We start from the raw sequence: 49,312 nt of genomic DNA on the forward strand, positions 1-49,312 counted from the left end.
GCTTGGAGACCAGGGCGAGGATGCGACCGGTCGCCGGCTCGGAGACGACGACGGAGCCGGTGAGGTCGCCGAGGGCATCCCAGGCGGCCTGCTGCGCGACCGGGTCGATCGTGACCTCCACAGAAGCCCCCTTGGGGTTCTGGCCGGTGATCAGGGCGTTCATCTTGTCGAAGAACTGGGCGTCGGACGTTCCGCTGAGTTCGCCGTTAAGGGCATGCTCCAGCCCGGTGGGCGCACCGTTGAGCGGAATGAACCCGGTGATCGGGGCGTAGAGCGGCCCGTTGCTGTAGGTGCGCTGAAACTTGTATTCATCGTCGGCGGGCATCGACTGGGCGATCGGCTCGCCCGCGACGAGGATCGGACCGCGTTCGACGGAGTAGCTGTCGTAGAGCGTGCGGGTGTTGCGGGCATCCGCGGACAGGCTGTCTGCCTGGAAGACCTGCACGATTGTCGTGGAGACGAGCAGGGCAACGAACATGAGCAGGACCACGATGCTCACTCGTTTGAGTTCACGATTCATCAGACCACCAGCCTGGGTTGGTTGCGCACCGTGTCGGACAGGCGCAGGAGCAGGGCCACGATGATCCAGTTCGCGACGAGGGAGGACCCGCCGGCGGCGAGGAAGGGTGTGGTCAGACCGGTGAGGGGAATCACACGGGTGACGCCGCCGATCACGATGAAGCACTGCAGGGCGATGACGAAGGAGAGACCCACGCCGAGCAGCTTGCCGAAGTCGTCATTGCCGGCGAAGCCGATGCGGAAGCCGCGCGCGACGAGGAGCAGGTAGAGCGCGAGGATCGCAAAGATGCCGGCCAGGCCGAGTTCCTCGCCGAGGCTGGCGATGATGTAGTCGCTCTGGGGGACGGGGGTGATCTCTGGACGCCCCTGGCCCAGGCCCGTGCCGATGAGCCCGCCTTTGGCGAGACCGAAGAGCCCCTGCACCAGCTGGTAGCTGCCGCCGTCGGCCCCGTAGACATCCGGGTTGAGGGCGTCGAGCCAGTTCTGGAACCGGCCGTTGACGTAGTCCAGGGTCTGGCTGGCGATGAGGGCACCGCCGAGGAAGAGGGACATGCCCAGCAGCACCCAGCTGAGGCGGCCGGTGGCCAGGTAGAGCATGACCAGGAATAGACCGAAGTAGAGCAGGGCGGTTCCGAGGTCGCGCTGGAAGATGATCACGGACATGGACAGCGCCCAGACGACAAGGATCGGGCCGAGGTCGCGCAGGCGCGGGAAACGCATGCCAAGAAATTTCTTGCCCACCATGGAGAGGCTGTCGCGGTTGCGCACGAGGTAGCCGGCGAAGAAGACGGCCAGGGCGATCTTCGCGATCTCGCCCGGCTGGAAGGTGGCGAAGGATCCGACGCCGATCCAGACGCGCGCCCCGCTGACCTCGCGGCCGAGGCCGGGAACGAGCGGGAGCAGCAACAGTGCCACACCGACGAACCCGGCGATGTAGGTGTAGCGGAACAGCACCCGGTGGTTGCGGATGATCAGGATGACCGCGATCGCGCAACCGATGGCCAGGGCGCTCCACACGGTCTGGCGTACGGAGGCGCTGGCCCAGCCGGACTCTTCGTTGGCCAGGTCGATGCGGTAGATCATGGCGATGCCGAGGCCGTTGAGCAGGGTGGCGATGGGCAGGATGAACGGGTCGGCCTCGCGGGCCACGACGCGCAGCACCACGTGCATGGCCAGAACCAGCACCGACAGGCCGGCGCCGAGCAGCACCAGTGTCGTGTCGATTCGGCCGAGCGCGCCGAGCTGCACGAGCACAACGGTGGCCGCGTTGATGCCGCAGGCGATGAGCAGCAGGACCAACTCGAGGTTGCGCAGCTTCTGGGGCAGGTGCAGTCGGCGCACGCGACCCGTGCGGGGCGGGCGCGCGGGCGCATCCGTCGTCGTGGACCGGTTACTGGACGCTGGCATCTTGGAGCCGTTCGACGATGAGCAACGCATCCGCGAGGGAGGTTGCGCTGATGGTTTTTTCGACCTGCTGCCGGTCGTAGACCCGCAGTTCGGACAGCTCCAGGTCGGTGTCCTCGAAGACGGAGGACAGGGAGAGGGGGCCGAGGTCCTGCTGCACGCCCTGGAAGATGGCGACCGTGCTGCCTTCCACCCCCACGTAGTAACGGGACTGGGTCCACCGGTAGCCGAGGAAGCCGGCACCGACGATGGCCAGGGTCAGCAGGATGATGCCGACCAGCCAGGTGATCTTGCGGCGGCGGGCCCGGCGATTGTCTTCCTCGATCAGCTCCGAGAGATAGTCCTGGGAGTCAGGCTCGAAGTGCGTCTCACGCACGGGGTGCAGGCGCAAGCTCGACATGCGCAGCGCCCGGCCGCGGGTGGGCTCCTCGCCGAAGGCGAGGGGAGCGGATGCCGACCCGACCACGGTGGGCATGTCGATGCGTTCGGCGGGTGAGCCGATGTCGACGACGACGATGGTGACGTTGTCAGGGGCTCCGCCGTCGAGGCTTTCCTTGACCAGACGATCGGCCACGCCCTGGGCGTCAAGTGGGCTGAGCAGGGCCGCGGCGATGCCCGAATTAGAGACCACGCCGCTGAGCCCGTCGGAGCAGATCAGCCAGCGGTCACCGGGGAAGGTCGCAAGGATGGAGGTGTCGATCTCCGGCGCCGATTCGACGTCGCCCAGCACGCGCATGAGCACCGAGCGGCGCGGATGCACCATGGCTTCCGCCTCGGTGATGCGGCCGCTGTCGACGAGCCGCTGCACGAAGGTGTGGTCGATGGTGATCTGGGAGAGTTCGCCCTCGCGGAGCAGGTAGATGCGCGAGTCACCGATGTGCGCGATCGCCACCTCGTCTTCCAGCACGATCAGCGCGCTGACGGTGGTGCCCATGCCGGTGAGTTCGGCGTGCTCGAACACGGTCTCGGCGAGCTGCGAATTCGCGGCGATCAGCGCCGCCTGCAGGGCGAACTCGGCGTCTTGCGGGGACTGGAAGTCCCGGTCAGCATCCATGATGCGTTTGGTGGCGATCGCCGAAGCGACGTCGCCGCCGGCGTGCCCGCCCATGCCGTCGGCAACCAGGAAGAGATGGCGCCCGGAATAGCCGGAGTCCTGGTTGTTGGACCGAATCTTTCCAACGTGGGACGTGGCCGCGCTGTGACTGACTGTCGCCATGCAGCTACCGCCGAAGCTCGAAGCTGGTTGCGCCGATCTTGACGGTGGTGTTCAGGGGGACCGGGGTCGGCACGGCCAAACGGTTGCCGTCCAGGAAGGTGCCGTTGGTCGAATCGAGATCCTGGATCATCCACTTGTCATGCCAGAGCATCAGACGCGCGTGGTGAGTGGACGTGTAGTCGTCACGGATGACGAGGCTCGAGTCGCCCGACCGCCCGATCGTGATCGAGTCGCCGGTGAGCGGGAACTCGGTGCCGGACTTCGGGCCGGAGGTGATCACGAGGCGGGTCGCGTTCTGGCTGGTGGCCTTGTCGTCCACGGCGGTGAACGCCGGGCTCGGCCGAGCCGTGAACTGCTCCGTCGGCGCGGAGGCCGCGGCGGCGGGAGGCTGGGTGGCGCTCGGCACGGGCGTGGCGCTCGGGAACGCGGCGGGCGCGCCGGCCGAGCCAACGACATCCGCCTGCATCTTGCGTGCGCGCTGGCCGAACAGGTCGCTGCGCAGGGCATAGACGATGCCGAAGATGAAGAGCCAGAGCACCAGCAGGAAGCCGAGGCGCAGCACCAGCAGGGTGAGCTCGCTGACGCTCATGCGGTGGGTCCCCAGAATCCGTCCATGTCGTGACGTTCGCGGCCGCCGTCGCGGCGACGCTTGGTCACCGGCTCGGAAGAGGATGCCTGCGCGATGACCCTGAAGACGATGCGGGTGCGGCCGATGGTGACGACGGAATCGGGCTCGAGGATGGCCTGCGTGACCGGTGAACCGTTGAGCTGGGAGCCGTTTGTCGAGCCGAGGTCGCGCACCTGGGCACGGGAGCCGTCCCAGAGGATCTCGACATGCCGGCGAGAGGTGCCGGAGTCGTCGATGGTGATGTCGGCGTCGCTCCCGCGCCCGATGACGGTGTGTGACTGCGTCAGGGGGTAGCGCTTGCCGTTGACCTCGACCACGGGGATCCAGGCGACGCTGCCCTTGATCGTGCTGGAGTCGATCTGGACCATGCCCTCACTGAGGCCGCGATCCGCGGACAGGGTGATCGAGACGCCGCCGGCGAACTGGTAACGCTGCTCGCGGCCGTGCAGCTGCACGAGTTCGGTGAGTTCGTCGAGGAGGGTCTGGCCAAGGGCGGACATGCGCTGGAAGTCGGCATGGCTCATTCGCACCGTGAAGCGATTGGGCGCGAGAATGCGATCGCGGGACACGACCGCTGCTTTTGTGTCGAGTTCGCGACGCAGCGCTGAGGTGATTTCAACCGGCTGCAGCCCCGACCTGAAGGTCTTGGCGAACGCACCGTTGACGGCGCGTTCGAGACCCTTTTCAAAACTATCCAGAATGCCCACAGGTCTCCCGATCCGATCCTTTCGGCTATGAGCATGTTACTTGTCCCAAGTGTTAACTCACCCGCCGGGCAATACCCGGTGAGGGTTGTCATCCTACGGGAGCCAGTCCGGGTCACCATGTCGAGCGCATATCGGGCGCGTGTTCAGGATGTTCGCCACGCCGTGCAGTCCTGTGTTCGCGCGGCCTGCCTGTCTCGAATGGCGTTGTGCCCTCGGAAAGTGCTAATCTGCCTAAGTTCGCGCGAGTGGCGGAATTGGCAGACGCGCTGGCTTCAGGTGCCAGTGTTCGAAAGGACGTGGGGGTTCAAGTCCCCCCTCGCGCACAGTGGGTGTTTCAGGAAATCTAGGAATGGTTTTCAGGAAATCCAGGCGAACAGGCCGGTTGAGCAGAAATGCTCAGCCGGCCTTCTGCTTTTAACGAGTCCGAGCGATTTCAGGAGCGGTTTCGCCGTTCGCCGCTCGGTAATTCGCGGGTTAGACGCCAATCAGCCTGCTGGTAGGCAGGCTGAAGCGTTCGGTGCGCGGGGTGACGTTCGGAATTGGCGGAGGTTCCCGCTACTGCGGCGGCGCCAGGGAGGGAAGTGCGCTGTGTTTATTCAGCGGTGTTCCGGTGGCTTCTTTGCGTCGGCGTTCTCGGGAGAGACTCTCGCCGCTGTCACGTTTCGCGGTCTTCACGAAGAAGTCGAATATCTTCCGCAGGTTCGATGACACGGCGGCGATGGTCGCCGCGAGGTAATTGAAGGCGAACTTCTGGAGGTGCTTCACAGCCAACCGGGGGTCCTGTTTCCGTTCGGCTGGGGCTCCGGCATCCATCGGGATGGTGACGGTCGCTGGTGTGACGGGTCTGGTGACGCGCTTGCCACTGGCACGGTCGATTGCCATGTAGGTGCCGGGAGTGGGAGTGAACACTCATCGCCGGGCCGGAGGCATGGGTTCGATATCCTAGGAACATTGAGATTTTTTAAGAAAAGACGAATAGCCCCTGTCTGCGAAATGGGGTTGCCTATGGCCAGCATTAAGGAATCGAAGGTGGCGGCACTGAGAGAACTGACGAAGACCAATCTGGATAAGCAGGGATTCGGAGGCCTCGATGATGAAGCCAAGTCTTGTTACGCATGGCCCCTACGATTCACACCGGCAGTGGGCACTGTCTTGATCGTTCTCGGATTGATTTTGCAGTCGCCTATCATTCTTGGATTGGGTGCAATCGTTCCTCTCACAGGGGCACTATTTCCCCGTGGCATGATTCTCGATCTGGTCTATAACTTGGTCGTTCGCCATATGTTTCGCGCTCCGGCGCTTCCCCCCACGCCGAGTCCACGACGGTTTTCCTACCTGCTGTCCACCGTGCTACTTGCAGGTGCGGCCTTGTCCTTCTATTTCGGATTATCAGCGCTGGGAATCGTGCTGGGAGGAATGGTCGCTCTCGGCGGCACAATTCTCACCACGACCCATTGGTGTCTCGGATCGTGGTTGTACAGACTAATTTTTCCTCACGCAGCAGCAAGGTGAAAAGGTCGGGTCCACGCCGCAGAACCACAGCTCGGTCGGATTGCCTCATCAGGAACTGTCAACGGCGTTATGGGAAGCTATCCGTTCGTGAGGCACCCGGCCGTCCCGTGACAACTCATGGTCGAACTAGCCAGCAATCGAGCTCGCCGCATCAGCGGTCGCTTTCTCTTCGGCAAGAACTTGGCGATCGCGGCCGCACGGGGTTTTCACGCCACGCCCACTGTCGCCCACGGCGACAATCGCCGTTAGCTCGCGCGCTCCGGAGGTTCGTGCTGATCCCAGCGCGACGAGCTCAGCACAGGAGCCACCCGTGAAATGCTAAACGTTGACGCCGACGTGGATATGTCCCGTGGCATCACAAACGGCAGCCCCGACTGTGTGTACCCCGCCTTCAACGTCCGCGTTGGCATCAATTGCCTCTTCCGCTTTCGCAATGAGTTCCAGGTCGTCACCGGTGAGTTGGCGCACATCCATGTTGTTGAGCGTATTGCGCACCGCACACTCCGTGCGCCGAGCGAGCGAGCGAACGATCATCGAAACGGGTGGGAAACTCGAGACATGGAAAAGCCGTGCGGGGACTGCCGTGCACCTCTACGAAAAGAATGGCTGGCGACCGCTGAGAGAGCCATTCCAGCATTCGCTGTTGGGACGTCCGTCGCAGACGTATGTGCTGGACCTAGATCTACCGGGTGCCCGATAGCCGGACGTTCACCGATCAAGGGTGACCGGCACGAACCGGGCGCGGCCAGGACTACGAGAAGCGCTGGCTGCATGCCGGGCCGGGGACACGCTTGTGGTCACCAAGCTCGACCGCCTTGCCCGGTCACTGCGCGACGCGAAAGACATCGTCGATGACCAGAAACTGCACCACACCGCACACGGGTGTAGGCGGTTCATGAAGGCGTTCCAGCTTTCGTGGCGCTCGCGGGCGCTACAGCGCGGTGGAGCCAGCAAAGGCGTGTCCCTCGATTCCACGAATTTTCAGAAGATTTTCGTCGAACGCCAGAGGATCGGCAAGATCATGCAGAAGAATCGCGAGGAACTACGCAACCAGCACACGGGGTCAGGCCGAAGTTTTGAGTTTTGCAATCAACCCACAGCGAACACGATGGGTTGATTGCCGTCCACCCAGTCGGACAGAAAGGCCCCCGAGAGATTGGGGGCCTTTTGTCGTTCCGGTGGTTTCAGCCCCGGTGGTCGAGCCCGTCGAGACCCGGTGACCCGTCCCGCCCTACAGGTTCGCCCGCTTGCTCGGCAGAGCGATCAGTGTCTGCTTCGGGTCAACCTCCACCGGTGGCCGCAGCCAATGCTGAGTTCCGGTGCGGCTGATCGTCCAATGCTGGTTGTGCAGCAGCAGATGGTGCGGATGACAGAGGAGTACCCCGTCGGCGAGGTCGGTGTAGCCGTTGCCTTTCAACCACTCGTTGATGTGGTGGGCTTTGCTCCAGGCCGGTGATCTGTCGCAGTCGATCCAGAGGCATCCGCCGTCACGCACGGCCATCGCGGCGCGCTGTTTCTCCGTGAAGAGTCGTTCGTCGCGGCCGACGTTGATGATCTGGCCGTTGTCGTCGAATTTGATGCCGCGGGTGCCGGTGTCGCAGAGCAACCGGTCGATGGTTTCCTGGGAGATGGGGAGAGGGTTGCCCTCGATCTGCCCGTGAGCGGCGGGTTCGGCCGGCCCGTGTTCGTTGACCTGCTCGGCCTGGCCTGCCTGGCCCGTCTTGAGCGCCTTCTCGGTCACGATCATGCGCACCGAGGGTCGGCGCCCGCCGAAGACCCGGCCCGGGTCGGCCTCGCCGGCGATCTTCAGTAGCTGCACCAGTGAGTCGGCGGCGATCTGTTCGGTCGTGCGGGGGTCGTCTTGCATCTTCTTGGCCCAGGCTGCCCGCTCCGGGTCGACGAACCGCACCCCGCCGCGGCGCGGGCCGATGATGGAGTCGAAGGTGGAGAGCACGAACTCGCCGTCTTCGGGCGCGAACAGCCCGTTCAGCCGCACTTTGCCGTCACGAAGCCGGTAGACCTGCAGGTAGCGGTCGTCGTAGGCCTGCTTCTCGCGGGCGGCGATGCCGGCCTCATCGAGCCGGTCGCGCATCCGTCTCGCCCGTTTGAAGACCTCGTCGGCATTCAGTGACGACGCCTCGGTGAGTAGCGCTTCGAGTGCCGCACCGAGCTTCTCGGCGGTGACCGCGGCGTCGATCTGGCCGAGCCCTGAGCGGATCGACTCGGCCGCGTCGACGGAGAGGGTTCCGGCGGTGACGGCCCGGGCGATCGGCGCCTGCCACGGCACCTTCGCCTCGAACTCGGCGACCTCGGCGGCATCCGCGTTGGGCGAGGAGAGCGCCGCCTCGACCTGCTTCTCGGCTGCTTCGGCATCAGCCATCATGGTGCCGACGGCGACCATTTTGTGGGCGTTGCCCTTCGAGGAGCCGGTCCACTTCTGGATGAGGGCCTCCGGCGAGAGAAACCCCTGCTGCGCCGCCAACCCGGAGTGGCCCAACTCCGGCCGGGACCGGCGGGCGATGGTGCCGGCCATCCACGCGGCGCGGGTGTCGAGCAGGCGGCGAGCCGCCGCGATCTGCTTCTGACCGGACAACACTGCGGCATCAGCCAGCGCCTCATAGTCGGCGCTCGAGGAGCCCAGCAGGGCGACGGCATCGGCCGCTTGCCTGAGGTCATCCGCGAGATCGATCATGATACGAGGATACCTCAAAGCGAACACAGAGTCGAGAGTCTGGCACTATTTGTCGACTCGATTCAGTGTTTATTTCGAAGATTTGTTCACAAGTTCAGAGAGCGGCTCACCGGGTCTCGACCAGCCCGACCACCGTGGATTCGACTGACGGGTTGGGGTGGGCGATCCGAGGGGGACATCCGTCGTCTACGCTCGGGCTATGTCCAGACCGGCGCGACCTGCTCCCCGTGACCTCGTGGTGGGGTGGCCCGACGTGCCGTCGGCGGGCGCCGTCGGCGAGGTGGCCCGTCAGTTCGCGGTGAACGTGCAGGCCGCAATCGGCGAGCGAAGCGTGCGCGCCGCGGCGCGCGATGCCGGGCTCGACCACACGACACTGCTCTCGGTGCTGCACGGGCGGTCCTGGCCGGACCTGGCGACCGTGGCCCGTCTGGAGAACGGTTTGGGTGTCGACCTGTGGCCGGGGCGCGTGGGCCCGCCGTAGGGCCGCCGATTGAGACCTGCGCCGCGAGGCGGGCAGGCCGGCCCGGCAGACGTCGAAGATACGTCTATCCGCAGCCTTGTGGATAACCCTGTGGACAGCAGCGTGAAATGTGGCTGTTGCCCGCATAATTACTGGAATGCCCGATGTGGATAACTACGCGTGAGACCTGTGGACGACTGCCATAATCGCCGTTTATTGCTGTCGGGAATGACGAGATGCCCAGCTCCGAATACCTCGAATACAGGTTCGAATTTCGGGTGCTCAGCGAATCTCGGTGAGGTAGGTCGTGTAGCCGGCGCTGCGCATTGCGGTGATGATCGGTTCGGTGCCGCCGGGTTCGGCGATAGCGATCATGGCGCCGCCGCCCCCGCCACCGGTCAGCTTCGCTCCGAGGGCGCCGGCGCGGCGGGCGATCGCCACGAGTGACTCGATCTCCGGGCTCGATACCTGTAGCGCGTTGAGCAGTCCCTGATTGATGTTCATCAGTTCGCCGAGCTCGGCGATGTCGCCGCGGCGGAGCGCGTCTACCCCGGCCAACACCAGCCCGTCGATCTGGCTGAAGATCGCGTCGTAGCGCGCGGGGTTGCGCTGCCAGGCGCTGCGCACGAGGCCCACGGTCTGCTTCGTCAGCGACTCCACCCCGGACAGCCCGATGACGATGGGGATCGGGTGGGGAGTGAAGATGTCGCGGATCGTGTGGCCGCCCGGGGCATCCGATCTCTGGAAAAGAACCGACCGGCCGAAGGTGGCGACGGTGTTGTCGATGCCCGACGGGGTGCCATGCACGATCTGTTCGCACTCGAAGGCGAGGCTCGAGACCTCGGCGTCGCTGATCGTCAGCTGGAAGCTGTCGGCGACGGCGCGGATCAATGCCACCGCGAACGCGGCGGAGGCACCCAGGCCGCTGGCGCGCGGCAGGTGAGAGAACACGTCGACCCGAAGGCCGGCGTCGGACACGCCGAGCCGGGTGACGATCAGCGCCGCCACCCGGTGCGAGAGGTCTGCTCGGATCGGTTCGCGCACCGAGCCGTCGACGTCCCAGTCGGCGATGACCGGTTTGCGGAGCGACGCCTGGCGGGTGACCTGCGCGCGCACCGACAGACCGATCGGCGCGGCGATCGCGTGGTAGCCGTAGACGACGGAATGCTCGCCCATCAGGATGATTTTGCCGTAGCCGAGGTGGGCATCCGGGCCGGGGGCGCCGGGGGTGAGGGCAGCAGCGCACGTGGCGGAAGCGCTGGGCGTAAGGGTGGCCGTGGGTGCGGGGTGAGCCGCGGGCAAGGCGACGGCGGCGGCGGTGCCGTACCCGGCAACCGGCGCGGCCGGCTCAATGGCCCGGTCGCCGTCGCTGCTCTCTTCGAGGGCCTGCATGATCTGGCGCGCCTTCCACACCTTGATCTCGCCGTCGGTAATGAGCCTCTCGACGACCTCCTCGAACCGGGCTCCACTGGCGCCGGCGGCAGCCGCCACGGCCCGCGCGTGCAGGCGCATGTGGCCGTGCTGGATGCCGTTGGTCGACAGGGCCTTGAGGGCGGCCAGATTTTGGGCCAGCCCCACGGCGGCCATCACCTCGGCCAGCTCGGCCGCTGAAGACACCCCGAGGATCGTGTGGGCGAGCCGTACGGCCGGGTTCGACTCCACCTGGCCGCCGACCGTGCCGACCTTCAACGGGATGGTCAGTTCGCCCACGAGATCGCCGGCGTCGTTCACGCTCCAGGTGGTGAGCGGGCCGTAGCCGTCGCCGCGGCCGGCGTAGGCGTGGGCCGCCGCCTCGATCGCCCGCCAGTCGTTGCCGGTGGCGAGGGCGACGGCGTCGATGCCGTTCATGATGCCCTTGTTGTGCGTGGTGGCCCGGTAGGGATCCATGGCCGCGAACTCGTTTGCGAGCACGATACCGTCGCGCACGCGTTCGCCGGGGAAGTCGGCGGTCTCGAGCAGCGCGTACGGGATCACGGCACGGGCGCGCACCAGGGCCCGGTCGGTGAGGTTGGAGAGGATGCGCAGGAACACGCGGCCGCCGCTGATCTCCTCGACCAGTGGGGCGAGCCGTTCGCACATCGAGTTGACGAGATTGGCGCCCATCGCATCGCGGGTGTCGACCAGCAGGTGCACGACGAGCAGTTCGCCGTTCTGCGCCGTCGCACCGCGCAGGAAGACCTCGATGCCGCGGGCGCCGCCGCCGCGCGCCACCATTTTCGGATGCCCGCTGTCGGCCAGCGCCACGAGCTCGTCGCCGCGCGCGAGCAGGTCAGCCCGGGCGCGCTCGGGGTCGATAAGGTCGACGACCTGGATCTGGCCGATCAGCAGCGGCTCGTCGGCGACGCTCGTGAACCCGCCGGCCTGGCGCACCAGCCGGGCCGCGGAGCTGACCGCGGCGACGATGGAGGGCTCTTCGACCACCATCGGCACCAGGTGGTCCCGGCCGTTGATCTGGAAGTTCAGGCCGAGTCCCATCGGCATTGAGAAGACGCCGATCACGTTCTCGATCAACCGGTCGGCGGCCGCCACGTCGAGGGCGGACGTTCCGTCTGCGAGGTGCGCGGCGGCATCCGTCGACAGGACACCACGTTGCCGGAGGAGCGCGATGCGTTCACTGACCGACAACTGGTAGAAGCGGGGGATGCGGGACCGGCTCATGACGCGGTGCCTCCCTGTAGGCCGGCGGCGAAGAAGCCGAGCGGGACGATGGCGGCCCCGGCCCGGGCGAGTGCCCTGGCGAGTCGCTCGGTGGGTTCTCCAGCGTAGCTAAAGGCCAGACCGACGTCTCCGCCGCCGGCCCCGCTGGTCTTGAAGATGCCGCCCTCGCGCCGGGCGAGGGCGTGCAGTTCACGGTGTCGCTCGCTCACGATGCCGGCCTGGGCATGCGCGTCGAGTTGGGTGAGTGCCGCGAAGTAGTCGGAGGCGAGGCGCAGGAAATCGGCCGGGCTGGCCAGCGCCGCCTCGGCCTGTTCGGCGAGGTGTTTCAGCCGGTCCAGGTCGGCCCGGTGCCGGGCGGGGTTCTCGGCGGCGTAGTCGGCCACGCGGCCCACCAGGCGGGTGGTCAGCGCACCCTCGCCGGTGACGACGGCCGAGATGCAGAGCTCCTCCGGCCAGCGCAGAGGCACCACTGCGGCACCCGGGGCATAGCGGATCAACCCGCCGTGCACGCTCGCGGCCACGTCTCCGCCGCTGCCGGCGCCGTTCTGCGCGCTGCGGTGGGCGGCGTGGGCCAGGCGGAACAGCTCGTTCCGGTCGAGCGTCAGGCCCAGGGCGCGGGCCAGGGCGTCGGTCAGGCCGGCGGCGGTGGCGGCGCTGGAACCGAGGCCGAGCTTGTGGCCGCCCCGGGACAGCGCGCTGCTGTCAATGGTGATGGCGAGCGGGGTCTGACTCTGCGGCAGCACCCGCGCCCGCAGCGCAGCGGCCTGCACGGCGACGCGCACCTGGTCGAAGACGCGGAGGTGGTCGCGCTGCTGGTCGGTGAGCCCGGCCGGGAGGGCGCCATCCGTGCCCAACACTAGGTTCCGGATGCCCAAATTGGACGCGCTGACCTGCCAGGAGCCCGTGGGTGACTCGTCGACCGTCACCTCTACGCGTCGGTCGACGGAGGTGAGCAGGGCCGGCGCGCCCTCGAGCACGGCGTACTCGCCCAGCAGGAAGAGCTTGCCGGGCGCGGACGCCCGGATCGTCGGCTTCGGCGGAGGCGTCGGCAGAGTCGTCGCCATGGTCATTCCAGCCGGCAGGCGGCCGGGCCGAGCGCGCTGATGCGCGCCTCGAGCACCCCGGGCACGAGCACCATCGCTCGCTGAACCGCGGCGGCGTCGCCGGGCAGGCAGAGCACCTTGACTTGCGGCCCGGCGTCGATGGTGAAATAGGCCGGCACGCCCTGGGCGCGAAGACCCGCCACGGCGTGCATCGCGGCGACGGTCGCGGCGTTCCAATAGATCAGTGCGGGTCGGGTCGTGAGCATCAGGGCGTGCAGTTTGAGGCAGTTGTACTCGGAGAGCTGCCCGAGCCGGGCGAAATCGCGGTCACGGATGGCGGAGCGCATCTCGTTGAGGTCGTCGTCGGCCGAGTCAAGCCAGGCCTGGTAGAACGGCGAGGAGGCCTTGCTCTCGTTCATGCCGATAGTGGAATTTATCGATTTCTCTCCGTGCTCGGTGATCGCCACGACGACCGCCAGCGGCCAGCCCGCCCGGTCGAGCAGCTCTTCCGCGTAGGCGTCCGATCCGTCGGCGGCGGTGCCGGCGTGCATCTCGGCGAAGCCGCCGAAGATCGAGCGGGCGGCCGAGCCCGAGCCGTGCCGGGCCAGGATCGACAGTTCGCGGTCGGCCAGGGTGAGGCCGGCGGCGCCGGACGCGGCAACCGCGAGGGCGGCGAAGCCGGATGCCGACGAGGCGAGGCCGGCCCCGGTCGGAAAGTTGTTCGTCGACGTCACGATGGCGTTCAGTCCGGCGACGGACAGGCCCATGCTGGCGGCATGCCCACGCACCAGGTCGAGAACGTGACTGATGCGCGTGGCCGGGATGCGGCATCCGGCCAGCCACAGTTCATCGGCGACCAGACCGGGCGTGAAGGTGACGCGGGTGTCGGTGTAGAGCGCGTCGAGCGTGACCGAGATGGAGCCGACCGCGGGCGTGTTCAGGGCGGCGTCGCGCTTGCCCCAGTATTTGACGAGGGCGATGTTGCTGTGCGCGCGGGCCACGGCGGTGGCGCCACCATCGATGGGTTGGTCCACAGTGGTGCTCCGATCGGGTTCACTCGATTTTAGTCGCTTCCCGGGGGGCCGCACCGCCGTGATCGGGTCGGTTCCGCCTGACGATCTGCTCCTGGTCACCACTTTCACCAACCGATCCGTTGATAATGGAGTGGTGCGTTTGAGACCCGGTGTGGGTGAACAACCACGCCAAACCTGAAGAGGGAACTGTTGACGCCTGGAATTAGTGGATTCTCCCTGTTCGTGCCGCCCTACCGGGTGCAGCTCGAAGCCTGGTGCGACTGGAACGACCAGCCGTGGGGGAAGGTCCGGAACGTCGTTGGACGCAGCTTCCGCATGCGCGGCCCGGGCCAGAGTGTCTACACGCTCGCGGCGAACGCGGTGTGGCGTTTGATCCGCGACTACGACATCGACCCCGGTCAGGTCGGCCTCCTGGCCCTCGGCACCGAATCCAGCAGCGACAACTCGGCCGGTGCGGTCATCGTCAAGGGCATGGTCAACGACGCCCTCACCGCCCATGGCATGCCGCTGCTCGCGCGCGACTGCGAGGTGCCCGAGTTCAAGCAGGCCTGCCTCGCCGGCGTCTACGGCATCAAGGCCGCCCTGCGCTACCTGGCGACGGATGGCGTGGGCCGCCAGGCCATCGTCGTCTCCGCCGACATCGCCGAATACGCTCGCGGCGGCAGCGGCGAGCCCACCCAAGGTGCAGGCGCCGTCGCTGTGCTCCTGGAAAGCGAGGCCCGACTGCTGGAAGTAAATCTGGCCGGGTCCGGCAGCGACTCCGACTACCGGGTGGCGGACTTCCGCAAGCCGTTCGCGCGCTTCCGCGGGCAGCCGCCCCGCGACGACGGGCAGATGCAGGACCTGCCCGTGTTCAATGGCCGGTACTCGACCAGCTGCTACATCGACGCCACCCACCACGCGATGACGGCCATGCTGGGAAAGCGCCCCGGCAATTCCCTCGATTACTTCAACGAGGTCGACCGGGTGTTCATGCACCGCCCGTACCACCAGATGCCGGCGACCGGCTGGGTGATGGCCTACCTGTTCACGCTCGCGGCCGACAAGGAATCGGGCCGCGACCAGCTGCGCGCGCACTGCGCGGATGCCGGGATCGACGCCGACCTCCTGCTCGCCGAGATGTGCGCACCCTCGCCGTTCCACGGAAACGGGGCCGACATCGGCGAGATCATCGGTGACGTCTTCCCGCTGTCCCGCCGCCTGCGCCAGCACCTGCGAAGCACCGAAGTCTGGAACACCCTGGTCAGCGAGAAGCTCGGCCTCGGCTCGGACGCCATGCGCGACCTGGGCAACCTCTACACGGCCGCCCTGCCGGCGTGGCTCGCATCCGGTCTGCAGCACGCACTGACGGAGGGCCTCGAGCTCGCCGGCCAGGAGTGGCTGGCGCTCGGCTACGGCAGCGGCGACGCCGCCGAGGCTCTCCCGATGCGGGTCGCCGAGGGTTGGCAGGCCGCCGCCGCACGCATCAACTTCGAGACCGCCCTGCACGGCCCGGTCGACCTGACCGAGGCGCAGTACATCGCGCTGCACGAGGGGCGCCCCGGTGACCTCGTGCCGGCCCCGGCCGAGGACCAGTTCGTCGTCGACCACCTCGGCACCGCGAACGGCCCCGACTTCTACGACCAGGGCATCGAGTATTACCGCTACGTGCCGCTTACCGCCTGACGTTCTCGTCGCCTGACGCGCGATTCAATCCCCTGAGCGCGTGAACCAATTCGACGGAAATTTTGCTCCAGAACCCGGTTTTTCGCACCGATCGGGGTGATCCCGGCAAAATCTCCGTCGAATTGGTGAGGTCGGCACCGTGAGCACGAGCGGCCCAGAAAGCCGAGCTGGCTGAGCGCCAGGCCGCTTTCCGGGAGTCGCAGAGGTCGTGCCGAAATCAACCCTGCACCTAGAGCGCAGATCCGAGTAAAGTCGGGCCATGAAACCCCGAATCCGACTCCTGTCCAGCGTCCTCGCCGCCATCCTCGCCGCCTCGGGCGTGCTTGCCGCCGGTGCTCTACCGGCATCCGCCGCACCCACGGCCCCGGCCAACAAGTACGTCGCCTTGGGCGACTCCTACGCGGCCGGGCAAGGCGGCGGTGGCTACGTGGACGGCTGCCTGCAGAGCCCGAACGGCTACCCCGCCCTTCTGGACGCGGTGAAGGGCACGAACCTGCTGCGCAACGTCAGTTGCAGCCTGGCCACCACCGGGACTGTGACCACCACGCAGCTGTCGTCCCTGAACCGGGGGACCACCCTGGTGACACTTACCGTGGGCGGCAACGATCTGAATGTGGCCGGCGTGGCGGCGGCGTGCGCGTCCGCGGATCCGGTCGCGTGCGGGAACGCCATCTCCACCGCCGGCGCCCTGATCTATTCCGGCGAGCTTACAGCCCGTCTGGCCGACACCTACGCGCGCGTCGCAGCGGCCGCCCCGAATGCCCACGTGGTCGTCACCGGCTACCCGCTGCTCTTTGCCCCCTCGGCTGACCCGCTGATCGCCCAGCTCAACGGGGCAACCATGCTGCTAAACCAGACCATCCAGGGCGTCGTAGCCCAGGCCCAGGCAATCCGACCGAACTCCAGCATCGAATACGTCGACGTGTCCGCGGCTTTCGCGGGCCACGGCATCGGAGACGTCGACTCGTGGGTCTACTTCGCCGGTCCGGATGCCTTCCACCCGACCCCCGCCGGCTACCAGGCCTACGCGGCGGCCATCCAGGCGGCGCTGTAACTCGGTAGCAGTCCCGGTTCCCGGCTCCCCGGGCACTGGCCTGCCGACGCCGCGAACGAATTCGACGGAGATTTTGACGAAAATCGACCTATTTCATGTGAAATGCGGTCACTATCGCGAAATCTCCGTCGAATTGGTTAGGGCCAGAGCGACGGACGAGGGGCCGGGGCCGGGGCTTGAAACGAGGGAGGGCCCCCGACGATGTGCCGGGGCCCTCCCCGCGGAAGCGAACTAGTCGTTCGGCTCCAGGAACTCGGTGGCGTGCGCGATCGTCGGGATCGAGGACGTGATGACGGTGCCGTCGGCCCGTCGCCCGCCCTCGACCAAGGTCCGAGAGGGTGCCCCCGGGTCGCGCGGGCCCTGGTGGGTCAGCGCGACCGTGATGGGCAGGCCCATCCGCACGATGACGGAAACACCGCGCACGGACAGCATGACGTCGACGCCCTCCTCGATCGTGAGGTTGACCTCGCTCTGACGCACGTCCACGCGCAGCCGGGTTCCCCGGAGCGTGACGCGGAAGGTCAGCGCCTCCCAGGTCTCAGGCAGTCGCGGGTCGAGGGTGATCTTGCCGCCGTGGTCGCGCATGCCGCCGAAGCCGTAGACGAGCGCGCTCCAGACACCGCCGGCGGATGCCACGTGAACGCCGTCCGCCGCGTTGTGGTGCAGATCGGCGAGGTCGACGAACAGGCCCGAGGTGAAGTATTTGAGCGCCAGCTCGTGGTAGCCGACCTCGGCCGCGATGATCGACTGCACGACGTCGGACAGCGTCGAGTCACCCGTGGTGATCGGGTCGTAGTAGTCGAAGTCGGCACGTTTCTGCTCCGGCGTGAACTGGTCACCCTGCAGCAGGAGGGCGAGCACGACATCCGCCTGCTTGAGCACCTGGAAGCGGTAGATCACGAGGGGGTGGTAGTGCAGCAGCAGCGGGCGGTTGGCGGGCGGCGTCTGCGAGAGGTCCCAACGTTCCTTCTCCAGGAACTGCGCGTCCTGCGGGTGGATGCCCAGGGTCTTGTCAAAGGGGATGTGCATTGCTTCCGCGGCGAACGACCACTCGATGATCTCGGCCTCGCCGAGTCCGAGGCGGGCGACCATGAAGTCGTAGGAGGCGATGTCGACCTCGCGCAGTCTGCGCACACTGGTGACCGCGTCCCGCAGGTTCGAGCGGGCCATGATGTTCGTGTAGAGGTTGTCGTTGACGACAGTCGTGTACTCGTCGGGCCCGGTGACGCCGTGGATGTGGAAGACGTCGTTGCCGTTGCCGCGCCAGAAGCCGAGGTCGGCCCACATGCGCGCCGTCTCCACCAGGATGTCGATGGCCTCGCGGGAGAGGAAGTCCTCATCGCCGGTGGCCGACACGTACTGGGTCAGCGCATAGGAGATGTCAGCGTCGATGTGATACTGCGCGGTGCCGGCGGCGTAGTACGCGGACGACTCCAGGCCGTTGATCGTGCGCCACGGGAACAGCGCGCCCAGCTGGTTCAGTTCGGTGGCGCGCACCCTGGCGTGCTCGAGCATCGCGTGCCGGAATCGCAGCGCGTTGCGCGCGGCGTTCGGCGACGTGTAGGTCAGGAAGGGGAGCACGTACACTTCCGTGTCCCAGAAATAGTGGCCGCCGTAGCCGGATCCGGACACGCCCTTCGCGGACACGCCCTGGCCGTCGGCTCGCATGGACGCCTGCGCAAGCTGGAAGAAGTTCCAGCGGGTGGCCTGCTGGAGGGCAGGCTGGCCGGCGAGTTCGACATCCGTGCGCGCCCAGAAAGCGGTGAGCCAGTCGCGCTGCTCGGCGACGTACTGCTCGGTTCCGGCTGCGACGGCGCGGTCGAGCGTGCGGTCGCACCGGTCGGCGAGCTCGTGCGTGGGCACGCCGGTGGAGGTGTGGTAGCTGAGGGTCTTGGTCAGTCGGATGGACTGGCCCTGCTTGGCCTTGATGCGGTAGACGTGCTTGGCGAGGTCGTCGCCGATGTGCGAGGCCTCGTCGTACTCATTGAGCGTCTCAAGCTGGTGGTCGGCGGCGCAGGCGATGGTCATGCCCGAGTTCGTGCAGCGGAAGCCGAGGATGTAGCGGCCCTCGGATGCCCGTTTGAAGCGGGGGCGCAGCACCCGGTCGGTGAACGACTCGGCCCTACGCGGGTCGAAGTCCTTGCCGTTGGTGGGCTTCGGGGCGTCGTACTCGCCGATGCCGTCCTGGCGGTTGAGGATCTGGCTGGAGATCACGACCGACGCGTCGGCGTCCAGCATGGTGACCTCGTACTCGAGGATCGCGAGGTGGCGTTCCGTGAACGACACCAGGCGGCGCGACTGGATCAGCACGCGCTTGCCCGAGGGCGTGCGCCATTCGAGGGAACGGGAGAGGATGCCGCCGGCGAAGTCGAGGCGGCGCTCATAGCTGAGCAGATCCGCGAGGGTCAGGACGAGCGGCTCGTCGTCGACGTAAATGCGAATGATCTTGGCATCCGGCGCGTTGACGATCGTCTGCCCGACGCGCGCGAAGCCGAAGGCCTCTTCCGCGTGCCGGATCTGCCAGGTCTCGTGGAACCCGTTGATGAACGTGCCGTGGGCGTGGCCGTCCCGGCCCTCGTCCACGTTGCCGCGCAGGCCGAGGTACCCGTTGCCGGTGGCGAACAGCGTCTCGGTGCGTCCCATGTCGTCACCGGAGAAGTCCTTCTCGACCAGGGCCCACTCGTCGATCGGAAATCGGTTGCGGTCGAGCGGGTCGTTCGTGTCGGTGATCCGGTTCATTCTCCGGCCTCCGTTTCGACGTTGGGGAGCAGCTCGTGCAGGTCGGGGACGACGACGTCGGCCCCGGCGTGGAGCAGGGTCTGCGTGCCCACGCCGCGGTCCACTCCGAGCACGAGGCCGAAGTTGCCGGCGCGGCCGGCCTGGATGCCCGAGTGCGCGTCTTCGACGACGACGCACTGGGCCGCATCGAGGCCGAGCAGTTCCGCGCCGAGCTCATAGGTGTCGGGGGCCGGCTTGCCGGCCAGGCCACGCTCGGCCGAGAGCAGGCCATCGACGACGATTTCGAAGCGTCCGCGAATGCCGGCTGCCGCGAGGGTCTTCTCCCCGTTGCGCGAGCTGGTGACGACGGCCACGGCGAGGCCGGCGGCCACGACGTAGTCGAGGAACTCGATCGATCCCGGGTAGGGCGTGACGCCACTTTCGGCGAGGGTCTCGTTGAAGGCCTCGTTCTTGCGGTTGCCGAGGCCGCAGACGGTGTTGCGCTCCGGGGCGTCCGTCGGGTCGCCGTCGGGCAGCTGGATGCCCCGGGAGGCGAGCAGCGACCGCACGCCGTCATAGCGGGGCTTGCCATCGATGTACTGGAAGTAGTCGGCGTCGCTGTAGGCGGGGCTCACTCCCTGGTCCTCGAGAAAGCGGGTGAACAGGCGCGACCAGGCGGCCATGTGAACATCGGCGGTGGGCGTGAGCACCCCGTCGAGGTCGAAGAGTACACCGCGCATGGACAGGAGCCGGGCGCGCGTTTCCGCGCGCGACAGGGGGAATCGCGTAGAAGTCATAACTGATGCCTTGCTTGGTAGGTCCTGAGACAGTGGGAGGTCTGATCGAAGCGGTCAAATGATCACGATCTCGATCGGGGGATCGACGTGATGTGCGCCAACGCGGCGAGGAATGCGATTGACGACGCTGCGGACCAGGGCTAGGACTGCATACGCCTGAATACTCCCCCCGATCCTATGCCCCCGAAGGCGTTGCGCCGATTTCTCTGGTTGCGCGGCCCTGATCCCCCGGTCTCCGGCGCGCCCGGAAAATCGGCCGATACTATTGACAGGATGAACCGCGAACGGAGCGCGCTCTCGGCCGCACCCGCGTCCGCGAATCGGTCGCGCTCCGTGCGGCTGGCGGGCCGGCGTTTCCGACAGCTCTTCTCGGTCACGGTCGCGGTGCTCGTCCTGCTGGTGGCGGGCCTCGCGATGGCCAACTTCAGCCAGGGCCCCCGCCTGGCCTCCGCCGAGATCAACCTCGACGCCGCCGTCACGCGTGGCAATGCGCGCCTGCTGCTCACCGCGAACCAGCCGCTGGCCGAGGTCCAAGCCGGCCAGGTGACGGTGTCCCCGGCTACAGAGGTCTCCGCTCGTGTCGCCGACCGCGCCCTGACGGTGGAGTTCGCCGGCATCCTGCGCTATAACACCGTCTATACGGTGACGGTGACGGATGTCGCGAGCATCACCCAGGACGCCACCGCCACCCTGGAATACGAGTTCACGACCCCGGACGCCGACATCTATGCGCTGCAGCGCGACAGCCGGGTGGACGACGCCGGCGCGAAGCGGCCCGACACCGTGCGCCGCACGACCCTGCAGGGCCGGGGCGACGGAGACATCGTGTTCAGCGCCCCGCGCATCCAGCAGTATGTCGCCCTGGAGAACCACCTCGCCGCCGTCACGCTCGCCGAAGACGACACGGCCACCCTCGAGGTGGTCTCGTTCGGGGGCGGGGACAACGTGCAGGTGCCCGTGCCGGGCGCGGGCGTGATCGAGAACCTGGCGGCCTCCCCGTCGAAAACCCTGATCGCGTACACCTTCACCAGCGCCCCGGAGACGGCGGGGCGCCGCTACGACCGCACCCCCTTCGTCTACGACCTGACCGAGTACTCGGGCCTCCCGGCCGAGGTCACCGGGGTGGACGGCCTGCCGATGACGGTGATGGACCTGCGCTTCGTGCCGGACAGCACCTCTCTCGTCGTGCAGAACGCCGGGCAGACCCTGTTCCTGATCGACATGCTCGGCGACGCCGTGCTGACCCCGTTGGGCGAGCACGACGAGATGCGCGGATTCGTTCCCGGCACCCGCGCGCTCGTCGTCGCCGACCCCGACCAAGGCTCGACGATCGACCTCGCCGACGGGGCCGTGACCACACTCGACCTCGCGCCCAGCCTGCTCGAAGCGAGCGCCTACCCCGGCAAGCTCGTGCTCCTCACCGAGCAGGGGCGCTACGCCCGCCTGTTTCTGCAGGAGACCGGCGACAGCAACGAGCTGGCTTCCCTGATCGCCGTCACCGACGCCGCCGACTCGAGCGTCGCGTTCACTCCCGCGTCGGACGCGTCGCGCGTGCGGGACTTCTGCGTCTCGCCGAACGGCCAGTACCTCGCGGTGGAGACGATCCCGGCGGCCGGCCTCGGCGACGACTACCCGACCCTGCCCGCGTTCTCGGGCATGACGACCACCCTGGTAGACCTCGACCGCGGCACCAGCAGCCGTAGCGTGTCCGGTTTTCTCCCTGATTGGTGCGGCTAACCGACGGATGCCCCCGCCAACCTCCTGCCGATGGCTTCCTGTCCCGAGCGCGACCGAGTCGAAACAGGACAAGATATACCCATGAGTCAGGCCATCGCCGCGCGGCCCTTCACCGCGCGCCGGAGGCCCGGCCGCGGCCTCTGCCGACACCGTGGCGGACACCTTCCGCGACTTCGTCACCCTGTCGATCAGCGTGGTGGTCGAGTCACTGCCGTTCGTCTTCCTCGGCATCGTGCTGTCGATCGTGGTGCAGACCTGGCTGCCGGAGGGGTTCCTGCTGCGGCGCCTGCCGAAGAACCCAGTCGCCCGGCGGGTCGTACTCTCGCTGCTGGGCATGCTGCTGCCGGTTTGCGAGTGCGGCAATGTGCCTCTGGTGCGCGGCCTGATCGCCAAGGGGCTGACGGTCGGCGAATCGATGACGTTACTCTTCGCGGCCCCGATCCTCAACCCGGTGACCTCGGTTGGGACAGTGGCATCCTGGTCTGGCGCATCGCCGGCGGATTCCTGATCGCCAACCTGATCTGCTACATCTACAGCCGGCACCTGAAACCCGAGTCCCTGCTCGCTCCCCGGTTTCAGGATGCCTGTGCACTCGGCGACCACCATGACGCGGCCGACGGGAAGATCAAGCGCAGCGCCGGTCTGTTCACGAAGGAGACCAGCGCGATGTTGCCGGCGCTCTTTATCGGCGCCGGACCGGCCGGGCTGATCCAGACCGCCGTCTCCCGCGAGGTGCTCGTGACGCTCGGCAGCCACCCGGTCTGGTCCGTGCTGGCGCTGATGGCCCTGGCCTTCGTGGTTTCGATCTGCTCCAACGTCGACGTCTTCTTCATCCTCTCGTTCGGTGCGACGTTCATGCCCGACGCCATCGTGGCCTTCCTGGTCTTCGGCCCGATGATCGACATCAAGATGCTGGCCCTGCTGCGCACGCCCTTCACGGCCAAGACCCTGATGCAACTCACCCTGATTGTGGCTCTCTGTTCCGCGGTTCTCGGATTGGCGATCAACTATGTCGTTTAGACGGCTCCTGCGGCGCTGGCAGGGCGCGCTCCTCAGCATCGTGGGCATTGTGGCCACGGTCTGGCTGGGGGTCAGCGGGCAGCTCGGGCTCTACATCCACCCCGGTACTTCGTGTTCACCATGGTGATGGCCGTGATCGCCGCCGCGCTGGTGGTGGCCGCATTCGCTCTCCTGCCCGCAGCCGAAAACGAGCACGAGCACGAGCTACCTGAGGGCGACGGAGGACGCTGGGCGTGGCTCTGGTCGGCCGGCAGCATCCTGATCATCGTCGCGGCCACCGTGGGCCTCCTGGTGTTGCCGCCGGCGACCCTGACCACGGCCACGGTCGCCAAGCGCGACCTGAACGGCTCGACCTCGCTCATCACGCAGAAAGAGGCGAGCGACCTCGTCGGCGGCGACTACTCGACCTTCACCGTGCGGGACTGGTCCTCGTTGCTGCGCCAAGGCGCCGGCGAGGACTTCTTCGCCGACAAGACCGCGACCGTGACCGGGTTCGTCACGCCCGACACGAGTGACCCCGAGAATGTGTTCTTCGTGGCCCGCTTCGTCGTGTCCTGCTGCGCGGTCGACGCGCAGCCGGTCGGCATCCCCGTCTACTACTCCGGCTGGCAGGACGAATTCCCGACCGACAGCTGGGTTGCCATCGAGAGCGGTCGACACCAACCCGAGCATCCGCAGCGAGGAGGCCATCGCCCTTGTTCCGAGCGAGATCACGCCCACGGACCAGCCCGCCCAGCCGTACGTCTACTGACGCCGGCAAGCTGATCGGGCCGCTCTGACGCCCGGTGCCCGCTGCATCCGTCGCTACGCAAACTCGGAGAAATTGCCGAAACGCCGGCTGGGTCACCCCACCTGATCTCGCGGCGTGTCGTGAAAATCCCCGAGTTTAGGCACCGACGACGGATGCCCGGAGTGCGCCGAGCTGCGTGGCACGTTCCCGGGTGATTCGGGCGCCGCCCGCGGGGCTCGGCGAGCTCGACCTCCGATCAGGCGGCCGAGGCATCCTTGGGGTCGGTGGCGGCGTCATCCGTGCCGAAGTGGTTGCTGCCCGCGGTCACGCCGGCGAGCCGCAGCCAGGTGTCGACCACGGTGTCGGGGTTCAGCGACACGGAGTCGATGCCCTCGGCGACGAGCCACTCGGCAAAGTCCGGGTGGTCGCTGGGGCCTTGACCGCAAATGCCCACATACTTGCCGCGGGCCTTGCAGGCCGCGATCGCCATGCTGAGCAGCTTCTTCACGGCCGGGTCGCGCTCGTCGAAGCCGCCGGCGACGATCGCCGAGTCGCGGTCGAGGCCGAGCGCCAGCTGCGTCATGTCGTTGGAGCCGATGGAGAACCCGTCGAAGTAGTCCAGGAACTCGTCGGCGAGCAGCGCATTGGCCGGCAACTCGCACATCATGACGATCTCAAGGCCGTTCTCCCCACGGCGCAGCCCGTTCTCGGCGAGCAGTTCAATAACGCCCGCGGCCTCGTCCAGGGTGCGCACGAAGGGGATCATCAGCTTGACGTTGGTCAGCCCCATCTCGTTTCGCACGAATGAGAGCGCCTCGCATTCGAGGTCGAAGCAGTCCCGGAACGAGGGCTCGAGGTAGCGGGACGCCCCGCGGAACCCGAGCATCGGGTTCTCTTCGTGCGGCTCGTAGGCCGGTCCGCCGATGAGGTTGGCGTACTCGTTGGACTTGAAATCGCTCATCCGCACGATCACGGTCTCCGGCGCGAAGGCGGCCGCGATCGTGGACACGCCCTCGGCCAGGCGCTTGATGTAGTAGTCGCGCGGGTTGCCGTAGGCGGCGATGCGGGTGTTGATCTCGCGGGCCACGTCGGCGGGCTGGTCGGCCAGGTTGAGCAAGGCCTTGGGGTGGATGCCGATCTGACGGTTGATGATGAATTCGAGTCGGGCGAGACCCACGCCGTGGTTGGGCAGCTGGGCGAACGTGAACGCCTGCTCCGGGGTGCCGACATTCATCATGACCTTCACCGGGGCTGGCGGCAGGGTGGTGAGCGCGGTCTCCTCGATGCCGAAGTCGAGCAGCCCTTCGTAGATCAGGCCCGCCTCACCCTCGGCGCAGGACACCGTGACTTCGAGGCCGTCGGAGAGGATGTCGGTGGCGGTCCCGGTGCCGACGACCGCGGGAATGCCGAGTTCGCGGGCGATGATCGCGGCATGGCAGGTGCGGCCGCCGCGGTTGGTCACGATGGCGCTGGCGCGCTTCATGATCGGTTCCCAGTCGGGGTCGGTCATGTCCGCGACGAGCACGTCGCCGGTGGCAAAGCTCGCCATCTGGTCGATGGACGAGAGGATGCGCACGCTTCCGGCGCCGATCCGCTGGCCGATGGCGCGGCCCTCGACCAAAACCTTACCGGTCTCGTTCATCTTGAACCGGCTCTGGGACACCGCGGTCGCTCGCGACTGCACCGTCTCCGGGCGGGCCTGCAGGATGTAGATGCCGCCGTCGATGCCGTCTTTGCCCCACTCGATGTCCATCGGGCGTCCGTAGTGCGCCTCGATCGAGAGGGCGTGGCGGGCCAGCTCCTCCACGTCGGCATCGGTGATGCTGAACAGGTTGCGCAGGTCGACCTCCACGGGAACGAAGTCGATCGTGCGGCCGATTTCACGGTTCTTCGTGAAGGTCATCTGCAGCGCCTTCTCGCCGAGGGTGCGCTTGAGGATGGCGGGACGGCCGGCCTCGAGTGCCGGCTTGTAGACGTAGAACTCGTCGGGGTTGACGGCGCCCTGCACGACGGCCTCGCCCAGACCGTAGGAGGAGGTGATGAAGACCGCGTCGCGGAAGCCGGATTCGGTGTCCATCGTGAACATGACCCCGGAGGAGCCGATGTCCGAGCGCACCATGCGCTGGATCCCGGCCGACAGCGCCACCTCGGCGTGCTCGAAATCGTGGTGCACCCGGTAGGCGATCGCCCGGTCGTTGTAGAGGGAGGCGAAGACATCTTTGATGGCCGGCAGGATGTTCTCGATTCCGCGCACATTCAGGAACGTCTCCTGCTGACCGGCGAAGGACGCATCCGGAAGGTCCTCGGCGGTGGCGCTGGAACGCACCGCCCAGGAAATGTCGTCGGAGCCGCCGTGCTTCAGGACCAGGGCCGCGTAGGCGGCCCGGATCTGGGACTCGAACTCGGGCAGGAAGGGCGTGTCACGCATCAGGCCGCGGATTTCCTTGCCGGCCGCTGCCAGCGCGGTGACGTCGTCGATGTCGAGGCCCCGCAGGCGCTCGATGATCCGCTGGTCCAAACCGGAATCGGACAGGAATCGGCGGTAGGAGTCCGCGGTGGTGGCGAACCCGTCGGGCACCTTGACGCCGGCCGACGTCAGATTCTGCACCATTTCGCCCAGGGAAGCGTTCTTGCCGCCCACCCGGTCCAGGTCCGTGAGTCCGATTTCGGAAAACCAGAGGATGTCTGTCGTCATGTGTTCTGCTCCCTTGCAGTGTGCGACCAGAGGTGAGGCCACGAGGTGAGGAGGCTCACCTCATGGATAAGCGCCCTGTTCCCATAGTGACAGGTCTATCCGGCCTGAGCGCGATTTGTTTACTTGATTGACATGTTCACTTGTCTGCGTTTTGAATGTGAGTCAGCGTTTGAGGTTCATTTGCTGCAGAATCATGGCCGACATCTCCTCCACGGACATGCTCGCCGAGTTGAGGAACGGGATTCCGTGGGAGGCATAGAGTCGCTCCGCACTGCGCAGCTCGAACCCGCACTGCCGCAGGGACGCGTAGGGCGAACCTTCCCGGCGCTGGGTGCGCACCTGGCTCAGGCGCAGGGGATTGGTGGTGAGCCCGAAGCACTTGTCCACGAACGGTCGCAGTGGCTTGGGGAGACCCTCCCGCTCGAAGTCCTCGTCGACGAGGGGAAAGTTCGCCGCGAAGATGCCGTGCTGCAGCGCCAGGTACATCGTGGTGGGGGTCTTGCCGCAGCGCGACGGGGCTACCAGGATCAGCTGCGCCTTCTCGAGCGCTCGCAGGCTCTGGCCGTCATCGTGCTCCATCGCGTACTCGACGGCCGTCATGCGGGACTGATAGCGGGCGGCGTTGCCGAGGCCGTGGGCGCGCCCTGGTTCGTTGCTGGCCTGCGTCGCCAGGGCCTCCTCGAGCTCGCCGAGATAGGTTCCGAGCAGGTCGATCAGGGTGGCCGTGCAGGTGCCGAGAGTGCGGCGGATGTCGCTGGTCACGGCCGTGGAGAACACGATCGGCTTCTGGCCGCGCTCCACCAGAGCGTCGATCAGGTCGACCACGGCCTGGGCCTGGTCCACATTCAGGATGAACGGGATCGTCGTGCGGTCGAACTCCACGGTGGGGAACTGGGACAGGAGGGTGCTCCCGAGCGTTTCCGCCGTGATTCCGGTGCTATCCGAGAGAAAGAAAACCGGGCATGGATCGTCAGTGGCCATACCTCATTGTGTACCTCCCGGCAGGCTCGGCGCGGATCGGTGCGCGCGTACTGAGCGCCGCAGTCGATTCCGCGAGTTGCCGTCGTCGCATCGTGCGCAGCAGACTTGAGTCTGGGGTTGCGACTGATTCGTCCGCCCGGTAGCTAAGGAACCCACCATGACTGAACCGAACGATGCACGCGTCGGCCTCTACATCGACTTCGACAACATCGTCGTCTCTCGCTATCAGCAACTACACGGACGAAATGCCTTCCAGCGCGATGGCATCCGGAATTTCGACAGATCGAGCGCGGATGCCGAGCCCGAGGTTACCGCGAAGCTGAACGCCGCGACGGTCGACTTCAACGCAATCATTGATTTCGCCGCGTCGTTCGGCACGCTGGTCGTCAATCGCGCGTATGCCGACTGGTCCGTGCCCGTGAATGCGAGCTACCAACGCCAGCTCATGTCCCGAGCGGTTGACCTCACCCAGCTATTCACCACGACCACGCGGGGAACGAAGAACGGGGCGGACATCCGTCTTGCCGTCGACGTGGTCGAAGACCTCTTCCGGCTGCCCGACCTCACCCACGTCATCATCGTCGCCGGTGACTCGGATTACATCGCCCTCGCCCAGAAGTCGAAACGCCTCGGTCGCTTCGTGGTGGGCATCGGAGTGGCCGGGTCGACCAGCACCTCCCTCGCGGCTGCGTGCGACGAATTCGAGGACTATGACTCTCTCCCCGGCATAGCGAAGGTCGCCGCCGCCGCGCCCGCCCCCGTGGCGCTCGTGCAGAAGCCCCCGTCGGGCAGGAAGGCCGCAGAACCCGCGACCGTGCCACCCAAGACGGTGCCCGTCAAAGCCCGCACCTTGACGACGATCCCGATGTTCTCGCACACCATCAGTTCGCAATTCGACGAGCCGGAGCCGGAACCGGCCGAGGACATCGACCCTCAGACAATCGCGTCGGAGCTCCTCGTGCGTGCCCTGCAGATCGGGCACGCAAAGGGCGACGACGACGAGTGGCTGAACACCGGCACGGTGAAGAACCAGATGCGCCGGATGGACCCCTCGTTCAACGAAAAACCGCTCGGCTTCCGTTCCTTCACCGACTTCCTCTCCTCGCGCAGCGAGGTGGCCGAGCTGCAGGAAGATGGCCCGCATCGGCTCATCCGTCTGCGCCCGGAGGCGAACGCGGGACGCTGAGTCGGTCCGTGCGGTCCGGCGCCGACATCACACCGGACACAGGAACACATTATGAGCAACACTCCCAACACTGGCCGCGTCGCTCGCGTTTCGACCGAGACGAAGGCTGCTTTCAAGACGACCGAATTCATCGCCTACATGCTGATTCTCGTCATGCGTTCATCGCTTCCGCCTTGGTCGATAACGGGCACGACGGGCAGGGTTTCGGGGCCAGCTCCGTCTGGCTGTCCGCCACGCTCCTCACCATCGGTTACATGATTAGCCGCGGCCTGGCCAAATCGGGAAGCCGTGAGAACTACGACCGTGACGAGCGTGACAACCGCCGCTAACTGACTCGGTGCACGGACCGGATCTGCCCTTGACGCGGCGTCCGTACAGAAGGTCCCCTACGCTTCGCGCAGGGGGCCTTCTGCTCAATGCAGGGCGCTGGAGCGTCCCGAACAACACCCGCCGTGGCTTCGAGGCCAGGGATATCGCCGATGTCGGCGACGGTGAAGAAGAGGAGGCACGTCGTTTTCCCGTCCCGCAGCCGCCGGAAGTGGGCATCAAGGGAACTGTGGAAAAAAACGGGGACGCAGAGGCAACAGCGAAGGACTTCGATGCCATGATGGGCGACATCGACGTGGGACTCGGACAATAATCATGGGCGAATTTGTCTACGGAAATTCCTCTGTCGTTGTCGAGTTCGATGATCGGGTTCTCGCGCACCTCAAGATCGTCATCCTCGCCAAGGTGCGTCGAGGGGAGAGCTTCTCTTTCTCCTGGGAGTACACGGCGGCGGCTGGCAGCGGCCACAGCTCCATCTGGATCCACCCCACCATCTCGTTGCAGTTCAACTTTCAGGGCAGCAAAGAACCTCTCCTGAACCGGGCATGGGTGGAGGAACTCGTCCGCATCTCAAGCACACCCGCCGGTCTGCGCGTCACCCCAGAGCCGCCCCAACCAAGGGAAGTGCGACTCTGATTCTCAGAGCGGTCGCGAGAGCCGATCGGCCGTGATTTGTTCAAAGGAGTTCGCTGACCGCCACGAAAAAGCCCCGGCTTCACCGCGCCTGGGGGGAGGCGAGGAATCTGCCGGGGCCGATTCGTTTGGAGTGGGGGAACTCCATCGACCACGGTACGGCGGATGGGCTGAATTTCGGCTGGACGAGCCCCCATGTCGGCACAAAACCGGCCGGTCGCCGCGGAACCGGGCATCGACCGCGTGTTCGCCGACGCAGGCCGACGTGGGCATCGCCATCGGAGCCGGTACGGGGGTCGCGATCGCCTCCGATGGGTCATCCTTGCCAGCGACGACCCGCGCCCGGAAAACAGCGCTCTTTCGGTGGTCTCCCGGCGGGCATAAAATCTCGGCATGTCTGCTGACCCGGATGACTATCGTCAGGCCCTGGAGCGAGCGAAAGCCCATGCCCTGGACTGGCTCTCCTCCCTGCCCACCCGGCCCGTGGGGCCACGCGTCGACGCCGACACCCTCGCCGCGGGCTTCGCAGCGCCGCTGCCGCTGCAGCCGACGGACCCGGCGGAGGTGATCGACGAGCTGGCCCGGCTGGCCGAACCGGGGCTGATGGCGATGACGTCCGGCCGCTTTTTCGGCTGGGTGATCGGCGGCACGTTGCCGGCAGCCCTGGCAGCCGACTGGCTGGTCAGCGCGTGGGACCAGAACGCCGGCATGCGCTTCGCGACCCCGGCCACGGCCGCCGCCGAGGAGGCCGCCGGCGGCTGGATCCTCGATCTGCTGGGTCTGCCGGACGGCGCCGACGTGGGCTTCACCACCGGGGCCACCATGGCGAACTTCGTGGGTTTGGCGGCCGGACGCGATCATGTGCTCGGCGACGCCGGCTGGGACGTCGCGATCGCCGGTCTGGCCGGGGCGCCCCGCGTCGCCGTCTACGTGGGCGATGAGCGCCACGCGGTGATTGACCTGGCCCTGCGCTACCTGGGACTCGGCGCCCCCATTGTCGTCCCGGCCGACGACCAGGGCCGCATGCTCCCCGAGGCCCTGGCGGCCGCGCTCAACCAGGGCACTGGTCCCGCGATCGTCTGCCTGCAGGCCGGCAATGTGCACTCCGGCGCCTTCGACCCGGTCGGTGAACTCACCGACCTCGCCCACCAGCATGGTGCCTGGGTGCACGTCGACGGCGCCTTCGGCCTCTGGGCCGCAGTGAGCCCGCGCTACCGCGAGCAGCTGGCAGGCCTCGACACCGCCGATTCCTGGGCTACCGACGCGCACAAGACACTCCAAGTGCCCTACGACTGTGGCATGGCCATCGTGGCCCGGCCCGCCGAGCTGCGGTCCACCTTCGGGGTGCACACGAGCTACCTGTTCGCCGACGAGACCGGTCCGGGTGACCCCTACGAAAAGGTGCCCGAGCTGTCGCGCCGGGCGCGCGGCGTTCCGGTCTGGGCGGCTCTGCGCTCCCTGGGCCGATCGGGCACCGTGATGCTGGTGGAACGGCTGGCCGATCACGCCCGGGCCATCGCCGACGGGCTGGGTCGCATCACCGGCGCCGAGGTGCTCAACGACGTGGTCTTCACCCAGGTCTGCGTCAGCTTCGGCGACGACGAGCGCACCCGACGGGTGACGGAAGAACTACTCAAGGAGGGAACCGCCTGGATGTCGGGTTCGCGTTGGCAGGACCGGGACGTGCTGCGGGTATCCGTGAGCAACTGGTCGACGGATGCGGACGACGTCGCCGCATCCGTGGCTGCCGTCGAACGGGCCTGCGCGGCGGTCGCGCGCAACCGTCCGACGGAATATGAGAAGGCGTGAATACGGCCGTGGTCCGGGCTGATCCCGGGGCTGATCAGGGCCCGGTCCGGGCGGCGATTCGTGCTCCGATCGGCGGCCGCCACCGACGGCCCGCGAGTGGCCGCTGGAGACGACGGTCGTAGGATCGAAGTAACAAGGATTGCCACAGGTTGCCGGTTGCCCCGGATTCACCGGCAACTGGAGGTATGTCGAATGCTCGCTCAACCACGGGTCGTCATCGTCGGCGGCGGAATCAGCGGATTGGCGACAGCACACTACCTGCACCGCCGGTTTGGCGACGGGGTGCGTCTGACTCTGGTTGAGGGTGGGGCGCGGTTGGGAGGCAAGATCTCCACTGAACAATTCGGCGGGCACCTCGTTGACGTCGGACCTGACGCGCTGATGGTGCGGGCACCCGTGGTGGCAGCCCTCATCGAGGACCTCGGGGTCAGCGACCTCGTCGTGGCCCCCGCGGGGTCCGGCGCACGCATCTGGTCGCGCGGTAAGCTGCGACGGCTCCCGGCCGGCACCCTCTTCGGCATCCCCGATCGGCTGCTGCCCCTGATGAAATCCCGACTGCTGTCGCCGCTCGGCCTGGCCCGTGCGGCCCTGGACCTCGTGAAGGCGGCCCCGGCGGGATTGCCAGACGACCCCACAATCGCCGAAATCGTTCGCCCGAGGATGGGCGGGCAGGTGTTCGACCGCCTCGTCGATCCGCTGCTCGGCGGTGTGCATGCCGGCAGGGCCGACGAGCTCAGTGCTCGGAGCACCGCGCCTGACATCGACGCTCTCGCCCGCGGCAATCGCAGCCTCTACCTCGGACTGCGGCGCCGACGCCGGAATGCCCCACCCAAGCCCGCCGGAGCAGGAGGCGCGGTCCTCGTCACCCTCCGTGGGGGACTCGCCCGGTTGATCGACGCACTGGCCGTCCACGTCGTGGGCGACGATGTGCGCCTCGGTACGGCGGTCGTCTCCGTGTCGCGCGGCACCGCCGGCTATGAGGTGAAGCTGAGCGATGGCACGGTGCTCGAGGCCGACGCGGTGGTGCTCGCCACTCCCGCGTTCGCTGCGGCGGACGTGGTGCGCAAGGAAGCCCCCGACCTGGCCGCCGCGCTGGCGGGTATTCCCTACGTCGATGTTGCCACGATCTGCCTGGCCTATCCGCGCTCCGCCGTCGCCCACAACCTCGTCGGCACGGGCTTCCTGGTGCCGCCGGAGGAAGGCAAACTCATTGTCGGCTGCACCTGGTCCAGCGCCAAGTGGCCGCACCTCGCCGATGACACAACCATGATCATCCGCTGCATGGTGGGCAGGCGCCGCGACCAGCGCTGGATGGACCTCGATGAGGACACCCTGGTCAGCCAGGTGCACGCCGAACTCGTCGAGGCCATGGGTCTGACCGGGCGCCCGACCGAGCAGCACATCGAGCGCTGGCTGCAGGCGATGCCGCAGTACATCGTCGGCCATCAGGGCCGGCTCGCCGCCGCGGGGGTGGCTCTGGGTCGGCTGCCGGGGCTCTACCTGACCGGTTCCGCCTACCGGGGGGTCGGGCTGGCCAGCTGCGTGGCCGATGCCGAGCGCACCGCCGACAAGCTCGCGCAGCTTCTGACCGATGCGCGTCCCGCGAGCGAGGTGCCCGCATGAGCGGGCTCAGCATCCCCCTCGGTGAGACCGCCGTGTTGCCGACCCTGCCGACCGCCCGCCGTGGAAAGGGCCCGGACTACGCGCAGCGCCCGATGCTGGTGTTCTGGGAAACCACCCGCGCCTGCCCGCTTGCCTGCAAACACTGCCGGGCCAGCGCCACGATGCAAGCCCTACCGGGCGAGCTGACCACGGCAGCGGGCAAAGAGCTGATCGACCAGGTGGCCGGATTCGGCCGGCCGTACCCGATCCTGGTGCTCACCGGCGGCGACTGCCTGATGCGCCCTGACCTGTTCGAACTCGTCGACTACGCCACCGGCCTTGGACTGCCGACGGCGCTGTCCCCGTCGGTCACGCCGACTCTTACTCCGCAGATGATCGAACGTATCGTGGCGAGCGGGGTCAAGGCGGTGTCGATCAGCCTTGACGGCGCAGTCGCCGCGACCCATGAGGGCGTGCGCGGGATCCCGGGCCACTTCGACGACACCGTGGCGGCGATCCGGGCTCTCGCCGCGGCGGGGTTGACCGTCCAGGTCAACACGACCGTCATGCGCGCCAATGTCGACGAGCTCGCGGATGTCGCGGCCCTGATCAAGAACGCCGGCGCCGCTATCTGGGAGGTCTTCTTCCTCGTCCAGGTCGGCCGCGGCGTCTCGACCGAGGCTGTCAGTTCAGCGGAGCACGAAGACATCTGCCACTTCCTCTTCGACGCCTCCCAGCACGGCTTCATCGTGCGCACGGTCGAGGCACCCTTTTTCCGGCGAATCGTCGCCCGCCGACGCGCCGGTGACCCTGCACCGACGAGCGCACCGTACAACTCCCTGTTCGCGAGGCTGGAAGCCCTGATGGGGCCGCCCGCGGGCCTGCCGCGGGCGCAGACCGCGTCGACCCGCGACGGCAAGGGCATCGTCTTCGTGGCCTACGACGGCGAGGTCTACCCGGCCGGGTTCCTGCCACTCGGCCTCGGGAACGTGTGCACGACCCCGCTGGCCGAGATCTACCGGGACAACCCGCTACTCAAACAGATCCGGGCCACGGAGTTCACCGGCCGCTGCGGCAGCTGTGAGTACGCGGACCTGTGCGGGGGCTCCCGAGCCCGCGCGTTCGCGTCGAGCGGCAATCCGCTGGGGGAAGACCCGGCCTGCCCGTTCCAGCCCGGCGCGGCCGGCGCCCATGTCGGTGCCTGAGTCCCAGCCAGTGGATGGCCTCGTGCCCGCGCCTGCCGCGGAGCCAGCCGGGTACGACGCCGTGGTCCTCCTCGGCTTCGGAGGCCCCGAGGGCCAGGACGACGTCATCCCGTTCCTCCGGAACGTCACCCGGGGCCGCGGAATTCCGGACGCACGCCTCGAAACCGTGGCCGCCCACTACCGCGCCTCGGGTGGTGTGAGCCCGGTCAATGCCCAAAACCGGGCGCTCCGTGACGCGCTCCAGACCGAACTGGCCGCCCGAGGCACCTTCGTACCGGTGTACTGGGGGAACCGCAATTGGGCTCCGTACCTGCGAGACGCCGTGACTGCGGCCGTCGACGCCGGCCACACCCGATTGCTCGCGCTCACGACGAGCGCGTACAGCTCCTACTCGAGCTGCCGGCAGTACCGGGAAGACCTGGCCGAGGCGCGGTGCGCCACCGGGCTCGGCGACGCCGTGCGCATCGACGCGGTTCGCCCCTACTTCGACCATCCCGGCTTCGTCGCCCCGTTCGTGCTCGGCGTCTGCTCCGCCCTCGCCGACTTCGCGCGGCAGGGCCTGGCCCCGGACGACGTTCACGTGCTCTTCACAACCCACTCCATCCCGATGGCGGATGCCGAGCAGAGTGGCCCACGCGGGCGATCCTTCGGTGCCGGCGGGGCCTACGAGGCGCAGCACCGGGCCGTCGCGGAGGTGGTGATGGCCGCCGTTTCAGCGGCGGCGGACGACGACACAGTGGCCGACGCCACCCCGGCCTGGTCTCTGGCATTCCAGTCGCGGTCGGGTCCGCCCGAAATGCCCTGGCTCGAACCTGACGTCAACGACGTCATCGTCGTGCTCGCCGCGGCCGGCACGCGGGCCGTCGTCGTGGTGCCGATCGGATTCATCTCCGACCACATGGAGGTCTCCTGGGACCTCGACACGGAGGCGGCGGCCACTGCCGCCGCGCACGACCTGGGGTTTACCCGGGTGTCGACCCCCGGCCTGCACCGGGCGTTCGTGGCGGGGCTCGTCGACCTGTTGCTCGAGCGACTGACGCCGGCAACGACCCCGGAACGCTGCGCGCTCACCGCGCTCGGACCATGGACGGATGCGTGCCCGGTGGGATGCTGCGAAAAGGGGCCGGCCCGGAGGCCGGGGACGGAACACCCATCCCCAGCAGGAAATCCCGCGGCCCAGGGAGGTCCTTCATCGGGGGAGGTGCACCGCTGACGCCCGCGCAACTGGCCGAACGGATGGCCGCCATCCGCGGGTGACCCCGGCCTCCCACCGATTGGGTACGCTCGGCGATAGGGCTCAAGAAGGCTAACGAAGGACCAACCGTGACCCACCCGTATCCGTTGTATGTGGCCATCCGGGCGCAGTGCTTCTGCTGCCAGTCGCTGCAGCCGTTCACGTTCACCTCGGCGACCGACCAGGTGGTCTGCGCATCCTGCCTGCACCACCTGGGGGCGGAAAAGGCCACCCGCCGGGACGCGGAGCACATCAAGCTGTGGGTCGGGCAATACGCCGACCAGCAGGAGAACCACCGGCAGTTCGCCGAGAAGTCGGCGGGGGCGGATGCCGAGCAGCAGGCGGTGATCGACGGGCTCATGGCCCAGGTGGTGGAGCTGCGCGGCGTCGTGGCCGGCGAGTCCGACCGCACGAAGAGCGCCGGGGTGCGCGCGCTCCTCGAGAGTGACCTGGTGCGGCGCGCCGAGCGGAAGACCGAGCTCGCGCACCGTCAGCTCGACTGGGCTATGGCCGTGCTCTGGCGGGTCGGGCAGCTGCACCACGCCGTGGAGGGCATGCCGCTGGCCTGCGTCTGCGGGCGCGCCGCCGCGGCTTGCGCCGAAGGTCGGGCGATCGATCCGCAGCGGCAGGCCGTGCTCGACTGGGAGCGGAAGAACCTCGTGCTGCTGCGCGCCGGCTCCCGGCACGCCCTGCCCGACGACCACCCCGAGGTGCGGGCCGCGAAACGACAGCCGTGAGAGGTGCGGGCCGCCAACCCCTCAAACGTGTCGGTGCACCGGCGAGCGGACGGCGGGGGCCTACGCTGGAAAAATGGAACTCCTCAACACCCTGCACATTGTCTCCGGCGTCTTCATCGTCGGGCCCATGGCCATCCTCCCCATGACCGCCATGCGCTCCATGCGTGCCGGGGAAGCCGGCCAGGTGGCCTCACTGGCGAAGTCCACCAATCTCTTCACTCTGCTGTCGCTGATCGTGGTGTTCCTCGGTTTCGGCGCGGTGGGCTTCAGGGACAACGACTCCCTTGCGTCGACCTGGATCTGGCTGTCGATCGTGCTCTACGCGGTGGCCCTCGTACTCAGCCTGTTCCTGGTGGTTCCGGCCATGAAGTCGGTCTCGGAGCTCCTCGCCGAGCAGTCCGCCAGCGGCACCCGAGTAGCCGGCGCCAAGGTCGCCGGCTATTCGCGCGTGGCCATGGGCTCGGGCATCGTCTCGCTGCTCCTGGTGGTCGTGGTCGTGCTGATGGTGGTCAAGCCGGTCTAGCCGTTCACAGTCTCGCCGGGCTAGTCCAGGTCGCCCACCGAGACCAGGCCGTCGTGACGGCGGCCATCGAAGATGATCGTCGGGATCTTCACGGTGTGGATGCTCTCCTCGACCAGCCGCGTGTTCGCGGCGATGATGTCCGCGACCTCGTCGGAGGCGGCGACGGATGCCACGTCGGCGACCTGTTCCGGGCTCAGGCCGAATTCGGCCGACCAGTCCTGCAGCAGCGCGGTGGCGACAGCCGGCTCGGCGCCGTTGATCACGCTCTGCCAGGAAACGCCCTTGTCATCGACTTCCGTGTAGATCCGGCGCAGGATCTCCCAGTCGACCGGCGTGGCGACGTCGGCGAGAGGGTTCAGCCGCAGCGCCTCGAGGTACTGGGTGACGAGCAGCGAGTTCTGGAACTTGTAGCCGTCGTCGGCGGCGATCGGGTAGGCGATGTAGGTGAGGTTCATCCGGTCGTCGAACCCGGCCTCCTCGATGTTGTTGAACAGCTGCAGGCAGTAGGTGCAGCCGGGGTCGATGACCTCGAGCGCGGTTTCCTTCTTCGCGTCGTAGACGCCCAGGTAGCTGGCGTTGGCGGGCAGGTATTCCTCGGCCTCCCAGTTCTGCATGCGAGAGGGGATCGCCGAGAACGTCTCGCCGAGGCTGGCGAAGTCGTTGCCGAAGGCGCCGATCACGTCGCCGGAGAGCAGGGACTCACCGAAGGTGGGCGTCTGGTCGGGGATCGAGCAGGCCTCGGCGCCCAGGCTGCAGGATGCGGAATCCTGCTTGTTGCAGGTGCCGTAGACGTACAGGTTCACACCGCTCTTGACGACGACGTATGCGCTCCAGACGGTGGTGAGCACCACGAGCAGCGCGACCACCTCGAGGGCGACGGATGCCGGGCCGACGAGCTTCGGACGGCGCACCGCCAGCGGCGCGAGCAGGTGGTCCTTGATGTCCTGCTTGAAGGTGGTGTCGCAGGGGCGGAACGTGACACGGCGGAGGGTGCAGTTCCACGCCCTGCCTAGGTAGCGGCGGTATCGTGCCGACACGGCCGCCATGAAAACGAGAACGATGAATGCGGCAATGCAGAACACTTAGGAGAGGCCTTTCATCAGGCGCGCGAGGGCCTGTGCGGCCTGATCGACATCGGCCGTGGTTGAGTGCAGTCCGAGCGAGAAGCGCAGCAGCGGCGGCAGCCCGAGCTGGTCTTTCAGGTAGTGGTGGGCGCAGAAGTAGCCGCTGCGCACCATGATGTGGGACTGGGAAAGGAACACTGCGAGCCGGTGCGAATCCTGTTTCGGGGCGTAGGCGCTGATCACCGGGCTGGCCGCGGTGTTGACCAGAGTGAGGCCGGGGATGTCGCCGAGACCCTCGAAGAGACGCTGCGAGAGACCCTGAAGGTGCTCGGCCGCGGGCCGGCCGCCGGGGCGCACCTGTCCCAGCCACTCGATCGCACGGCGCAGGGCGATGATCTCGCCCCAGGCCTGCAGCCCGGGTTCGAGCAGGGCGCCCGGGTCGTTGGCGAGAAGGTCGTAGGAGTCTTCGCGGACATCCGCCACCATGCCGCCGCCCACGAAGGTGAGCTCGAGGGAACCGAGCAGCTCGTGGGTGGCGACGACCACGCCGAGGCTGGCGCCGTACATCTTGTGGGCGGAGAAGCAGAGCGCGTCGGCCTCGGTTTTGGCCAGCAGGGTGCGTTCGTGCGCCATGGCCTGGGCGGCGTCGAGGATGACGATACCGCCGCGGGCGTGGGTGTCGCGCACCAGGTCGGTGAGGTTGGTAAGCAGACGCCCGTCGATGTTGGAGGCCACGTTGACGACCACGATCGCGCGTTCGAGCTGGGCCGGCCGGTAGACCAGGGCGCCGTCGGGGGCGCGGTCGAGCACCAGGCGGGGCACCCCCAGTCGGGTCGCCGCCGTCATGGTGGGCAGGAAGACCGAATTGTGCTCGATGTGGCTCGTGACCATCTGCCCGAACCGGCCCTGCGGCAGCTGTTGCAGCAGCAGGTTCAGGCCGAAGGTCGTGTTGAGGGTGAAGGAGACCGCGTGACCCCGGCCGGAGAGGCCGAGCAGCTCGAGCACGGCCCGGCGGGCGTCCTGCACCTCCCGGTCGACGCGGGTGCCCCAGGCGTACTTCACGCGCCCGCCGCAGGCGTTGTACTCCGTGTAGTACTCGGTCAGGGCGTCGAGGACCGGCTGCGGCCGGAGGCTCTGACAGGCGGAGTCGAGGTAGACCGCGCCGGGTTCGAGGTAAGCGAAATCGGCGAGACGGCCGGTTTCGACCGCAACCTGTGGTGTGCGCCGGAACAACCCAGTGTGCTTCATGTCCTTCAATTCTTTCCGGCTCATTCTAGGCGAGCAGCGGGTTCTGCCCGGCGCGGCTGGGAACCGGCTGGGAGCGTGGTGGTCATAGCTTCATCCGTCGCACCGGGCTAGGCCTGGGCCGCAACGAGCACGGCCCAGGTGAGACCGAAGTCGTCGCTCGCGACGACCCCGCGTCGGTCGGCGGCGAGGAGCCAGGGCACGCTCCCGCCGACGAAGCCGAAGGCCTCCGGGCTGCCGTCGGTCTGCCCTCCGCGGGTCCAGGTTCCGCTTCCGGCCTCCTCGTGCCAGAGCACGCCCTCCGGGTCGATGCCGACGACACCGCCGCCGGCCGCGGCATCCTGAACGTCGATCAGGTACAGCATCGGTGCGCCGGGGACCAGCGCGAACGTGCGCCCGGCATCCTCGCTCACGGCGAGGCCGTTCTCGGTGGTCGCGAAGACCCGGTCGGCGGTCGCCGGGTCGGCGGCGAGGTCGCGCAGCTCCACCGCGGCTCCGGGCGACCAGGTGGCCCCATCGTCGTCGCTGATGCTGACCCTGCCGGCGGCGGCGTCGTAGCCGTAGACGCGCAAGGCTCCCGGCGGCAGGGTCACCGCGTCGAGGTCGTGGAAGTCGGTCTTGCCGGCGAGAGAGACGTTCGACCAGGTGGCTGCCGCATCCGCGCTGCTGATCAGTCCCACGTTGGGGCCCACCAACGTGGACTCGTCGGAGCCCGGATGCCCGGAGGCCAGCAGCAGGCCCGGCGCGGCCACCGTGAAGCCCATGGCGTCGAAGGCCGGGCCATCGCTCGGGGTGGGCTGGGTGAGCCCGGCCTCCGGCGCGCCGGCCAGGTAGCTGTCGGGCAGCAGGTCGGTCGGGATCTGCCACACGCCCTGGTGCGTGCCAGCGTAGGTCTTGCCGGTGGACGGGTCGGCGCCGAGGCCGTGAATGTGTTCAAAAGCCGCCGTGGTGGGGGCGGACGTGCCGGTTGGCGGAGCAGCCGGAGTGGGCGCGCAACCGGCCAGCGCGGCCGCGAGGCCGACGGTGATCACGGCGGCGCCGCCGAGGCGGAGGGTTCTGCTGGCCGTCGTCATGGGTCAGTACGCGGCGAGGAGGTCGGTCATGACGGCGATTTCGGCGGACTGCGACGCGACGATGGTGGCCGAGAGGGTCTGGGCGTCGGCGTTGCTGCCCTCGTCGATGTGCGTCTGCGCCATGGCGATTGCGCCCTCGTGGTGCGCGATCATCAGCTCGAGGAACACCTGGTCGGCGTCTGCGCCCGAGGCGTTGCCGAGCGTCATCATGTCGGCCTCGCTCATCATGCCGTCGGTGCCGTGGTTCATGTCGGACATGCCGCCCGTTTCGGCGCCCCACTCGCCCAGCCAATCGGTCAGCTGGGTGATCTCGGGCTCCTGGGCGGCCTTGATCTTGGTCGCCAGGGCGACGACGCGCGGGTCGGTGCCGTGCTTGGCGAGGAAGTCGTCGCTCATCGCGACGGCCTGCTCGTGGTGGGGGATCATCATCTGGGCGAAGTCGACATCCGCGGCGTTGGCGTTGGCGGACGCGGTGGCGGTGGGTCCGTCGGCGGCCGGGGCGTCGGCGGCCGGGGTCGTGTCGCCGCAGGCGGTAAGGGTGAGCGCCGTGGTGAGCGCGGCGGCGGCGATCAGCGAGGTGCGGATGGTGCGGATGGTGCGGAGCATTGGTGTTCCATTCGTTGACAAAAGGGTGAGAAACCGGGGGCCGGGGTGCGGCCGGGCCGCGCAGGCCGGTGGGGTGCGCTGGCGAGGGTTTCGGCCTAAATGCGGCTGATGGAGAGCAGGGTGAGGCGGGGCCGATGCAGGTGCAGCGGAATCTCCCGGAAGGAGCCGACGATGAAGCTGCCGGCCTCGAGCAGGCGACGGCAGGCCGACGGGCGCCGTGCCAGCAGAATCAGGCCGACCAGCACAAGCAGCAGGGAACACGTCATCGAGAGGGTGGCCAGACCGGACATCGCGTGGGTGTCGGCGCTGCCGAGTGCGCCGGCGGACAGGGCGACCACGGTCGCGGTCGCGGGCGCGATGCGCTCGAGCAGCGGGCCGGTGAGGGATGCGGGGAGGGATGCAGCGAGAGGCGCGGCGGATGATGCGGTGTGCCCGGCCGCGGAGTGTGCGTCGGCGGTCATCGCAGTGGTCATGGTTGTTGACGCTGTTGTTGATGAGGAAGCGGGAGCGGTCGGGGCCGAGGACAGGCTGCCCGGTCCGTGCGCCAGCCCGTGTCCGGTTCCGGCCGTGTGCGCCGCGAGCAGGCAGAGCAGCAGCGCGGCCATCGTGAGCACGGCGGAGTGGAAGACCCGGCGTCCATCACGGAGGGAGATCGCAGCGCGTGTGTGCAGCTTGCCGCCTCCGTCCGAACTGTGGTCTGGGCATCCGTCGGCCTGTCGCTCACCGTGGATGCCCTTTCAGGGTATACCGGGCGGATCGGCGTCAGCTGGGAGCGGCCTCGGTCCGGGGCGACACCCGGGCCGGGGCTCACCCCCAGTCGAGCGCGAGCACCCACGACCCGTCGGTGTCGCGGCGCAGGTCGTAGCGGTGTTGTTCCTCGTCGCCGCGCGAGGCATCGAGGCGCCAGAGCTCGGTGTCGATGCGGGACGGCACGCCGCCGGCATTCTCCCACCAGCGGGTGCGGGTGAAGATCGCCTGCGGCTGGCCGATGACGGTGTGTTCGAACCGGTTCCAGATGAACGCGCGCGGGTCGCCGTCGACGGACAGCTCCACGTCGACGACTGCGTCAATGATCTGAGGCATGCGTGGCTCCCTTGATTTTCTCGAACATCTATTCGATTCTGTGAGTGTAGTTCATGCCGCCGACACTCGCCAGACCCGATCAGGAAATCGCTCGCGACCCCGGCACCGAGGACTTGCCCGGTTCTCGTGCGCCCAGGCTCGACGAGCCGGGCCGGGGTGTGAGCCCGAGCCGCCGCACGATCTCGGCGGCCTCCTCGGCCGGAGCGCGGCCGGCGTCGATGGAGATCGCGCGCTCGTCGGCGTCAGGCGCCTCGAGTGTGGCCACCTGCGAATCGAGCAGGGAGGTCGGCATGTAGTGGTCGAGGCGCGTCGCAAGCCGGCGCCCGATCAGGTCCGTCGACCCGGTCAGGTGCACAAAGATCACGTTGTGCTCGCGCAGCACGTCGCGGTAACGGCGCTTGAGCGCCGAGCAGGTGATGATTCCCGGCGCCCCCGCCATGGTGTGCTCGATGATCCACGAGGAGACCGTGTCGAGCCAGGGCGCGCGGTCCTCGTCGTTCAAAGGCCGACCGGCAGACATCTTGTCGATGTTCGCCTGGGGATGCAGGTCGTCGCCCTCCTCGAGATCCCAGCCGAGCTGGCCGGCGAGGAGCCCCGCCACGGTGGACTTGCCGGATCCGGAGATGCCCATGATCACGAGCACGGGCTGCTGAGTCTCGAACATGCTAGATCACGATATTCAGCAGGAGGACGCCGGCAAGGCCGACCACGGAGATCAGACATTCCATCACGGTCCAGGTCTTCAGATTCTGCCCGACGGTCGTGCCGAGATACTCCTTGACGAGCCAGAACCCGGCATCGTTGACGTGGGAGAGGAAGAGCGAACCGGCGCCGATGGCGAGAACCATCAGCGAGACATCCGTGCTGCCCAGGCTGGCCGCGACGGGGGCGAGGATGCCGGCGGCCGTCACGGTGGCGACGGTGGCCGACCCGGTAGCGACGCGGATCAGGGCGGCGACGAACCACGCCAGCACGAGCACCGAGACGCTGCTGCCGGCCACGGCTTCGGCGATGACGGTGCCGATGCCGGTGTCGATGAGCACCTGCTTGAACCCGCCGCCCGCACCCACGATGAGCAGGATGCCCGCGATCGGCGGGAGGGAATCGGAGAGGGACCTGGCGACCCCGGCGCGGTCCATGCCGCCACCGCGACCGAAGACGATCATCGCGTAGATCACAGCGATGCCGAGGGCGATCATCGGCGTGCCGAGGAAGTCGAGCGTGGCGTTGAGAGGCGAGGTGGAGCCCGGGTCGATCGCGTCGGCGATCGATCGGGCGAGCATCAGCACGACGGGGAGCAGGATGCCCGAGATGGTGATCAGGAAGCTCGGGCGCCGGGCGTTCTCGCCCAGACCCTGTTCCTCGTTGGTGAGGAACAGGGCCGGCACGGGCACGGAGACCCAGCGGCTCGCGAACCGGCTGAAGATCGGGCCGGCGATGATGACGGTCGGAATGGCGATGAGCACGCCGATCGCGAGAGTGAGCCCGAGGTTCGCATCGAGAGTGGTCACGGCCACGAGCGGACCGGGGTGCGGCGGCACCAGGCCGTGCATGACGGACAGGCCGGCGAGGGCCGGGATGGCGATGCGGATGAGCGAGAGTCCGCTGCGGCGGGCCACCAGGATGATCACCGGGATGAGCAGCACGAGGCCGACTTCGAAGAACATCGGCAGGCCGATCAGCCCGCCGATCAGGGCCATCGTCCACGGCAGGGTGCGAGCGCTCGAGCGCGTCACCAGCGAGTCGACGATGCGGTCGGCTCCGCCGGAGTCGGCCAGCAGCTTGCCGAACATGGCGCCGAAGCCGACCAGGATGCCGACGCCGGCCATGGTGGCGCCGAAGCCGGCGCTGAAGCTCGTGACGGCGGCGGCGGGAGCGAGGCCGGCCCCGACGCCGACGCCCACGGCGCCGATCGAGAGGGCGAGGAACGGATGCACCTTGAGCCAGGTGATGAGCAGGATGATCACCGCGACGCCGACGAGGGCGGCGAGGATGAGCTGGAGGTCGCTGCCGGCCGGTTCAATCGGAACCACTGGAGCCGCGTAGGGAAGAATCATCTGAATTTCCATTCCGAGGCTGCTTCACTGCGACCTCATCGTCCAATAATCTGATTAATCAGATATTTGAGTGTGGCACACGAATCGCGACTCCGGGACCAACGCCGGTACGATCACGATGGGCGACGTCGCGACGACGCGCGCGGCCAGTCCGCAGGGAGAGGCTGAGATGAACCGTGGGGCGGGCGCAGGAGTGTGGCGTGAGCGAGGGCTTCATGCGCGGGTGGTGAACTCGCTGGGCCAACAGATCGTCGACGGCGGATACCTGACCGGCGACATCCTGAACCTGGACGTGATCAGCGAGGAATTCGCGGTCTCTCGCTCCGTGCTGCGCGAGGCACTGCGGGTGCTGCAGTCGCTGGGTATGGTCGAGCCGCGGCAGCGGGTGGGCACCCAGGTGCTGCCTCGCACCTCCTGGGACCTGATGCACCCGCAGATCATCTACTGGCGCGGACGCGGCACCGACTATCTCACCCAGATGCGCGAGATGCTCGAACTGCGCCTCGGCATCGAGCCTGTGGCCGCCCGACTGAGCGCGCGCCTGATGACCGCCGAGCAGCTGGACGCGGTGCGGGCGGCAGCCGAGGGCATGGTCGCGGCTGACCTTGCCGGCGACGGTCGCGGGTTCCTCGAGGCCGACATCGAGTTCCACTCCCTGATCCTGATCGCCTCCGGCAACAGCGTGATGGGGCACTTCGCCGGCACGGTCGCGGCGCTCCTCCGCACGCGCGAGGAGGAGAAGCGCTTCACCATCACCGAGTACACGCCGCCGTCGGCCCACCGGCACAACCAGCTGGCCGAGGCGCTGTTCGCGCGCGACGAGGATGCCGCGTACCGCTGGTCGTATGCCACGATCGAGGCCACCCTGACCGAGTTCATCCAGGAATCGGGCCGCGCCGAACGGGGCCTCGGGGCCTGAGGCTGCCGGCCTGGCGCGGTGTCCGTTGCCCGGCACCTCGTGCTCAGAGCCGGGCGAGCCGCTCGATGTCCTCCAGGAATTCGCTGGCGACCTGGGCCGACACGGTGGTGCGGGTCGACCGGATCGCGACCAGGTAGTCCTCGGTGCCCGGGCCGCCGGGCGTCGACTCGTCCTCCCCCTCGAACAGTGCGCGTTCCAGCGCCTGCTGGGAGGCGCGCCGGGCGGCGTACTCGATGTCGGCTGGTGAGAACCCGTCGCTTGCGGTGACGAGCGCGCTCAGGTCGACCGTGCTTTTCCTGCCCTCGGGGATGTAGCGCTCCCAGATGGCCTGGCGGGCGGCGACATCCGGAAGCCCGATCGGGATGACGTAGTCGAAGCGTCCGTGCCGGAGAAAGGCGGAATCGAGGGCGCGGATGAAGTTCGTGGCGCAGACCAGGAGCCGGCCGGGCTGCTCGCGGAAGGCGGGAATGATCTTCAGCAGCTCATTGGTGACGCCCTGCAGCGCCGAGGGTGGCTCGCCGCCGCGTTGCGCCGCGATCTCCTCGACCTCGTCGATGAAGACGACCGCGTGCTCCAGCTCGGAGATCTTCAGGAAGGTCTCCCGAAGCGCACCGGCAAGGCCCTTGGGGTCAGCCGCGAGCCGCGAGGGGAAGACCTCGACAAAGGGCCATTCCAGCCGCGACGCGATGGCCTTTGCGAAGGTGGTCTTGCCCGTTCCGGGAGGCCCGAAGAGCACGACCGCCTTCGGTGGCACGACGCCGTACTGTTCGGCCATGTCGGGTTTGGCCAGTGGCATGACGAGCCTTCGTTCGAGCAGCTCCTTTTCGGTGCGCATGCCGCCGACGCCCTCCCAGAGATCGCGCGGCAGGATGCGCCCGCCCAGTTCGCTGAGCGACCGCAGCTCCTCGCGCTGCACCGGGATGTGGCGCTCGAAGTAGCGCAGGTGCTGCTTGACCTCGAAGCCCCGCTTCACGAAGGCGTCGACGCGCGTGGCCGATTCGGGCATCAGCGCGGACAGCTTGGTCAACGCGTGCCGGGACATCTTCTTCTCGAGGGCGGCCAGCAGGGCCGTGCCGATGCCGCGGCCCTGGTAGCGCTGCGCGGTGGCGAGGAAGACGACCCAGCCCTGGGCGTGGGCGGCGCGGCCCACGGCGGCCCCGACGACCTCGTCGCCGGCAAGGGCGACCACGGCGTCATCCTTCTGGCAGGAGGCCAGCACCTCGGACAGGCCGTAGACGGGCTCCGTCTTGGCGGCCGTGATCTCTTCCCAGAGGCGAAGGATGCCGTCGAGGTCGTCCGAGTGAAAGTCGCGGATCCGCCAACCAGTCATGAGTGCTCCTTCGCGCCGACACGTACGCCTCCCAATCTATGGCACTTGCGTCACCGAACTAGCGATCAGCCAAGCGGCGGGCAAGGTAAGGCGCGGTGCGGCTGTGCGGGTGCCGCGCGACGGCATCCGGGGTTCCGGTCGCCACGATCTGGCCGCCCGCATCTCCGCCGGCCGGTCCCAGGTCGATCACCCAGTCGGCGGCGGCCACCACATCGAGGTTGTGCTCGACGACGATCACCGTATTGCCGGCGTCGACGAGGCGGCCCAGCTGGGCCAGGAGAAGGCGGACATCCGCGGGGTGCAGTCCGGTGGTCGGCTCGTCGAGGAGGTACATCGTGTGGCCGCGGCGGGCGCGCTGCAGTTCGGTGGCGAGCTTGATGCGTTGGGCCTCGCCGCCGGAGAGCTCGGTGGCCGGCTGGCCGAGACGCAGGTAGCCGAGCCCGACCTCCCGCAGGGTGGCGAGGCTGCGGGCAGCGGCCGGCACGTCGGCGAGGAAGCCGGAGGCCTCCTCGACGCTCAGGCCGAGCACGTCGGCGATGGACTTGCCCTGATAGGTCACCTGAAGGGTCTCCGGGTTGTAGCGCGAGCCAAGGCAGGCCGGGCAGGGCGTGTAGCTGCCGGGCAAGAAGAGCAGCCCGACGCTCACCGAGCCCTCTCCGAGACAGGTCTCGCAGCGGCCGCCGGGCACGTTGAAGGAAAACCGCCCGGCGCCGTAGCCGCGCTTCCGGGCCTCGTCCGTGGCCGCGAAGGTCGCGCGCACCGCGTCGAAGAGCCCGGTGTAGGTGGCCAGGTTGGAGCGCGGAGTGCGCCCGATCGGCTTCTGGTCCACGCGCACCAGGCGGTCCACGGCCTCCAGGCCGGTGATCCGGTCGACCCGCGCCCGCGGCTCGGGGTCGCCGCGTTCGCCGTCGTCGCCGTCGTCGTCGACGGCGCCTGCGGCTGCCGTCGGATCAGAGGCGACGGCGGCGTCGGACTCCGGATGCAGCGCGAGCCGCACGGCATCCGCCAGAACCTGGCTGACCAGGGTGGATTTGCCCGAACCGGACACGCCGGTCACCGCGGTCAGCACACCGAGCGGGAAGCCGGCGTCGACACCTCGGAGGTTGTGCCGGGTGACACCGTGCAGGCCCAGCCAGCGTTCTGGTGTGCGCAGCGCCGCGGGCTGGGGCGCGTCGGGCTGGGGCGTGGCTGGCGCGGCCGGCTCCGGCGCGGCCGGGAACAGGAACTGCCGGGTAACCGACTCCGACACATCGGCCAAACCTGCGATGGGTCCGCTGTAGAGCACGACGCCGCCGCCGGCCCCGGCCAGCGGGCCCACGTCGACGACCCAGTCGGCGCGGCGCACGATGTCCATGTTGTGCTCGACGACGAAGACCGAGTTGCCGGATGCCTTCAGCTGTTCCAGCACGAGCAGCAGCGGTTCGGCGTCGGCCGGGTGCAGCCCGGCCGACGGTTCGTCGAGCACGTAGATCACGCCGAACAGGCCCGAGCGCAGCTGGGTGGCGATGCGCAGGCGCTGCATCTCGCCGGGGGAGAGGGTGGGCGTCGCGCGCCCGAGGCTCAGGTAGCCGAGGCCCAGTTCGAGCAGCACCTCGATGCGGGCGAGCAGGTCCCGGGTGAGGGTCACGGCGGCCTCCGTGGGCTCCGCGGCGTGCGGCTTCGCGGTACCAGGCGCGGCGTTGCGCTCGGCGCCGCTCGCCCGGAGCGTCGGGCGAAGCAGCTCGGCGAGCCCGGTCAGCGGCAGCAGGTTGAGCTGGGCGATCGACCGGCCGGCCACCGTGACCGCCAGGGCCGCGGGCGTGAGACCGCTGCCGTCGCACAGCGGACACGGGCCGGATTCGACGAAACGCAGCACGCGCTCCCGCTGACTCTGGCTCTTGGAGTCGGCCAGGGTGTGCAGCACGTAGCTCTTCGCGCTCCAGAATCGGCCCTGGTACGGCTTGGCGATGCGGTCGCGCTGCGGGGTGACCTCCACCACGGGCTGTTCCTCAGTGAAGAGGATCCAGTCCCGCGCAGAGCGCGGCAGGTCCTGCCAGGCGGTGTCCACGTCGTAGCCAAGGGTGATCAGGATGTCCCGCAGGTTCTTGCCCTGCCAGGCGCCCGGCCAGGCCGCGATGGCGCCGTCACGGATGCTCAGGGCAGGGTCGGGCACGAGGGTTGCCTCGGTCACGGTATGCGCCGTGCCGAGGCCGTGGCACTGCGGGCAGGCGCCGGCCACGGTGTTGGGGGAGAAGGAGTCGGACTCGAGGCGTGGGGCAGCCGCCGGGTACATGCCCGCCCGGGAATACAGCATCCGCAGCGAGTTGGACAGGGTGGTCAGGGTGCCCACGCTCGAGCGGGAGCTGGGCGCACCCCGGCGCTGCTGCAGGGCCACGGCCGGCGGCAGCCCCGTGATTTCGTCAACCTGCGGGGTGTGGCCCTGCTGGATCAGCCGACGCGCGTAGGGCGCGACGGATTCCAGGAACCGGCGCTGGGCCTCCGCGAAGATGGTGCCGAACGCCAGCGACGACTTTCCGGAGCCGGAGACCCCGGTGAAGGCGACGATGGCGTCCCGGGGAACGTCGACGTCGACGTTCCGGAGGTTGTTCTCCCGAGCCCCGCGCACCTGCACGAAGCCCGCGAACGGCGCGTTCCCCGGTGCGGTCGACGGAGCGATCCGGGTCGAGGCGGCGGTGTCGGCGTCAGGGCGAGGCGGTTGCATTCGGCCGACTCTAGCCCGAACGTCTGGGCGGATGCCGGGCTAGAGATAGTGGACCTGAGAGGCGACGCGGTATAATGGTTAATTGCGATCCCGTCCACTGATGGCGGTGGGTCGGTCTTCATCTCGATACTCAACCGTGACAGATCCCGATGTTCTACCGTGACAATCTCGATCGCTCTTCTATAGAACCAGGCTCAGCGGCGTGCCGTTCAAACCATGTTTGAGACTGAGAGAACCATTGGCTGATACATCCGGATCCACCGCTACCCACTACGTTTCCCTGCTGCGTTGGGCGTCCCTGAAGCGGGCGTTCCTGTCCCGCCAGTCCGCGCCGAGCGCCGCCCCAATCGGCGAGCGTCGCTGAGTTCCATGGCCGACCGCACCACTCCCACCGGTTCCGACCAGCAGGTACCTGCCCACCAGGTCTCGATGCCCCGCTGGGCCGAACTCAAGCGCGCCTACGTCGCGCGGCTCTCGAAGAGCGAGCGCGCCGCACTGGCCGCAGCCGCCGAGCACGCGAACGACCCCCAGGAGTGACCCGTCGGTTCCCCGGAGCCGGTGTAGAACCGATTCGACGGAGATTTTGGCGTGAAAGCGCTCTTTCGCAGGATTCAGGTCCGATTCGCGCAAAATCTCGGCTCTCCTGTCGTAACCGTGGGTTAATCCCGGCCGGGGAGTGCGGGTTTGTGGCCGCCGAGGCTGAGCATG

The 49,312-nt window shown here is 67.9% G+C and carries 47 protein-coding genes and 1 tRNA gene (1 of these 48 running past the window's edge); 23 read left to right on the forward strand and 25 right to left on the reverse strand.

Annotated features, from left to right (window positions below):
• The 5 genes in view from CXY82_RS10770 to CXY82_RS10790 are tightly spaced (at most 4 nt apart) and all read right to left on the reverse strand, a layout consistent with a single transcriptional unit that may run on beyond the window.
• Nucleotides 1-520, reverse strand: the 5' portion of a protein-coding gene (locus CXY82_RS10770) for a penicillin-binding protein 2 (protein WP_104170933.1). It extends 932 nt beyond the left edge of the window; only the first 520 of its 1,452 coding nucleotides appear in the window; the start codon lies at nt 518-520; its stop codon lies beyond the left edge, outside the window.
• Complete coding sequence (locus CXY82_RS10775) at nt 520-1,926, reverse strand: FtsW/RodA/SpoVE family cell cycle protein (RefSeq protein ID WP_104100624.1); 1,407 nt, start codon at nt 1,924-1,926, stop codon at nt 520-522. The genes CXY82_RS10770 and CXY82_RS10775 overlap by 1 nt, the downstream gene beginning before the upstream one ends.
• Entirely contained in the window at nt 1,910-3,139 is a 1,230-nt protein-coding gene (locus tag CXY82_RS10780; protein WP_104170934.1) for a PP2C family serine/threonine-protein phosphatase, read from the reverse strand. Before CXY82_RS10780 ends, CXY82_RS10775 begins: the two co-directional genes overlap by 17 nt.
• A gap of 4 nt (nt 3,140-3,143) precedes the next feature.
• Entirely contained in the window at nt 3,144-3,728 is a 585-nt protein-coding gene (locus CXY82_RS10785; protein WP_104170935.1) for an FHA domain-containing protein, read from the reverse strand.
• A complete protein-coding gene (locus CXY82_RS10790; protein ID WP_104170936.1) occupies nt 3,725-4,474 on the reverse strand; it encodes a DUF3662 and FHA domain-containing protein in 750 nt (249 codons plus the stop codon). The genes CXY82_RS10785 and CXY82_RS10790 overlap by 4 nt, the downstream gene beginning before the upstream one ends.
• 239 nt (nt 4,475-4,713) lie before the next feature.
• On the opposite strand from CXY82_RS10790, the gene CXY82_RS10795 reads away from it, so the two are divergent.
• Nucleotides 4,714-4,797, forward strand: a tRNA-Leu gene (locus CXY82_RS10795).
• Nucleotides 4,798-5,029: 232 nt separating this feature from the next.
• Here CXY82_RS10795 and CXY82_RS10800 read toward each other — a convergent pair.
• Nucleotides 5,030-5,383, reverse strand: a complete 354-nt coding sequence (locus CXY82_RS10800) for a hypothetical protein (protein ID WP_104170937.1) — start codon at nt 5,381-5,383, stop codon at nt 5,030-5,032.
• Between the two features lie 96 nt (nt 5,384-5,479).
• On the opposite strand from CXY82_RS10800, the gene CXY82_RS10805 reads away from it, so the two are divergent.
• Nucleotides 5,480-5,986 (forward strand): DUF4395 domain-containing protein, encoded by a 507-nt coding sequence (locus CXY82_RS10805; protein WP_158252174.1) that lies wholly within the window; start codon nt 5,480-5,482, stop codon nt 5,984-5,986.
• Between the two features lie 318 nt (nt 5,987-6,304).
• On the opposite strand, the gene CXY82_RS17335 is transcribed toward CXY82_RS10805, so the two are convergent.
• Nucleotides 6,305-6,481 carry a hypothetical protein gene (locus CXY82_RS17335; RefSeq protein ID WP_158252175.1) on the reverse strand — a complete coding sequence of 59 codons (177 nt, stop codon included), beginning with the start codon at nt 6,479-6,481 and terminating at the stop codon, nt 6,305-6,307.
• A gap of 226 nt (nt 6,482-6,707) precedes the next feature.
• On the opposite strand from CXY82_RS17335, the gene CXY82_RS18600 reads away from it, so the two are divergent.
• A complete protein-coding gene (locus CXY82_RS18600; RefSeq protein WP_199180936.1) occupies nt 6,708-7,103 on the forward strand; it encodes a recombinase family protein in 396 nt (131 codons plus the stop codon).
• Nucleotides 7,104-7,217: 114 nt separating this feature from the next.
• Here the strand turns inward: CXY82_RS18600 and CXY82_RS10820 are convergent, their stop codons facing one another.
• Nucleotides 7,218-8,678, reverse strand: coding sequence for a DUF222 domain-containing protein (locus CXY82_RS10820; RefSeq protein WP_104170940.1), 1,461 nt, complete (start codon nt 8,676-8,678; stop codon nt 7,218-7,220).
• Between the two features lie 199 nt (nt 8,679-8,877).
• Here CXY82_RS10820 and CXY82_RS10825 point away from each other — a divergent pair, with 199 nt between their 5' ends.
• The gene (locus tag CXY82_RS10825) at nt 8,878-9,159 is read left to right on the forward strand and encodes a helix-turn-helix transcriptional regulator (RefSeq protein ID WP_134342752.1); all 282 of its coding nucleotides are present in this window, start codon (nt 8,878-8,880) and stop codon (nt 9,157-9,159) included.
• 261 nt (nt 9,160-9,420) lie between these two features.
• Here the strand turns inward: CXY82_RS10825 and CXY82_RS18380 are convergent, their stop codons facing one another.
• Genes CXY82_RS18380 through mvaD form a run of 3 tightly spaced genes read right to left on the reverse strand, consistent with a single transcriptional unit; the run spans nt 9,421 to nt 13,873 of the window.
• Nucleotides 9,421-11,796, reverse strand: a complete 2,376-nt coding sequence (locus CXY82_RS18380) for a hydroxymethylglutaryl-CoA reductase, degradative (protein ID WP_104170942.1) — start codon at nt 11,794-11,796, stop codon at nt 9,421-9,423.
• Entirely contained in the window at nt 11,793-12,860 is a 1,068-nt protein-coding gene (locus CXY82_RS10835; RefSeq protein WP_104170943.1) for a mevalonate kinase, read from the reverse strand. The genes CXY82_RS18380 and CXY82_RS10835 overlap by 4 nt, the downstream gene beginning before the upstream one ends.
• Nucleotides 12,861-12,862: 2 nt before the next feature.
• Nucleotides 12,863-13,873: a diphosphomevalonate decarboxylase gene (gene mvaD, locus CXY82_RS10840; RefSeq protein ID WP_233199295.1), complete on the reverse strand. Its 1,011-nt coding sequence runs from the start codon at nt 13,871-13,873 to the stop codon at nt 12,863-12,865.
• Between the two features lie 189 nt (nt 13,874-14,062).
• On the opposite strand from mvaD, the gene CXY82_RS10845 reads away from it, so the two are divergent.
• A complete protein-coding gene (locus tag CXY82_RS10845; protein WP_104170944.1) occupies nt 14,063-15,538 on the forward strand; it encodes a hydroxymethylglutaryl-CoA synthase family protein in 1,476 nt (491 codons plus the stop codon).
• 259 nt (nt 15,539-15,797) lie between these two features.
• A complete protein-coding gene (locus CXY82_RS10850; RefSeq protein WP_104170945.1) occupies nt 15,798-16,592 on the forward strand; it encodes a GDSL-type esterase/lipase family protein in 795 nt (264 codons plus the stop codon).
• Nucleotides 16,593-16,823: 231 nt separating this feature from the next.
• Here CXY82_RS10850 and CXY82_RS10855 read toward each other — a convergent pair whose 3' ends face one another.
• Together CXY82_RS10855 and CXY82_RS10860 are read right to left on the reverse strand one after the other, a co-directional pair.
• Entirely contained in the window at nt 16,824-19,331 is a 2,508-nt protein-coding gene (locus CXY82_RS10855) for a glycoside hydrolase family 65 protein (protein ID WP_104170946.1), read from the reverse strand.
• The gene (locus CXY82_RS10860; protein ID WP_166786534.1) at nt 19,328-20,107 is read right to left on the reverse strand and encodes an HAD family phosphatase; all 780 of its coding nucleotides are present in this window, start codon (nt 20,105-20,107) and stop codon (nt 19,328-19,330) included. Before CXY82_RS10860 ends, CXY82_RS10855 begins: the two co-directional genes overlap by 4 nt.
• A 273-nt stretch (nt 20,108-20,380) precedes the next feature.
• On the opposite strand from CXY82_RS10860, the gene CXY82_RS10865 reads away from it, so the two are divergent.
• The 4 genes from CXY82_RS10865 to CXY82_RS10875 all read left to right on the forward strand — a co-directional run bounded on the left by CXY82_RS10865 (nt 20,381) and on the right by CXY82_RS10875 (nt 23,629).
• Nucleotides 20,381-21,844, forward strand: coding sequence for a hypothetical protein (locus CXY82_RS10865; RefSeq protein ID WP_104170948.1), 1,464 nt, complete (start codon nt 20,381-20,383; stop codon nt 21,842-21,844).
• A gap of 151 nt (nt 21,845-21,995) precedes the next feature.
• Nucleotides 21,996-22,352: a permease gene (locus tag CXY82_RS18310; protein WP_255408582.1), complete on the forward strand. Its 357-nt coding sequence runs from the start codon at nt 21,996-21,998 to the stop codon at nt 22,350-22,352.
• 20 nt (nt 22,353-22,372) lie between these two features.
• Entirely contained in the window at nt 22,373-22,864 is a 492-nt protein-coding gene (locus tag CXY82_RS18315; RefSeq protein WP_255408586.1) for a permease, read from the forward strand.
• A 111-nt stretch (nt 22,865-22,975) separates the two neighbouring features.
• Nucleotides 22,976-23,629, forward strand: a complete 654-nt coding sequence (locus tag CXY82_RS10875) for a TIGR03943 family protein (RefSeq protein ID WP_104170949.1) — start codon at nt 22,976-22,978, stop codon at nt 23,627-23,629.
• 221 nt (nt 23,630-23,850) lie between these two features.
• Here CXY82_RS10875 and ppsA read toward each other — a convergent pair whose 3' ends face one another.
• Both ppsA and CXY82_RS10885 read right to left on the reverse strand, forming a co-directional pair.
• Nucleotides 23,851-26,289 (reverse strand): phosphoenolpyruvate synthase, encoded by a 2,439-nt coding sequence (ppsA, locus tag CXY82_RS10880; RefSeq protein WP_104170950.1) that lies wholly within the window; start codon nt 26,287-26,289, stop codon nt 23,851-23,853.
• Between the two features lie 162 nt (nt 26,290-26,451).
• On the reverse strand, nt 26,452-27,270 hold the full coding sequence (locus CXY82_RS10885) for a pyruvate, water dikinase regulatory protein (RefSeq protein ID WP_104170951.1): 819 nt from the start codon (nt 27,268-27,270) through the stop codon (nt 26,452-26,454).
• 157 nt (nt 27,271-27,427) lie between these two features.
• On the opposite strand from CXY82_RS10885, the gene CXY82_RS10890 reads away from it, so the two are divergent.
• The 10 genes from CXY82_RS10890 to CXY82_RS10925 all read left to right on the forward strand — a co-directional run bounded on the left by CXY82_RS10890 (nt 27,428) and on the right by CXY82_RS10925 (nt 36,526).
• The gene (locus tag CXY82_RS10890) at nt 27,428-28,456 is read left to right on the forward strand and encodes an NYN domain-containing protein (RefSeq protein ID WP_104170952.1); all 1,029 of its coding nucleotides are present in this window, start codon (nt 27,428-27,430) and stop codon (nt 28,454-28,456) included.
• 173 nt (nt 28,457-28,629) lie between these two features.
• Complete coding sequence (locus CXY82_RS17340) at nt 28,630-28,785, forward strand: hypothetical protein (protein WP_158252176.1); 156 nt, start codon at nt 28,630-28,632, stop codon at nt 28,783-28,785.
• A 29-nt stretch (nt 28,786-28,814) separates the two neighbouring features.
• Complete coding sequence (locus CXY82_RS17055; protein WP_134542431.1) at nt 28,815-29,096, forward strand: hypothetical protein; 282 nt, start codon at nt 28,815-28,817, stop codon at nt 29,094-29,096.
• Nucleotides 29,097-29,098: 2 nt separating this feature from the next.
• A complete protein-coding gene (locus CXY82_RS10895) occupies nt 29,099-29,419 on the forward strand; it encodes an ATP-dependent DNA ligase (protein WP_104170953.1) in 321 nt (106 codons plus the stop codon).
• Nucleotides 29,420-29,809: 390 nt separating this feature from the next.
• Complete coding sequence (locus CXY82_RS10900; protein ID WP_104100600.1) at nt 29,810-31,225, forward strand: aminotransferase class V-fold PLP-dependent enzyme; 1,416 nt, start codon at nt 29,810-29,812, stop codon at nt 31,223-31,225.
• 192 nt (nt 31,226-31,417) lie between these two features.
• The gene (gene hemG / locus CXY82_RS10905) at nt 31,418-32,848 is read left to right on the forward strand and encodes a protoporphyrinogen oxidase (RefSeq protein ID WP_104170954.1); all 1,431 of its coding nucleotides are present in this window, start codon (nt 31,418-31,420) and stop codon (nt 32,846-32,848) included.
• Complete coding sequence (locus CXY82_RS10910; RefSeq protein ID WP_104170955.1) at nt 32,845-34,032, forward strand: TIGR04053 family radical SAM/SPASM domain-containing protein; 1,188 nt, start codon at nt 32,845-32,847, stop codon at nt 34,030-34,032. Before hemG ends, CXY82_RS10910 begins: the two co-directional genes overlap by 4 nt.
• Nucleotides 34,019-35,245, forward strand: a complete 1,227-nt coding sequence (locus CXY82_RS10915; protein ID WP_104170956.1) for a ferrochelatase — start codon at nt 34,019-34,021, stop codon at nt 35,243-35,245. Before CXY82_RS10910 ends, CXY82_RS10915 begins: the two co-directional genes overlap by 14 nt.
• Before the next feature lie 110 nt (nt 35,246-35,355).
• Nucleotides 35,356-36,003: a hypothetical protein gene (locus CXY82_RS10920; RefSeq protein ID WP_146069111.1), complete on the forward strand. Its 648-nt coding sequence runs from the start codon at nt 35,356-35,358 to the stop codon at nt 36,001-36,003.
• Between the two features lie 73 nt (nt 36,004-36,076).
• Nucleotides 36,077-36,526: a DUF2269 family protein gene (locus CXY82_RS10925; protein WP_104170958.1), complete on the forward strand. Its 450-nt coding sequence runs from the start codon at nt 36,077-36,079 to the stop codon at nt 36,524-36,526.
• Nucleotides 36,527-36,546: 20 nt separating this feature from the next.
• Here CXY82_RS10925 and CXY82_RS10930 read toward each other — a convergent pair whose 3' ends face one another.
• The 8 genes from CXY82_RS10930 to CXY82_RS10965 form a co-directional block, all read right to left on the reverse strand.
• Nucleotides 36,547-37,608, reverse strand: coding sequence for a hypothetical protein (locus CXY82_RS10930; RefSeq protein WP_104170959.1), 1,062 nt, complete (start codon nt 37,606-37,608; stop codon nt 36,547-36,549).
• A complete protein-coding gene (locus CXY82_RS10935; protein ID WP_158251970.1) occupies nt 37,609-38,838 on the reverse strand; it encodes an aminotransferase class V-fold PLP-dependent enzyme in 1,230 nt (409 codons plus the stop codon). It abuts the gene before it with no gap.
• A 107-nt stretch (nt 38,839-38,945) separates the two neighbouring features.
• On the reverse strand, nt 38,946-39,908 hold the full coding sequence (locus CXY82_RS10940; RefSeq protein ID WP_104170961.1) for a F510_1955 family glycosylhydrolase: 963 nt from the start codon (nt 39,906-39,908) through the stop codon (nt 38,946-38,948).
• Nucleotides 39,909-39,911: 3 nt separating this feature from the next.
• Nucleotides 39,912-40,514 (reverse strand): DUF305 domain-containing protein, encoded by a 603-nt coding sequence (locus CXY82_RS10945; protein WP_104170962.1) that lies wholly within the window; start codon nt 40,512-40,514, stop codon nt 39,912-39,914.
• 95 nt (nt 40,515-40,609) lie between these two features.
• Nucleotides 40,610-41,128 carry a hypothetical protein gene (locus tag CXY82_RS10950; protein WP_104170963.1) on the reverse strand — a complete coding sequence of 173 codons (519 nt, stop codon included), beginning with the start codon at nt 41,126-41,128 and terminating at the stop codon, nt 40,610-40,612.
• Between the two features lie 193 nt (nt 41,129-41,321).
• Nucleotides 41,322-41,597, reverse strand: a complete 276-nt coding sequence (locus CXY82_RS10955) for a hypothetical protein (protein WP_104100589.1) — start codon at nt 41,595-41,597, stop codon at nt 41,322-41,324.
• A 79-nt stretch (nt 41,598-41,676) separates the two neighbouring features.
• Nucleotides 41,677-42,261, reverse strand: a complete 585-nt coding sequence (locus CXY82_RS10960; RefSeq protein ID WP_104170964.1) for a gluconokinase — start codon at nt 42,259-42,261, stop codon at nt 41,677-41,679.
• Nucleotide 42,262: 1 nt separating this feature from the next.
• On the reverse strand, nt 42,263-43,666 hold the full coding sequence (locus CXY82_RS10965; protein WP_233199297.1) for a GntP family permease: 1,404 nt from the start codon (nt 43,664-43,666) through the stop codon (nt 42,263-42,265).
• 211 nt (nt 43,667-43,877) lie between these two features.
• Here CXY82_RS10965 and CXY82_RS10970 point away from each other — a divergent pair, with 211 nt between their 5' ends.
• A complete protein-coding gene (locus tag CXY82_RS10970) occupies nt 43,878-44,573 on the forward strand; it encodes a FadR/GntR family transcriptional regulator (protein ID WP_158250247.1) in 696 nt (231 codons plus the stop codon).
• 43 nt (nt 44,574-44,616) lie between these two features.
• Here CXY82_RS10970 and CXY82_RS10975 read toward each other — a convergent pair whose 3' ends face one another.
• Together CXY82_RS10975 and CXY82_RS10980 are read right to left on the reverse strand one after the other, a co-directional pair.
• Nucleotides 44,617-45,903, reverse strand: a complete 1,287-nt coding sequence (locus tag CXY82_RS10975) for an ATP-binding protein (RefSeq protein ID WP_104170965.1) — start codon at nt 45,901-45,903, stop codon at nt 44,617-44,619.
• A gap of 58 nt (nt 45,904-45,961) precedes the next feature.
• A complete protein-coding gene (locus tag CXY82_RS10980) occupies nt 45,962-48,604 on the reverse strand; it encodes an excinuclease ABC subunit UvrA (protein WP_158252177.1) in 2,643 nt (880 codons plus the stop codon).
• 238 nt (nt 48,605-48,842) lie between these two features.
• On the opposite strand from CXY82_RS10980, the gene CXY82_RS18320 reads away from it, so the two are divergent.
• Nucleotides 48,843-48,968 carry a hypothetical protein gene (locus CXY82_RS18320; protein WP_255408583.1) on the forward strand — a complete coding sequence of 42 codons (126 nt, stop codon included), beginning with the start codon at nt 48,843-48,845 and terminating at the stop codon, nt 48,966-48,968.
• Between the two features lie 5 nt (nt 48,969-48,973).
• Entirely contained in the window at nt 48,974-49,141 is a 168-nt protein-coding gene (locus CXY82_RS17345; protein ID WP_158252178.1) for a hypothetical protein, read from the forward strand.
• Nucleotides 49,142-49,312 lie beyond the last annotated feature (171 nt).

It is taken from the genome of Cryobacterium sp. M23, from assembly GCF_002929655.1.
Taxonomy (GTDB): domain Bacteria; phylum Actinomycetota; class Actinomycetes; order Actinomycetales; family Microbacteriaceae; genus Cryobacterium; species Cryobacterium sandaracinum.

Bases quoted from the DNA above. Each gene is read 5' to 3' on its own strand.
- CXY82_RS10820 (WP_104170940.1), bottom strand. From the start codon at position 8,678: ATGATCGATCTCGCGGATGACCTCAGGCAAGCGGCCGATGCCGTCGCC.
- CXY82_RS17345 (WP_158252178.1), top strand. From the start codon at position 48,974: ATGGCCGACCGCACCACTCCCACCGGTTCCGACCAGCAGGTACCTGCC.
- CXY82_RS10925 (WP_104170958.1), top strand. From the start codon at position 36,077: ATGGAACTCCTCAACACCCTGCACATTGTCTCCGGCGTCTTCATCGTC.
- CXY82_RS10865 (WP_104170948.1), top strand. From the start codon at position 20,381: ATGAACCGCGAACGGAGCGCGCTCTCGGCCGCACCCGCGTCCGCGAAT.
- CXY82_RS10805 (WP_158252174.1), top strand. From the start codon at position 5,480: ATGGCCAGCATTAAGGAATCGAAGGTGGCGGCACTGAGAGAACTGACG.
- CXY82_RS10960 (WP_104170964.1), bottom strand. From the start codon at position 42,261: ATGTTCGAGACTCAGCAGCCCGTGCTCGTGATCATGGGCATCTCCGGA.
- CXY82_RS10775 (WP_104100624.1), bottom strand. From the start codon at position 1,926: ATGCCAGCGTCCAGTAACCGGTCCACGACGACGGATGCGCCCGCGCGC.
- CXY82_RS10860 (WP_166786534.1), bottom strand. From the start codon at position 20,107: ATGACTTCTACGCGATTCCCCCTGTCGCGCGCGGAAACGCGCGCCCGG.
- CXY82_RS10785 (WP_104170935.1), bottom strand. From the start codon at position 3,728: ATGAGCGTCAGCGAGCTCACCCTGCTGGTGCTGCGCCTCGGCTTCCTG.
- CXY82_RS10955 (WP_104100589.1), bottom strand. From the start codon at position 41,597: ATGCCTCAGATCATTGACGCAGTCGTCGACGTGGAGCTGTCCGTCGAC.
- CXY82_RS10850 (WP_104170945.1), top strand. From the start codon at position 15,798: ATGAAACCCCGAATCCGACTCCTGTCCAGCGTCCTCGCCGCCATCCTC.
- CXY82_RS10935 (WP_158251970.1), bottom strand. From the start codon at position 38,838: ATGAAGCACACTGGGTTGTTCCGGCGCACACCACAGGTTGCGGTCGAA.
- CXY82_RS10915 (WP_104170956.1), top strand. From the start codon at position 34,019: ATGTCGGTGCCTGAGTCCCAGCCAGTGGATGGCCTCGTGCCCGCGCCT.
- CXY82_RS10895 (WP_104170953.1), top strand. From the start codon at position 29,099: ATGGGCGAATTTGTCTACGGAAATTCCTCTGTCGTTGTCGAGTTCGAT.
- CXY82_RS10780 (WP_104170934.1), bottom strand. From the start codon at position 3,139: ATGGCGACAGTCAGTCACAGCGCGGCCACGTCCCACGTTGGAAAGATT.
- CXY82_RS10965 (WP_233199297.1), bottom strand. From the start codon at position 43,666: ATGGAAATTCAGATGATTCTTCCCTACGCGGCTCCAGTGGTTCCGATT.
- hemG (WP_104170954.1), top strand. From the start codon at position 31,418: ATGCTCGCTCAACCACGGGTCGTCATCGTCGGCGGCGGAATCAGCGGA.
- CXY82_RS10885 (WP_104170951.1), bottom strand. From the start codon at position 27,270: ATGGCCACTGACGATCCATGCCCGGTTTTCTTTCTCTCGGATAGCACC.
- CXY82_RS10900 (WP_104100600.1), top strand. From the start codon at position 29,810: ATGTCTGCTGACCCGGATGACTATCGTCAGGCCCTGGAGCGAGCGAAA.
- CXY82_RS10910 (WP_104170955.1), top strand. From the start codon at position 32,845: ATGAGCGGGCTCAGCATCCCCCTCGGTGAGACCGCCGTGTTGCCGACC.
- CXY82_RS10835 (WP_104170943.1), bottom strand. From the start codon at position 12,860: ATGGCGACGACTCTGCCGACGCCTCCGCCGAAGCCGACGATCCGGGCG.
- ppsA (WP_104170950.1), bottom strand. From the start codon at position 26,289: ATGACGACAGACATCCTCTGGTTTTCCGAAATCGGACTCACGGACCTG.
- CXY82_RS10980 (WP_158252177.1), bottom strand. From the start codon at position 48,604: ATGCAACCGCCTCGCCCTGACGCCGACACCGCCGCCTCGACCCGGATC.
- CXY82_RS10855 (WP_104170946.1), bottom strand. From the start codon at position 19,331: ATGAACCGGATCACCGACACGAACGACCCGCTCGACCGCAACCGATTT.
- CXY82_RS10945 (WP_104170962.1), bottom strand. From the start codon at position 40,514: ATGCTCCGCACCATCCGCACCATCCGCACCTCGCTGATCGCCGCCGCC.
- CXY82_RS10890 (WP_104170952.1), top strand. From the start codon at position 27,428: ATGACTGAACCGAACGATGCACGCGTCGGCCTCTACATCGACTTCGAC.
- CXY82_RS10975 (WP_104170965.1), bottom strand. From the start codon at position 45,903: ATGACTGGTTGGCGGATCCGCGACTTTCACTCGGACGACCTCGACGGC.
- CXY82_RS10940 (WP_104170961.1), bottom strand. From the start codon at position 39,908: ATGACGACGGCCAGCAGAACCCTCCGCCTCGGCGGCGCCGCCGTGATC.
- CXY82_RS18380 (WP_104170942.1), bottom strand. From the start codon at position 11,796: ATGAGCCGGTCCCGCATCCCCCGCTTCTACCAGTTGTCGGTCAGTGAA.
- CXY82_RS10825 (WP_134342752.1), top strand. From the start codon at position 8,878: ATGTCCAGACCGGCGCGACCTGCTCCCCGTGACCTCGTGGTGGGGTGG.